Genomic DNA, 43,866 nt, shown 5'->3' with positions numbered 1-43,866 from the left:
ACTCTGCTAATTAGCCTGAAAAATGTCCATTAGAGATTAACCGCTAGTTTTTAGCCTGAATTTTGTCTATTACACCTGAAATTTATTTGATATTAATTATTTGGTCGCTCTTCAATAATGGCAATCACACGGCGATTAAGCTGACGGCCTTCTACAGTATTATTGCTGGCTCTTGGCTGTAACTCACCATAACCAATGGCATTCAGACGCTCAGGTGCAGTCCCAAATTGAGTGATTAACACTTCTTTTACAGCATCTACTCTACGTTGTGATAATGCTTGGTTATATTTTTCACTAGCACGGCTATCAGTATGTCCCTCGATAGTAACTAACGTATTAGGATATTGCGCCATAAACTCTGCTACTTCAGAGATCTTAGAATAGTAGTCTGGTTTTACTATAGATTTGTCGGTGTCAAACAGTACTTCGAGTTCAATAGTCATTTTTTCAGTTAATACGGCTGGTTGTTCTACTACTGGTGCTGGCTGCGTTACTGGTGGTATTGCAATCACTGGTGTAGGACAGTTGGGGACGACACGACTAATTTGGTGCGTTTGATAGCGCTTGGTTGCTAATAATGGCAATGCACTCTCTGTTGTTATCTGATCCAGTGTTCCTTGTCCACTTTCGTCCATGTCTACGTAGAAGAAGTACGTTTGACCACTAGCTAATTGGTAATCTTTTTGCTCAGCGAGCAAGTTATTGTCTTTAAAGCCAGTGGCATGAGCGCTTAGTTGGTTTGTGCCTACACAAGAGTTGACGGCGGTGTAGTTACCAGGATGTAGGCTGACTTGAAATCTGTCGTTGATTGCGATGTTGGCACTGGTTTGCTCAGGATCATTATCATTTTTTCGGATGAATATCAGGCGAGTTTCGTCATTAGCCACTTGTTCTGCTAGCATCTTACTAATATCAGTATCTACTTGGTTATTCCATGCGACTTTGCCAACACGTCGGCTATCTCCATCGTTATCAATACTATTATTGCTAGTAGTAGCACAGGCAGATATACCAAAAAAAATCGTTGGTAGCATAATAGTAGTGATGGCCTTTTTAAATACCTTTTCCATAGTAGATTCCTAATTTATTGGTTAAGTTATACGCTGGCTGCAATAAGCTAAGCTCGTTTTGAGATAATACTCAATCATAGTTTATAATGCGTTGACGTTAATTGTTGTGGCTCTCTATGTGATACGCAAGATTGTTTTGATAGTTTTTAGGTGTTATTCCAAACCAATTTTTAAAAACTCTGAAAAACTGACTGTGTGATTTGTAGCCCAATAAATACGCAATATCGGTTGTTGATAAATTCTGTTCAGTTAAATACATTTTAGCTAGGCGCTTTCTCGTTTCCTCTAAAACTTCTTGGAATGAGGTACCTTCTTCATCGAGCCGCCTTTGTAAGGTACTTACACTAATATTCATTGAGTCTGCTAAATTTTTGCGAGTTGGGGGAATCATACCCATCATTGTATCAATCATTATCTCACAGTGCTACTTGTAACTAACTCCCACAAATTGAGTTGATAACATATTATATAAAGGGTTTATATAAAATCGTCTTCCAAGATCATTTTCAGACTTTATCAAAACGCCTGTTCACCTTTTAGCATGCCAATACAAGCTTGTGTGACGGCTACTGCCTTGCGATTGGGTAGCGCTTTGATCTTAGTCTCTCGAGTTGTTCTATCCACTAGAGTGACAAGCACACCTTGATGTCCACGACCAACCACCGTATCCCCTTCATAATCACCCATACGACTGCGCGTATCAATGATACTTGGACGCTCAGTGATATCACAGCGGTTCGCTATCTTTCCGCGCCTATCATAACCTTGCAGACGGCGTTTCCTATAGCGCTTTTGACATCTAAGGGCGCTATGTAAGTTACCCCCTGCCTTTTTGTCAGTATAGATGTGTTGATATATCGATTCATGGCTTGGGACCTCTTGCCAACCCAGCATTCTCAGTCGCCCTGTGATTTGCTCAAGTGAGTAGTGCTTGCTGAGTAGATGATCAATATAGCACCAGCCAAAGCGGCTGATCTGTGAGCTATTCACAACTTTGCGCGCGTTTGCCAATCGATGGGCTTGTTTGGGGCGATAACCCCTTTGTCCCATGTTTCGCCTTATCTCTCGACTCACCGTTGATTTATGACAGCCAATAATTCTAGCTATTTCACTCATGCCTTTTTTAGCTTGCAATAGCGCTGATATTTGATATCTTTGCTCTTGGGTAAGATGTGTATAGTGTTTCATAACGTTCTGATATGTAGGAGTTGAAGTTTGAAATGCAACACGGCACATCTTACTCTTCAACTCATTCTTTTAAAACGTTGCACTTCTTATTTGAATCTAGGAGCTTAAATAACCCATACAATGAAGTGTTATTTCAATACGACCTTAGTGAACGATGCTGAAGTAACAGCAAACCTGAACTTGGGATATTTAAATTAAACAGCCTTACGGTCAAACTCAAAGTACATAATCCTTATCGCAAAGCCACCTCATAACTCGTACTGCGTCCTGATGCTACAGATTTTTGCATCATATCCTTCTCTATTAAATCATTAATATCTCTTAGTGCCGTGTCTATAGAACACTTAGTCATGGTCGCCCATTTTTTAGTGGTGAGTTTGCCATAAAAATCAGTCAGCAAAATATTTAACATCTTCACCTGCCTATCATTTAAAGCATGCTGTCGATGCGTCTGCCAAAAGCCTGCCTTATTGATAATTTTATCCGTGGTTTCTTGAGCTATAATGAGGGATTGCTCTAGCGTTTGCAAAAACCACACCAGCCAATCCGTGATATCTTTATCACCTTTTTGCGTACGTTCTAGTATTTTGTAATAGTCGTTGCGCTGTTTAAGAATTTGCGCTGACATACTATAAAAGCGTTGGGCACTGTTATCGCTTTTTGCCAGCATTCGTTCTGTGAGTGCTCGTGTTAGTCGTCCGTTTCCATCATCAAATGGATGCAGAGTCACAAACCATAAATGAGCAACACCTGCTTTTATGACCAAATCTATATCGTCTTGCTTATTTGACGAAGTATTAAACCATAATAGAAATTTGTCTAGCTCATCTGGCAACCTATCTGCACTGGGGGCAACAAAATGAACCTGCTCACGACCATACCCACCAGACACTACTTGCATCGGTCCTTTACTATCATCACGGATACTGCCTGCTTGAATACGATAAAGCCCACTATATCCATTTGGAAATAATGCTCGATGCCATCCGAGTAGATCATCTAATAATAACGGTTGTTGATAACGATAGGTGGCACTTAGCATCATCTCTACCACTGCATCGATCTCACGAGTAGTGGTTGGCATACTGGCATTATCCAGCCCTAAGTGCCGCGCAACTGAAGAACGAACCTGCTCATCATTTAGCGTCTCACCTTCTATCTCAGAAGTTTTGATAATCTCTAAGGTCACCGCATCTAATTGTGCCTCAACATTCAGATCGAACCCTAGTGTTAGTAGCTTTCCTAATAAATGGCCTTGTAATATCCGCACACGACTGACGAATGGCAATAGCTTCTTGTCCGACCATTGCCATTCAGTCCAATTTGAGTGCTCATGAATATAAGTAGTATGCTTCATACGTTCCCCAGAGATATGCAGAGATTAGAACAGTAATCTCCTTATATTATGCAGAGAATAAGCAGTAGAAACAATACGTAGAAATTCAAAAACGACAATAGCAGACGTAATAAGAATAGATTCTCAACGAACAAACATAGTTTTTTTGTTCTGAGAAGGGCTTGAGTAGAGGTAAAAACACTATAAAAATACAGTGCCTAAATACGAGTTAAATTTTATTGCATTATAATTTACATTGTGATTATTCAATCGTATAATATCTACAGGCCATAAAGGTCAATGAATGTAAGATATTATCACAATAAGCATTTTCGTCGACCTACCTTGACATGGTAGAGGTTGCCACTCATCAAGAGTTATCATTAGAGATTTACTCCTCAAATGATGGGTCAGTACGACGCAGCTTTCTTAATAAAGCAGGCCATGCGATATCACCATTTGCTCCTCTAGTCACCTGCTCTGATGCAGCTTGGATACCAGCCAATATTTGTGCTGGTATTGGCGTCAATGCACCGCCCCCACTCTGCGCTTTGATCTGAATCTCACACGCTCTTTGCATGATATACATGTACAAGAACGCATTGGCGACCGTATCGGCACAAGTGAGCAGACCATGGTTACGCAAAATCATAAAGTGAGCATCACCTAGATCAGCAACCAAACGAACCTTTTCTTCAGGGTTTAATGCGACGCCTTCGTAGTCGTGGTATGCCAAGTTAGATAGCGGAAATAATGATTGTTGCGAGATAGGTAGCAGGCCTTTTTCTTGCGCTGAGACGGCAACGCCATCATTTGTGTGCAAATGAATAACACAATGCGCATCATCACGAGCTTCGTGCACAGCACTATGAATGATAAATCCAGCTGGATTAACCTCAAACTCTGATGGTGCTACTTTTTCGCCTGCTTTATTGACCTTGACCAAACTAGAGGCGGTAATCTCTTCAAATAACATCCCGTACGGATTGATTAAAAACTCATCCTCAGTACCTGGTACGCGCGCAGAGATGTGAGTGAATACCAAATCATCCCAGCCATAAGAGGCAATCATTCGATAACAGGCGGCAAGATTTACGCGCATCTGCCACTCTTGTTCGCTCATATTATGGTGTACACTCGAGGTTGAATCGGTCGATGTCGCGGTTTGCATAGTTGCTTGCATAGTGTATTCCTTTACTGTGTTAGATATCCTGAATGATTACTTTACACCATTTCATAAAACCAAATCTGTCAAAAACATTACACTTATGAATATCAATCATTATTTAAATAACGACCCATGGTTTAGTCAATTGCCAGCCATTGTGCAGCCACTACTGGCAGGCGATGCGGTGCTAAAGGTATACCAAAAAGGCCAAATGATTCATGCCATCGGTGACAACGATGATGCGGCGCTACACTTTGTCGTGTCGGGTGCGATTAGAGTCTGTAACGTGAGCGCTAGTGGCCATGCCATGACGTTGGCGCATCTATCTAGTGGTGAGTGGTTTGGTGAAATATCTATCATAGATGACAATCCTCGCACACATGATGCGTGGACGATTAACAAAGTAACGCTCATCTCAATCCCAAGAAACCTAGTCATTCAGACAGCGCAGTTGCATCCTATTTTATACAAGCATCTGGCGCTTATAACTTGCCAGCGGATTCGCCGAGCATTTGATTGGATTGACGATGCTACCTCACTCAATACCTCAGCGCGATTGGCTAGCATGCTGATTGGACTGATCGACACTTATGGACAGCAAATAGGAGACGATATCAAAATAGATCTGCGCTTATCGCAAGAAGAGCTAGGCTTTATGCTTGGCACTACTAGACAAACTATCAATAAAATTATTCAATCATGGCAAAAGCAGCACCTTATTGATATGCATTATGGTTTTATCACCATAAAGGACAAACCCCAATTGATGGCAATGATGAATCCTGCCTGACTTAAATGTATAAAATCATCTCAGAAAACACCTCACCATCTAACTTATTCTAGTTAGCATCAACCGCCTTAACATCTTCTTAACAGACCACTTGCTATGGTAAGGAATGACGTTTCCTACCATCTGTTGAGAAGTATCTGTATGTCCATACCTCAAGTCATCAAGACCAATGTGCTCAAAATCAAAGCACCCAACGCCAATACAAAGACCAGCTACCTTAGTAAGCTCTATAATCGTGAGATAAATCTCAGTTATCTTATTATTATCGTGGCTTTATATTTGGTAGCGACTGCAAATATTGCGTTCTTTGAGCAGGTGCTAAATGTCTATCCATTTAGCACAAACATGGGTTTTATACTCTCCATCACAGGTTTGTTATTTGGACTGATGTGGCTGGTATTACAGCTGCTTTGCTATCGCCCTATTGCCAAACCAGTGTTGATTGCGCTACTGATTACTGCCGCTATCTGCGGTTATTTTACCGATGCTTATGGGACGATATTTGACACCAACATGCTGATTAACAGTCTGGAGACCGATCAAGCAGAGGCGATGGGATTGTTTGCCCCCAGCATGGTCATTCGACTGCTGATATTAGGCGTGTTGCCAGCATTTATCATTAGCAAAATTCGTCTAAAACGCTTTACTTGGCAACGCAGTATTCTACAAAAAACAGCCACGTTGATATTGTCTATCGCATTGATCGCAGCGTGTCTTTTACCCTTTGGTGACCAGTACGCCAGCTTCTTTCGTCAGCATAAACAAGTCCGTTATTATGCTAACCCGATCACGCCTATTTACTCTACGATCAAACTTGGCGAAAACTATATCGATGAGCTACGCCGTCCTGATACTTTCACGCTACATGCGACAGATGCAAAGCGTGTGTCACCTGCTAATAGTGTGAGTGGCAATGCTAAACCAAAACTGATGGTGTTTGTGGTTGGGGAAACGGCTCGCGCTGATCACTTCGGTTTAAATGGCTATACACGCAACACCACACCGCTGCTCTCAAAACAATCAGACCTCTATAGTTTTCAGAATGCTGTCTCTTGCGGCACCTCTACGGCCTACTCCGTACCCTGCATGTTCAGCTATGCAAATCGAGCAGACTACGATATCGATACAGCCAAGTATAATGAAAACGTACTAGATACACTAAGTAAGCAAGGGGTTAATGTTATTTGGCGCGACAATAACTCCAGCTCTAAAGGCGTGGCTGATCGTGTTACTTTTGAGGACTACAAAACGGCTGATACCAATCCGAACTGTGATGTCGAATGCCGAGATATCGGTATGCTTGATGGGTTTGATGCACTTGTAAAGTCAGGCAGCTCACAGCAAGAGATGCCGAAAGACACACTTATTTTGCTGCATCAAATGGGCAATCATGGCCCCGCCTATTATCAGCGCTATCCCAAAGCATTTGAAAAATATAATCCTGTTTGCATGACCAATGAGCTGTCTAAATGTGATGCTCAGTCTGTGATAAATGGTTACGATAATGCGATTCGCTATACTGATCACTTTTTGAGTAATGTGATTGATACGTTAAAGCCTTATGAGCAAGATTATGATGTGGTAATGGTATATATTAGTGATCATGGGGAGAGTTTGGGTGAAAATAATATCTACCTTCACGGCTTACCCTATAAATTTGCACCAGATAGCCAAAAACACGTGCCTACGATAGTTTGGTCGCCCAACAGCAATAGTATCGATACTGAAAGTCTTTCTAGTATGGTAAATGAGCCTGTGTCGCACGATTTCATTACCCCGACGTTGCTGAGCTTCTTTGGTATTACGACCGATGAAGTCAAAGGTGCAGCAACTTTTTTCAAACTGGCCAATTCTAATTGAGTGGTTAAAAGTGAGTTATTCCAAATAATTTATTAAAACAGCTCTCTACATTCGTTTTTATATTACTCAGTCCTTTTAGGTAACCACTATTTTTTAGGTCAGCATCATGTACAAGATACTCGTCATTGAAGACAACCCTGATATCGTGGCCAATATTTACGCGTTTTTTGAGCCAAAAGGGTTTGAATTGGACAACGCGCATAATGGCTATAGCGGGCTAACACTTGCCTCAAACAATCGTTATGACGTGATATTGCTAGATGTGATGCTGCCAGGTATGGATGGCACGCAGCTGTGCAAAAAACTCAGAGAAGAGTTACATGACAAGACTCCCGTATTAATGCTCACAGCTCGCGATACAATCTTGGATAAAGTCGCTGGTTTTGATAGCGGTGCTGATGATTATTTGGTCAAGCCGTTTTCGTTGGTCGAGTTGGAATGTCGTATCAAAGCGCTCATACGTCGCACCGAGGACGATCATTTTGCCCACAGTATTGCGGTCGGAGCGTTGTCCTTAAACAATAGTGAGCATACTATTATGCGTGAGGGACAATCACTGAAGCTTACCCCCACTGGCTTTAAAATATTGCACATCCTCATGAGTGCAGCGCCTAGAGTCGTCAGTAAAACTGAGATTGAAGAAAAAGTATGGGGACTAGATATACCGAGTAGTGATGCACTGCGCACCCATATGCATAGTGTGCGCGCACAGGTTGATAAGCCATTTGACACACCCATGATAGTCACAGTACCTGGCGTAGGTTACCAAGTTGTTGACCCTAACAAATCAGCAAGCGCGTAGTTGTGATTGCAGCATGAATTGAATAAACCTCATGTGACTTACTAACCGACTTACCATATCGTATTTATCGCTCTATTACATATAGCCCTGTTATATATCGCCTTTTTCTATTAAGTTGTCTCATGCCATGCTCAATATAGACTCGATAGCCAATAAGTTCAGACTGTCTTACTTCATATTCGCGTTATTACTGTGCGCAGCTTTTGTCAGTATTTTCTTGTACGCGGAGAGCCGAATAGAGCAAGATTTGGTCAAGGCTCGCCTATTGCAGCAGCTAGAACTCAGTCAAGAAAAGTACGGTGACCAACCTATTTATGTCGCCGAACCAGGTATCAAGATTTATCGCTATGACAAAGCACCTGCCAGTTTGCAAGCGATAGCCAATGACACGGTACAAGAGACTTCTGTCACTGTTAGTAAAACCTCTGGAGCAGGTCATGCCAACCTGCATCTTTTCGCCTATACTCAAGATGGTCAAACCTATATTTTGACTTACCTAGAAAACACCGAAATGGTGATGGGAAATTACCCAGTCTTGGCGATATTTGAGCACCTAGAAGACATATTTGCAGATACGCTAAAAGTAGCCGTGATTCTAAGCTTACTTATCGCCGCTATCTTCTCTCAGTTATCTTCCAAACAGATCATCAAGCCTTTATTGGATTTGAAGCAAGCCATCGAGACCGATCATCATAACTTAAGCGATTTGACACACTTGCCATCTGAGGTTGGTGTCTTGGCACGGGCCATCGATGAGAAAAACCACAAGTTAGAGCAATATCTCAAGCGCGAGCAACTGTTTACTGGTGATGTCAGCCACGAGTTACGCACGCCGTTGACTATTATCATGGGAGCTTCTGAAGTGTTGGCCTCGCAATTAGACGCTGACAGCCACTTAAATGAATTTACCAATCGCATTAGCACTACTGCCAAAGAAACTTCTGAGATCATCACCGCCCTGCTTCTACTATCGCGCGCGCCTGAAAAGTTAGACGCACCGCAAACCTCTATTAATAGTATCGCTTTAGCGGAAATGCAGCGCCTAAAATACTTGCTGCGGTATAAGTCTGTCACTTGTCAGATAATTGCTGAGCAGGAATACAGCGCTTACGTACGCCCCGAACTCCTAAAAATGGCATTAGGCAACCTCATAAAAAATGCTTTTCAATATACCGATGATGGCGAAGTGACCATTACTATCGATGACGAAAAAATCACGGTGACTGATACTGGCTTAGGTATTCCTGAGGCGATGATGCCTTTACTCTATGAACGGTTTGAGCGATTAGAGTCTCAATATAAAGACGAGCAAACAATCCTGTTGTCAGAGCATGAGACAAAACATAAGGTTGAAGGGTCAGGTCTAGGACTCAGTATCGTCCAGCGTATCATGTCGCATATGGGCTGGCAGCTCACTCACCAAGCCAATCGCTCAGGTGGTAGCACCTTTAGTATTTATTATAAGTAACCTTGTGATAGTCCAAAGACATCTTCATTTCCTAATCATTGATTACTGATTGGGAAATGAAAAATTTAAACACCCATTACGCTTTATTCTTATCCATCTATATCCTCTTAACGTTTTCTTAACCTCTCCCGTCTTATACTCAGGCTATCTTAATTTTAATAGACCATTAAGGATGTCCTATGAAGCAAATCACTCATACCAACCTTATAGAGCCGTTAGCCGAGCATAGTTCTGTCAACCAAACAGCACATGATAGTGCACTTGCAGCTGACAGCTTCGCAAGTCATGCCAAAGGCAAAACAGGAATTTACCGCATTATAAAAGCCACTGGTTACTCTATAGATGGCTTTAAGGCCGCATATAAATTTGAAGCAGCTTTTAGACAAGTTGTGTGGCTCAATCTTGTACTGCTAGCTGCTGTCATCGTTTTGCCTTTTGCGCTTGGTATAAAAATGATGCTAGTCGTCGCGTCTTTTTTATCTTTAATTATTGAGCTAATCAACACAGGACTCGAAGCTTGCGTTGACCATACTTCAACCGCCAAACACCCACTCGCAAAAATCGCAAAAGATGTCGGCTCTGCGGCGCAGTTCTTAGCGTTAAGTTTGTTAATGGTTTTATGGGTAATGGCATTATCTGCTCTATTTTATTAAAGTCTGCTCTATTTTATTAAAACATGGCGAGCACTCGCCTAACAGCACAATGCGTTGCTAGCGCTATCTTAGGTAAACAATAAAACAAAGGTCGTATTAAAATCCATCAACATCGCATATACGTTATTAGGTGTAGTCATGACTTCAGAAAACAACGCAATGACTTGGGACTGGCTAAAACTACTGTGCGTGACCATCATGGCCACCTTAGTTTTTGAGCATAGCCAATTAGATGTACGCATCAGTAAGCTTTTTTACAACAATGGTCACTGGCTACTCGAAAAAGGCGCGCAGCCTTATGCGTTTATCTTTTATGATCTACCCAAAGCGTTGTTGATTCTTTTGGCTGTCTATCTCATAGCCGTTTTAGTTATCAAGTACAGACAGTCAAGGCTTAATGCTACTGCCTTAACCTGTAATAAGCTCCATCGTAGTAAGCTTGATAGATTTCTACTTCCTTTATCTATGCGCGAGATTAGCTACCTACTAATTATATTAGCAGTTGTACCTGCTACCATTGCCACGCTCAAAGGCTTCACCCATGTCAGTTGCCCAAATGACTTAGTTATTTTTAATGGGGATTTGCCCTACCTCAATCTTTGGCAAAACATAGTAGCAGCAACGCCTGCCAGATGCTTTCCAGCGGCTCACGCCAGCGCAGGGTTTTCTTTATATGGACTGGTTTTTTTACCGACATTGAGAAAATACCGCTATCAGATAGTCATATCAGTAACTGTTTTGGGCTGGACAATGGGACTGTATAAAATGCTGTTTGGTGATCATTTCTTTAGCCATACATTGGTCTCAATGCTGCTGTCATTAACGATAGCTTGTGCGCTCGCAGCCCTATTTTTCAAACAATCGATTAAGAATAAAACACACAGTACTAGCGATGATAAAAGACATACTGGTCTTAGCTTGTCTAGCATTGAGCACTCTAACACTTAAAGTTAGCACTTATGTTCAGTACTTTGAATGGACGGTCGGTCATGACAGAGTTGTTCGTTATCTCTTTACTAAAATAGCACTACTAAGTATTTGAAAAACCCTGTATAAATAATAAACAATCACTGGCTTATTGTTAAGCAAACGCACGGATAGCGCTTGTGAATAAGCTCCTCTATATCAATAGCCGGTAAAGGAATGTGGCTATGCGCTTGTTGTCTATTAGGCCAAAACCATCACATATCTATTCTTCTTTGACCATTCCATTGCTACTCGTAGGCACTGCAAATAGCAGTCAAGCTGCCAGTTACGCTATTAATCCTGCCAACACTCATATTCGATTTGCTATTGAACGCTTTAAGAGTTCAGCCACGACTGGTGATTTTTATAATATCAAAGGTCAATTGCGATACGATCCAAACCGAAGATCAGGCGAAATCTCATTAATCATACCGATAAACTCCTTAAATACGGGCAACCCTTCTTTTAATAATAGTCTAACGGGGCCTGAATTTTTCGATATGCAGAGGTTTCCTTCAGCGCAGTTTGAATCGACAAGATGGCATTTTAATCAAGATAAAAAAACCCGCGTGTCACTCGGGTAGATGGACAACTGACTCTGCATGGCGAGACCCACCCAATTAGTTTAACCGCGACTAAGTTCGATTGTTATCTAAATACGAGCATTAGAAAAGATGTTTACGGTGGCGAGTTCACTGCTACGATTAATCGCACAAAATGGAATATCAATAAATTCGCTTGGTTCGGACTGACCAAAAACCTTGACTTAAGTATCAAGGTCGAAGCCGCCAGACAGTAGTACTTTTAATGTTTCGCCATTGTCTGAATAGATACGGGTAGTGATTTGCAGAAAGCTTAAAAAGGAATTAGACATGATTCATCGGTATTATAAGAGTATTGCGAAACCACTTTCTGCAATCATGCCAGCATTGTCATTTTCTTCGATAATAACACTGACATTGGGATTCAGCTTAGTGTCTACTGTCGTGATGGCAGGCACGGTCAGTTTGCCAATAGACACTTTGCCCAGTCGAATAACCCTACCAAATGTCAGCCCTGCTAATAGTGCGCTTGCCAATCGCGGCGCTTACATAGCACGCAGCGCCGACTGTATGGCTTGCCACCGTGATGACTATAGTGGCGGCGTACCAATTGAGACGCCCATTGGCAATATCTACTCGACCAATATTACACCGTCAACGCGCTATGGCATCGGCAACTATACTGAATCTGACTTCAAAAAGATTTTGCAAAAAGGTCGTGCACCCAATCATCAGCTTTATCCTGCGATGCCTTACCCGTCCTATCATGGCATGACAGATGAGGATATCAGCGCCTTATTTGCGTACTTTCAGACCGTTGCTATCGTAGACAAACCACCTGAAAAAACCACTCATTTGCCTTTCCCGTTAAATATTCGTAGCTTGATGCTGGCATGGAATGTCATCAATGTGCCTTCTACCGAAAATCGCTCAGGACTGACGAAAACTCAGCAGCGCGGTGAATATCTGGTCAATAACTTAGAGCACTGCGGTACCTGTCATACGCCGCGCAACTTAACTCAAGGCCTTGATAAAGATCGTTATTTATCTGGCGCACCACTTGGTAAATGGTTTGCACCAAATATCACCCCTGACAACGACACAGGGATTGGTCGTTGGAGCGAAATGGATATCGTGACTTACCTGCGTACAGGCACCCTTGATAAGCGCGCTTACGCGGGCGGCCCGATGGCAGAAGCTGTGGCGCACAGTACGCGTTATCTCACTGATGAAGACCTGATCGCAATGGCTGACTACTTAAAAGTCGTGCCAGCCATTAAGACCGATGATTATTTGATACCTGTCAATGTCTCTCGTCTACCGCAACCAGTCAGTAACTCGATTACTTATAACTTACTGGAGCAAAAAGACTATCTGGCGCGTACCAAAACGAATACTGTCAGCAGTGCCAACAATAGTGGTCTGAACAGCAACTCACCAAAAGACTTATATTTAGCACATTGCGCCAGCTGTCATGGCGTCGATGGTTACGCCCAGCCCGATGCGCGCTATGCATCCATCGTTGGCCTCAGTAGCATTCGCCGCGTAAAACCTGATGCGCTCGTTGGCGTGATTGCCTTTGGCGCGAAAGGTGCCTTTAACACAGCACCAAAAATGCCCGGCTTCTCAGAAGACTTAAGCCCTACACAGATTGCTAATATTACTAACTATGTACGAGTTAAATTTGGTGGTCTATCTAACAGCGATGTCAGCGCGGCTGATGTGATACGCGTGATAAAAGAGAAAAGTTAACCCTAAAACTGGTAATTTATAATACCGCAAAAACTCAGCACGATAAGGATACTAATATGAATGACCTGCTCCAATCCCCTACTCGGCGACAATTGCTCTCAATGATAGGTAAGACGGCAGGCGCGACCGCGATGTATCAAGCGATGACCACGTTGGGGTTTGCATCCGAGTCGAGCTTTAAAGAAGAGATGAATCTCAAAGGCGCACCGGCTGGTGCAAGTATCGTGGTTTTGGGTGCAGGATTGGGTGGTCTAACTGCTGCCTATGAGCTGCGCAAAGCAGGCTATAAAGTGACGGTGCTTGAGTACCAAAACCGTGGCGGTGGACGTAGCTGGACACTCAATAGTGGTGACAAGTATACAGAGCTTGGCGGCGCTGAGGTCACGTGCAACTTCGAAAAAGGCAATTACTTCAATGGTGGGCCATGGCGATTGCCCATCCATCACTATGCGGTCTTTCATTACTGCAAAAAGTTCGGTGTGGCATTGCAGCCGTTTATCCAAACCAATGATCGCGCCTATCTGCATCGTACCAATCACTTTAATGGTGCGCCGCAGCGCTTGGGCGAAGTACAGAGCGATATTCGCGGTTATGTATCAGAGTTATTGTCCAAGGCCGTCAATAAAGGTAGTCTCGATAGTACGGTCAATAAAGAGGATAAAGAAAAACTCCTCGAAGGACTAAAAGGCTGGGGCGTCCTTGATAAAAACTATCGCTATGTCAAAAGCCATGAAACCGGCAAGCATCGCGGCTACAGTGTGTATCCGGGTGGTGGATTGATGCCAGATGCCAAGCCTTCAATCCCCATACCGATGGATAAGCTACTAGACTCAGGCATGTGGTCGGACATTTATAGCAACTATACCGTGCATGTGCATCAACCAACGATGTTTCAGCCTGTCGGCGGTATGGGAAAAATCGGTGATGCGTTCACGCGCGAGTGCCGCGATATGATTACCTTCAATGCCAAAGTCACTAAAATCAATCAAGACGAAACTGGGGTTACCGTTGACTATGTCGATAGCAACAGCCCTGACGGTGCCACCAAAACCGTGCGAGCAGATTAGTGCATTTGTACTATTCCTTTGTCCATATTGACTCAGATTGATATCAACGTCTCCGCTCCGATGAAGAAAGCAATGGCAGCCGTTCCTTATGATAGCTCTTACAAAGTGGGTTTGGAGTTTAAACGACGGTTTTGGGAAGAGGATGAATGGATCTATGGCGGCATCACTTATACCGATATGCTCATCTCGCAAATCTCCTACCCGTCACAAGATATGTTTAGCTCAGGCTCAGGTGTGTTGCTTGGTGCTTATGGATTTGGGGAAGCCTCATACAAGTTTAACTCGTTGACTCCCAAAGAGCGTATCAATGCCGCGCTCGCCTATGGCAAACAGATTCATCCGCAATATACCAAAGAGTTCCGCTCAGGCACATCCGTCGCATGGCATCGTATCCCTTGGTCGCTTGGCTGCTACGGTATCTGGAGCGAGTCAAGTCGTGAGCAGTACTATCACACATTATGCGAGATAGATCATCGTATTGTGTTAGCAGGAGAGCATTGCTCACATATTCCTGCATGGCAAGAAGGCGCGATATTATCCGGTATGGATGCTGCCAAACGCTTACATCAAAAGGCCAAGAAACTTGGATAGCCAGCTTTTGAGTAATGAGCTTTGAATAACCAGGCTGCCGTTCAAGCAAGGATGATAACAATGAGACTAAGCACATTAGGAACAATCATGAACATGGTGACATCAAACTTAATCAAACCATTTAGCCCACTCAGCTCAGGCAAAGCAATGATGATGTTCATGGTTGGTGGGTCGATAGCGTTAACAACGTTGCCAGGCTGTAGTCAGTATAAGGCAAAAAACGCAGCCACTATCGCCAACCCGCAGACCGCACCCATGGTATTTGACAACAATTTTGACAATCAAGCCAGTCGCAATCAGGGTGCATGGGGCGGCGTATATATGTCCAAAAACGAGTTCACTGAACCCACCAGCAATATTGTCGATGTGCGCTCAATACCAAACATGAGTGAAGATACCAACCTGCAAAAATGGCTCGCAAAATTTGAAGGCAGCACACAAGGTAAAACGGGGTTCTTTGCCACTAATGGCAAAAAGCTCTACGATGACTCTTGTGCTGGTTGTCATATGCAAAAAGGTGAAGGCGCGCAAGGCGCAGGCTACTATCCACCGCTAGCCAATAACAGCAAGATGCAATCGAAGTACTATATTATTAGTGTATTAATCAATGGTCTACGCGGCATGCCATCATTCCACCGCATGATGAGCGATGAGCAAATAGCAGCTGTCACACAATACGTGCATAGCGATCTAAATAATTTCACAGATACAGTGACTACTGCTAATGTCGCGCAGCTACGCCATGAGTTTCCACCAGGATCAGACCCTAGTGAGTGAGTAAAATACACGACAAACTAGCTAACCTTCAATACGCTTAGGCGGCACCGAATACGTGCCAACCACATGAGCCACGATGTCATCAGAGCCTTCTGAATAAAGAGAGACTTCGCCCACTATCAACGTGCGTCCCACTTTCATCAAGGTACATTCGGCGATAATACGAGCACTTGCTGATGGCTTACGCAAAAAGTTGATGGTCAAACTCGTCGTCACCGTTAATGGGACGATACCAATTCTTCCAAGTATCGCCACATAGATGGCTACATCAGCGACAGCCATCATGACAGGTCCCGAAACTGTGCCGCCGGGACGCAGCTCATTGATACCGATCTCGTGCGATAAGGTCGCGCCATTTTCATTGACCGCCTCGACGACGCATTTGGTTTGGGGAAACTCCAATGCCATAAAGGCGCTGATTTCTTCTTTGGTTGCAGACATAACTCTTCCTTGAATTGAACTGTCCATGTTGATTCGTTTAATACATGTATACGATCATCGCTAGATAGCAAAATCGAAACTATTTTCGCCTATACTACAGTGCTCTTTTAATACTCTAAACTACGTAATGACGATACATATATCAATGTATCACGGGCGTGCCTTCTGTACTAAAGGCAAACCCTTTATTGCTAAAGTTGCCAATCATGACCGCTTCTATCACTGGTCTGACTGTCTCATCTACACCTTCGACTTCGATGATAAAGTTGGCACCAGAACCACCTTTGTCCTCTTCTTTTTCGACTATATAGTTCAGCGTGGCCATCGCTGGTAGCTCGATAGGCTTATCTAGATATGACTTGACCAATGCCCCATCTGTATCATAATAATCAATTTTATTAATATACAGTGACTTTTTGAGCGTGGTGTTACGTACACTCAGCGTCGCCGATAGCAGCACCTTGCGAGCGTCTCTATCGGTATAGATATCAGAATAAATCGGCACATAAAAGGTTTGCTTGTAACCAAACTGACTGTGATCCACGTCTGAGGTAATCGCCAACTCTTTAATCGGGTCTTTTTGATGTTCGGACAGAAGAACGTTCGGGTCTTGCGCGGACTGATCACAACCTGACAGTAGTGCCATTATAGCGATCAGTAGGACAGATATACTTCGCTTATTCATAATCATTTCCCTATACCTTCTGGTATCACTGCGATGGCAAGCTACTATTTTATTTTCACACCCACACTACGTAAGAACTGATTGATGTGTTTGTTGGCACCATAAATCACCAGTACATCGCGCTCTTGCAGTACTTGCTCAGGCGTTGCCAAACCTTGGATGCTAGGCTTGCTCTGCGTACGACCAAAGCTGTCTTCATAATACTCATAGCGCAACGTACTAAGCAATCGGATATTGAACTTTTGCTCTAACTGTAAGTCGTCGACAGTCTTACCGATCAACACATTTGGAATCTTAATCTCTACCATACTGAAGTTATCGCTCAATTCAAACGAATCGACAAAATAACGTAGTGACAGACGCTTAGCCCAGCGATTGGCCGCCTCTTTTTCAGGGTGAATCAAATCATCCACACCGATGGCTTGTAGGACTTTTTCATGTAGCGGATTGATACTACGGCTGATCAAACGTTTTGCTTTTAACGTCTTAAATAACGCCGTTGCCATGACATTGGCGCCTTGATCTTCGCCAATCGCTACAATGACAATATTGGTATCAACGATTGGTAATCCGCTAACCGTATACTCGTCCGTGGCATCCATACACAGCGTATGCGAAATCACTTCTTTATACGCTTCAACCCGTTGCATACTACTATCAATAGCAATTACTTCATGCCCTTGACTGGTCAATGCCGAGCCTAACGATGCACCGAAATTTCCTAGCCCTACGATGATGTACTTCATAACTTAAACAACCTTTTTTAGTATTTTTTTGCTATTTATTAAGAACGACTCAGTCTGTTTACGACGGATTAGTTAATCGTAATCTCTTCAGTAGGATAGCGATAATTACGTTGACGCATATTTTTTAGCAGTGCAATAAATATCGTCAGCATACTGACGCGGCCAACAAACATAATGACCGAAACCACTATTTTACTAAAATCTGATAAGTCTGCTGTCAGGTTTAAACTTAGGCCCACCGTACTATACGCTGAGAAGCATTCAAACACTACTTTAATCAAATCAAGCTCTGGCTGATCATAGCTGATGAGCGTCACGCCCGTACCGATGACCAGTAATGACAACCACATAATAGAAAATGCGCGGCGAACTGAAATCTCCGCAATCTCTCGTTTAAATACCTCTATCTTGGTCTGACCACGAGCTAGGCTCAATGTATTCAATAGCGCAATCGCAAAGGTACTGGTCTTAATACCACCACCTGTCGAGTTTGGCGACGCACCAATCCACATCAAAAATATCGTCAGCATCACCGTTGGAAAAGTCAGCTCACCCATATCAATGACATTAAACCCTGCCGTACGCGGGGTAGCCGCCGTAAAGAACCCTGTCACTAGCTTCCCAAGAAAACTGGTATGGTCAGCGAGCACATTATTGTATTCAAAGATCATCACCCCAATCAGACCGACTAGCAGTAATGCACCTGTAGTAATCAAAGTAATGCGGCTATTGATATTAAGTAACCAAGGCTGATAAATATAGCCTTGGTCATGGCGATTTATCAGCCGCTGAGCACGATAACGTAAATACCTAAGCACATTGACCACGATGGTAAAACCCATACCACCGAAGATAAATGTCATCGCCAGAATTAGCTGTAGCGAATAATTAAAACGTAGCGAATCATCGTACAAGCCAGCACTGAATGTAGAAAATCCAGCATTACAAAAAGCAGAAATCGCATGAAAGACTGAAAAGAATAGCTGCTCAGACCAGTCCATATTGGGTATGTCATAAATACTGATATAGATCAGCGCAGCCGCTACCGCCTCGACCGCAAATGTGACGTATAAGATAGACTTGAGTGTCGACACCACATCACCCATACCTCGCATATAAGACATCTCGCTGATGCTGGCTTGCGTCTCATAGCTGACACCGCCCTTAAAAAAATAACTGAAATAGGTCACAAAGGTCAAAATACCCAAACCGCCAATTTGTATCAGCCCCATAATAATAACTTGGCCAAAAGTCGTAAAATAGGTGGCAGTATCCACTACGATAAGCCCCGTCACACAAACCGCACTGGTCGCAGTAAAAAGCGCATCAACAAAAGACAGTGGCTGCGTCGTCGCATTGGGCATCATCAATAGCAATGCACCAACCAGCACTACGACTAAAAAGCTTAGAATAAAAAACTGGGCAGGATGTAGAAAGGTACGATTGAGATTGAAATTGTGATCGGAGAGTTCGCGGACGAAGGTGACAAACACCGCTATCTTTATCGCGACAAAGCCATCAACGGCAGCAGATAGGCCCGAACGTACTAAGTCCGTAAAATGCGCGGTCAATAAAATGATGATGGCAATGCTAGTCAGTGCGTCAAAGACGGCGACCTTATTAAGCGTTAATGGCTTTTTAGTATAGATATAACGGCCAGCGGTCACCATAAAGCTCAGCAAGATAATGACCAAATAGAAAATATGGAATACTTGCTGGAGCCACGTCGGTAGCGTAAAACCACTATCTAACAAGGCAATAACTACTCCGATAACACTAATAAGAATCGTAAAATTATTTAATAATTGATAACGTGTGGCTGCATTCATAGCCTGAGTCCATGACAACAATAACCACGATACTTATACTCCTTTTTTGTCGTATCCACAAAAAGTGATTTAAGTTAATCGTAACCAATTATTGAGTCATAGTAGCTATTAATAAGTTAGATACTGATAACCAGAGCCAGATAAGAAGTGCGCATTAGGAAGTAACGGTTTTAATAACTCTATAGTTTGGCACTATTATCTAATGCGCAATTATTAAAATTCTTCTTTTACTTTTGCTATTTTTACGCCGCCCCATGTCACCAATGCCACGCCAATCGCAATTAAGGTGGCGCCTAAAAATAAACCTTCTGGTGGACTTTCCCTTTGCAAAAAAATAGCGACGGGTACGCCGACAATGGCCCCTACCGCACCTAACAAACTCAGCAACACGGGCCCACCTGTCTTTTGCAATAAAAATAACAGTAAAAACTGTCCAGCAAATACGCATGCTTGTATAGCTATCATGCTTAGCGGCAACCAGTTCTCTAAAGATACAGCGATAGAGAAGTCTGACATCATACTAAATAAACCTAGCAGCAGCGCTGCCGCAATCAACATACCTGGAGCGAGTGCACCAGAAGACGCATTATCAGGCCAGCGTAATGTCCGATATATATTACCAATAGCAAGTAGCACTGGACCACAAAGCGCGATTAAAATCCAAAACACACTAGAATCTGGCGCAGAGAATTTATGTATGGCTAATGCTCCTGCCCCGATGAGTGCTGCGATGACCCCAAGCGCACGAACAATATAAAATTGCTCTATACGTAGTATCAGCGCGCCAAGATACGTTAGCAGTGGCGGCAATGAGAGGATTAAGGCGACGAAACCTGCGCCCACATGAGGAATGGCAGAAAATAATAGTAAGTTGGCGGCCGCGACACTGACCAGCGCCGCGACAAAGTAATACTCTAAGCTGCGCGCATTAAGAGGAGGGAGTTCTTTTCTGATGAGCGCTATCATAAATAAAATAACAGCAGCACCAGTAATCGACCAGAACAAAAACCCTAATGGGGTCAGACCGACATCGATAGCGTACTTTGCCACATTGGTCGAGATACCAGTGAGTGCACCGCCTGCCAGTAGACAAACAAAAGGCACCAGCCAAGTGGTTTTATGAATACTGGTTTGCTTGAGCGAGTCATTCATCGACTATCCTATTGGATGATGAATTTTTGAGTCATGTTGGATGGCTCTTATAATAGTTTATAACAGCATCCTAATAGCTACTGGCGCAAAATGTCAGTAGGTAAGCTTTGTATAGCGACGGTTGCTGCATCAATTGCTCCAGCGACATAACCAGGGAACTGCGCCGACCACTCACTACCACAACCTGTTAGACAGTCTTGCCACACGCCTGTTTTTGGCTTGGATGGCGGAGCTAATGCATGCTGACCGTTGCCGCTAGCATCAGCGGGCATCGCTGTTAATGGGTCTGTTGCCCAGTCTCTGAGATATTCAGCTTTTGGAGTACTTGCCTGCTCACCAAATAGTCGCACTAACTGGGCACGGCAATGTTCTTTTAGCACCGTATCAGAGACGCTCTGACGTACTTGAGCAGGAACACCAAAGAAACCAAACAATGCTCCATCGCTCTCTAGCGTAGAGGCATCATGTATCTCAGTGAGCGGCCCTATCGCACTGCGCGCGGCACCTGAGAGACCAGCATCTCGCCAAAATGGTGACTCATAAACAGCGACGTATTTGGCATGGGGAGCCATCCAAGTGGCTGTCTCGCGCCACTGTTCACTTAAGTCTTGCGGTAGCGCTGGCTGAAATGCTATCCGACCTTCTACCAATCGAGGCGGTAACGCAAGTAGCACATGCTGCGCTCGGAACGTCGTCACATGTCCGGTCACATGCCCAGAGCTATCTTCACTCTGTACTTCGATATGTTGAGGCGTCCTGTTTAATTGCTGTACGGTTTGACTAGTCATAATGCAACTAGCATCTAGGCGAGCATATAGCGCATCAATCAAAGCGGCCATACCACCGACTAGACGCATAGAAGGTGGTGCGCTTTTATAACCTTGCATACGCACAGGTGGCTGATTGGCAATGCGCTCAACCATCATATCGCCTGCTTCGAACTGCGCAAAACGTGATAAATCTAACGACTCAATAAGCGTACTTAACTGCGTTTGATAATCCGGCCAAAACCAAGACGGTCCTAAATCAAACGCCGCGCTTGATTCTGCTTGATCGATATCAGTACTGTTATTAGTAGCATGCGCATCTGAACATTTAGCAACTGCAATGCGACCACCTAAGGTATTACGCGCCTCTAACAGTCTATACGCTATACCCTTTTGCTCTAATAAAAGGGCAGCATATAATCCACTTAACCCACCACCGACGATTACCACAGGTATGTCTTGCATATCGGATTACCCTATTTATAATCGGTTCAATATAACTTGGATATCAGGAGGCCGAGCGAAAGTAGTACAAGCAGTAGGCTGATCGAGACTGACGCCGTCCCCAATTTATAGGGGATTGACTATAAACCAAACTACTCTGCCAATAGCTTAGTAAGCATCTCATCAATCTCAACCTTGAACTCTTTATCTTCGATCTTATTGGCTGTGACTTTGGCATTTTGTAGGCTTTGGATAGCGGCTTCTTTTTCACCTGTCTCAAGCTGTAGCACCGCCATAGAAAAAGCAATCGATGACATATGGTCTTTTGAGTTAATGGCAGTAGCTTTTGCCAGTGCTTTGTCATAAATAACCAAAGCCTCATCCAAATCTTCTGTGAAATCAGCAAGTGTCTCCCACTGCTCGGGATAGTCTTTATCGGTGTTTTCATTGTCGGTACAAATGGCGTTTAATTCTGCATAAAGCGCATCAAATTTTGCTTGGTCGCCGCGACGGTCAGCCTCTAGCAGCTCTTCGGCTAAGGTGTAAATGGCTTTATATATTTTAGTATTGATCATTTTTTTCTCTATTTTTCGTGAGATAACAAAAAAATTGTGTCTCAATTTATGATTTGGCAGTTAAATTTTTAGTACAGGCAAGCTTAGCACGGTTAGCGATAACGTTGAGCGTTTTCAGACGGTGGCAAAGAGATGTTTTGACTTTATATTGCTGTCCAATCATTGCTCTTGCCAGTGCAACCATAAACGCATATCTAATTCGAGCTGATGATACTCAGGTTCCATATGACAACACAGTTGATAAAACGCCTTGTTATGATCATGTTCTTTAAAATGCGCCAGCTCATGTACCACAATCATCCGTAAAAACTCTGGCGGTGCGTCTTTGAATAGACTGGCAACTGTGATACTGTTATGGGATTTAAGCTTGCTGCCTTGCACGCGAGACTGGGTAGTATGGATACCTAGCGCATGCTTTAGTACCTTTAACTTACGGCTATAGCTGACGCTTGATAGCGGGCCAATCTTGCGCATGTATTGGTTTTTTATCTCATTGACATAGTGATAAAGCGCCTTATCACTTTGCACTTGGTGCTGGGTGGGATATTTTTTATCCAAATACTCACCCATCCGACCGTCGCTTATCATTTGCGCCGCTTGCGTTTGAATCTGCTCTGAGTAATGCGCTATGTATTTTAATCTAGTCAAAACGATATCCTTTGTCTATGTGTTAAAAGCTGTCCGCTTGTTTGATGGATTTTACCTTATATTGGCTATATGTTATCTCTAGCTTGTTCTACTTCCCATTTACCTTATTTGCCACAAAAAAACCCCATAAGCGGTAGTCAACTTATGGGGTCATTACTTATAAAAATTTCTTATAAAGACGGTCACTTATCGGCTATCGTACATATAGATTGATAGCGCGATAGTCTAGGCCATTAACGCTCTAGATGCAGATACTGCAAATGACGCTCGTACTGATTTAAGATATCGACCAATACCTGCTCTTTGGTATAACCGACCAAGTCATACTCTTGCGAGCCTTCACTTAAGAACACCTCAGCACGATAATAATGCTCTGCCTGCTTGTTTGATGTATTCAATGTAAAGTTAGGACGTTCAGCTTTGATCAAGTTAACTTCATAAACAAAGTCATCTTCATCACCATGACCGACGCGCAGTTTTAGACCGTCGACCTGACCACTGTCTTGGCCCATGCCTGCATCGATATCTTCACCGATACTGGCAAGATTATGCGCATCTAAAGAGGTTTTGAGACCGCCTGCTTTGAACTCTTTTTCGACCTCAGTCATCGCTGGCATCACCACCGTTTTTAAGAACTTTTCGACTTGCGCGTGACCTGGGAAGCTCACAATACGCTGCAAACGTGCTCTCCAGCCTTTACCGCTGTCGAGCACATTGGCAGTACCAATCGTGCTGGCTTTGCGCTTATTGCCTTCTTCTTTCAGTGACTTCCACATGGACATCATGTAGAGCACCAGAATCAAAGAGAACGGCAAACCTGCAATGACCGAAACCGATTGTAATGAGGCAAAACCGCCCGCAAACAATAATCCTAGTGTGATAAGACCTGTTGCCGCCGCCCAAAACAAACGCAACCAAACCGGTGCATCCGTGTCATTAGTCATGCCTCTTGAGCTTAGGTTGGCAAGTACCAACGCGCCCGAGTCCGCAGAGGTGACAAAGAACACCAGACCAATGATCACACCTGCAAATGACAGCACTTCGCTATAGGGGAAATATTCAAATAGCGCAAACATGCCCATGGCGGCATCATTGACGGCAGTTTCACCAAGCGCCGTTGCGCCATTGGCGACCAGATCTATCGCAGTGTTACCAAAGATAGAGAACCATGCAAAAATAAAGCCCAATGGAATGAACATCACGCCAAAGACAAATTCACGTAGCGTACGGCCACGGCTGATACGCGCGATAAATAGACCAACAAACGGTGCCCAAGCTACCCACCATGCCCAGAAAAATATCGTCCAACCTGATTTCCAGTCGGCACCGGCAGTACCGTCATAGGCATAAACATCAAAGGTTTTATAAATAATGGTTTGGAAATATTGACCAATATTTTGCGTAAAGGTGTTTAATAAATAGACTGTATTACCCATCACGAGGATGGCAAGCAATAGCAATATTGACGACAACATATTGAATTCAGACAGACGACGTACGCCTTTTTCAACACCTGTCATTGCAGAGACAGCGGCAGCGACGACCACACCGACAATGATCAGCGCCTGAACCATCTTGCTAGATTCAATACCAAAGACATGGGTCAAGCCAGCATTGGCTTGTAGCACCCCAATACCCAAACTGGTCGCAATACCCATCAACGTACAGACAACACCGAAAGTATCAATTCCATCACCTAGCCAGCCTTTGATCAGGCGTTCACCAAATATTGGCGTGAGCGGTGAGCGTAGCGCAAGTGGCATGTTTTTGCGGTAAGCAAAGTAAGCCAGTGCCATACCAATCAGCGCATAAATACCCCAGCCATGCAGACCCCAATGCAAAAAAGTCTGAGCAAGCGCTTGACGCATGGCCTCGGCGCTCGCAGGCTCTAGGCCAGTATGCGGCGTTAAATAATGCATCAATGGCTCTGATGCCCCAAAAAATAGCAGATCAATACCGATACCCGCTGAAAACAGCATGGCTGCCCACGCTAAAAACGGAAACTGCGCTTTTTCGTGGTCTTGACCCAGCTTAATATCGCCATATTTAGAAAAACCAACGAACAAAGCAAAGATACTATAAGCGGCAACCACCAACATATAGTACCAGCCAAACTTATCTGATACCCAAGCCATGCTTGAACTCAGTAAGGTCTCACTATAATCTGGAAAAGCAATGGTCCAGATTATCAATAAAATAGAAATAATAGCCGAACCTAAAAACACAGTTTTATTTAGGCTCAACGGTTTCGTCACATCTTGTGATGGCGAACTGTACATAAAAGACCTCAAATAGGTAAATTAAACAGTGTCCGATATTGCTTTGTCCGGCATAGTATTATGACTTTTGACCACATAACTTATACTTAACCGCATGACGCACAAAGCAGTACCAATGAATAAAAGCGAATAAAATGATAAATAGCACCTATATATGACATACATTGCGCTCATATATTGACGCTGATAAAAAAGGCCTTTACGTTGAAAGGCCATTATTTTGGAGTTATCTGATATCGTTCTTTATTTAGCAGCATATTTTATGCTGACTTGTCATTTACACCGTTGGGAGATAATCGCGCATTGGCTCAGCGCGTAGCGGCGCTCCATTGGCCACATAATAATCTGCCGTAGAGCGCGGCAATTGTACGCCTTTCATTTTATCAACGATTTTTTCGGCCAGCATGATGGTGGTGGCGTTGAGATTACCACTAATGATATTTGGCATGATAGAGGCATCGACGACTCGCAAGCCATCAATACCATGTACCAGACCTTCGCCGTTTACCACCGAATCATTATCTTCACCCATCGCACAGGTACAAGATGGATGATAAGCCGTCTCACTATGATTGCGTACGTATTCATCTAATTGGGCGTCGGTGACCAAATCATCGGTCGGTGCAATCGCACGACCACGATAAGGGTCCAGTGCTGGCTGATGCATGATTTCACGCGTGATACGCATTGCAGCACGGAACTCTTGCCAGTCTTGATCATGCGACATGTAGTTAAACAAGATACTTGGATGTGCTTTCGGATCACGTGATTTTAGCTTGACGCGGCCACGGCTTGGTGAGCGCAGCGAGCCAACGTGTGCTTGGAAGCTATGTGATTTCACAGCACTACGGCCATCATAGCGTACAGCTAGTGGCAAGAAGTGATACTGAATATTTGGATGGGTAAACTTCTCATCCGTACGGATAAAACCGCCGCCTTCGAATTGGTTAGACGCACCAAGACCTGTGCCATTGAATAACCATTCTGCACCAATCGCAGGCTTATTCCACCATTTATTGGCAGGCGCGATTGACACTGGCAGTTTGCATTCATACTGCATATATAGCTCTAAATGGTCCTGTAAGTTATTACCGACACCTGGCAGATCCAATATTTCAGTCACGCCAGCATCTTTTAGCCACTGGCCAGGACCGATACCTGAACGCTGTAGCAGTTGCGGTGAGGCAATCGCACCAGATGAGACAATCACTTCACGAGCGGCATGGAAATTTTTGGTCTGGCCTTCGTGTTCGACTTTGACACCGACAGCGCGCTTGCCGTCAAATAAAATCACATCAGTCAATGCACCCGTCAAAATCGTAATATTGCTACGTGGTTTGGCACGATCAAGATAGCCGCGAGCTGTTGATGCACGGCGACCGTTAGGCGTCACGAATCGATCCATCGGACCAAACCCTTCTTGCTGATAGCCGTTTAGATCTTCGGTACGTGGATAGCCAGCTTGTACACCCGCTTCAATCATAGCTTGGAACAGTGGATTAACCCCTGGCTTTGAGGTGGTCATTTCAACAGGACCGCCCACGCCGTGATAGTCATTTTCGCCAGCGTCACAGTTTTCTAGCTTTTTGAAGTACGGCAGGCAATCCGAATACGTCCAGTCTGATAGGCCTTTTATCTTAGACCAGTCATCAAAATCTAGCGCATTACCACGGATGTAGCACATACCGTTAATCAGTGATGAACCACCTAGCCCTTTACCGCGGCCACAGTCCATGACACGGTTATTCATATATGGCTCAGGATCTGTCTTATAACCCCAGTTATAAGTCGTCCCTTGTAGCGGCATAGCAAGCGCAGCTGGCATTTGGGTACGGAAGTCAAAACGATAATCTGGACGACCTGCTTCTAACAGCAGTACTTTAATACTGGCATCTTCGGTCAGACGCGTGGCCAGCACATTTCCTGCTGAGCCTGCTCCAACAATAATATAGTCATGCTCAGGTGTGGTTGATGTCATAACATACTCCATAATATTGAAAAAACATAAATCGTTTAGGGTCAGTAAGGTGTCCTAAAAAGGCTAAATAAAAGCTAATAAGAAACCTTACTGGCTTCGTTTTTCTCAATAAGATTGATTAAAAGACAGATTCAAACGCACCCAACTCTACTTGGATAGATTTGGTCTGAGTATAGTGTTCGAGCGCTTCGATACCGTTTTCGCGGCCGATACCAGAATGCTTATAGCCGCCTACTGGCATTTGTGCTGCCGACTCGCCCCACGTATTCAACCAGCAGATGCCAGCTTCGATCTGAGCGATGACTCGATGCGCGCGTTTTAAATCTGCAGTCACAACCCCAGCTGCCAAGCCGTAATCGGTATCATTGGCACGGCGAATAACTTCTTCTTCGGTCTCGTAAGTCAATATCGACATCACTGGGCCAAAGATTTCTTCGCGTACGATAGTCATATCGTCCGTGCAATCAGTGAATACTGTCGGTGCGACAAATGCGCCGTTGGCAAGCTCATTCGTTGTAACGCGCTCGCCACCTGTTAGCAGACGTGCGCCGCCTTTTTTACCTTGTTCGATATAGCCAAGCACGCGCTCCATATGCGGGAAGCTAACCAGTGGACCCATATTGATGTTCTCATCCATAGGGTCGCCTAGTTTAATACGCTCAACACGGGTTAGGATGGCTTTCTCAAACTTCGCTTGTAACGCTTTCGGGACAAATACGCGTGTGCCATTGGTACATACCTGACCAGTACTGTAGAAGTTGGCCATCATAGCGATGTCAGCAGCGGTATCGATATCTGCGTCATCAAATATGATCAATGGCGATTTACCACCAAGCTCTAAGGTTACGTCTTTTAGAGATGAGCTTGCCGCGCTCGACATGACTTTTTTACCAGTTGGTACGCCACCTGTGAACGATACTTTTGCGATATCTGGGTGTTCAGTTAGCGCCTGACCCACTTCATAGTTACCTTGTACGACGTTAAACACACCATCTGGCAATCCAGCTTCTGTCAATATTTCTGCCAGTTTTAGTGCTGTCAATGGTGTCACTTCTGATGGCTTAAAAATCATCGCATTACCAGCAGCTAGTGCAGGCGCCGCTTTCCACATCGCGATTTGAATAGGATAATTCCATGCGCCAATACCTGCGACCACGCCTAGTGGCTCACGGCGAGTGTATACAAAACTAGTATCACGTAATGGAATCTGACGACCCTCAATCATCGGTGCCAGCCCTGCATAGTATTCAACGACATCAGCACCAGTGACGATATCGACGTACTTCGTCTCAGAGTAGGCTTTACCTGTGTCTTTGGTCTCAAGTAGTGCCAACATATCATTGCGATCGCGCAATATCTCAACAGCCTTTGATAAAATGCGACCACGCTCGACCGCTGTCATCGCCGCCCAAACTTTTTGACCTTTATGTGCAGCTTTTACGGCCTCATCAATCTGCTCATTGCTGGTTTGCTGAATCGTTGCCAAGACTTCACCAGTGGCTGGATTGATATCTTCAAAAGTCGTCAGCGACTCATCTACCGCTAGATAGCGCCCGTTGATATAGGCTGTTTGCACTTGGTCTAAATCGATAATATCTGTCAAATTGTTAATATCAGTCATAAATTCTCCTTAGGACGATTGGCAAAAGTAGCTATATAAAGATACTCAGGCCGAATAGTGTCGTCGTTAGTTAAGTTGCGAAATTTAGTCTTTAAGAAATTTAGTCTTTAAATAGTAAAATAAAAATTATTTTATAAATCAGCATCGTTTTATTAGTCAAAGTCTTGTTGCGTCATTTTTATCAGGCGATCACGTAATGATTGTTTGTCTGCGATATCGATACCTGAAAAGTCTGAGAGCCAAATACCGTCAGCGACAAGGCGAACCATACATAATGTTTCAGTATTATCCGTTGCCGCATGTTTTTTGAGTTGCTCATTTGCCCATTTAGCCCACAACTCACGCAGCTCACTATCACCTAGCATCAGCACATATAAGGTTGCTTGATTATCGTATTCTTCCTGCCCTTGCTCGCCGAGACTGATGGTGGCGTCTATGTAAGCGCGGGTAAATGAACCGTACTTAACAGGATCGTCAGCCATTGCTGCGTTTACTTCTGCCTCAAACTTAGCCATTGCATCATTGAAGACTTCTAGCACGAGTGCGTTTTTGGTAGAAAAATGATGCATCACACCACCCTTTGTCACCCCAACCGCATCAGCGACCGCCTGAAAAGTCACTTTAGATAAGCCCTGCTCCAATGTGATACGTGCTGCTTGATCTAACAACGCACGACGAATGACTTCTGGCTGTTTTTTACGCTTATAAGCATTTTCCATATCAATGCACCACAGAATTAGACAATAAGTTCATCACAACAACACCGCCGACGATCATCGCGATACCGACCACTGCTGCTGTATCAAGATTTTGCTTGAATAGCACCACACCAGCAAGTGATGTCAGTACGATTCCGAGTCCGCCCCACAGCGCGTACGCAATACCTAGCGGTATGGTCTTAAGCGTCTGAGCCATTAGATAAAATGAAACCGCATAGAGCGCGCCCATCATCAAAGTTGGCACCAAACGGGTGAACTGCTCTGACTTCATCAAAAAAGTAGTGCCGATCACTTCACAAATGATGGCAATGGCTAAGTAACCATAAGCAATAGTAGTAGGACTCATCTTTAGAACACCCGCTTTCGTTCAACGCATGCTATGAAAAAACATAGCAAAGAAACCACATGGTCGGTATTTTATAGAAATCTACTGCCAATGTGAAGGGCTGTCTTGCAACTTTATTGTGTCAAACGGTATCGCACCACCCTTGTATTCAAAAACACAAAGCCTTAAATCCAGTTTTACTTTGCCGAATCTACGTCTGGTTCTATATTCTTATCGTTTGTCCTATGTGCCATATGAAATTTTCTGAAAATAATTTTTATTTCTAAAGCACATTTATCGTCATTTTCTATTGAGTTCTATCTTGAAATAGCCTATCTGATAAGGGATTGGCGTTAATTTTCAATAATTGCGATAATATTTATAATTAAACGCATAATAAGGTTGACAGCCTGTAGTGACTTGGCTAAAATGTGCCCCACATAACGCAAACAAGCTAATTAACTGCTTTAATATAAAGCATCAATAACTTGCTGTTATGACCAGCTATTCTCCAATAGCTCAGTTGGTAGAGCAACGGACTGTTAATCCGTGTGTCCCTGGTTCGAGCCCAGGTTGGAGAGCCATATACTAAAAACCTTCATCATAATTTGATGGAGGTTTTTTTATTGCTGCGTCTTTTATATTTACTTCTAATAATATTAGCACGGCTGTGGTGTTCTTTTAGACATTTTTGTTGTATGGTAAGATTAGTTTTGATTGGGTTCGTTTTTGTTTGAGTGCTTCGCTCTTACTCACTAAAAGTAATGGTTTATTATGATACCTGTACGTATAAAAAATAAGTTTTCTGATCATCCGCAAAAAATCATGCGCCCGATTAGTATTCGTTTGTCTGAAGAAATGATTGGCCTATTAGAAACGACGTCATCAGACTTGGGCTTTAAGCGCATTCAAGGGCTTATTCGTCTTTATATTCGTCAGGGCTTGGATCGTGACCATCAGGATTATACGCTTGCCCATGATGAAGTATTCATCGAAACGCTACGTAAACGCGGCGTTAGCCAACATATTATTGATGAAGCGATTGTAGTAACGCATAATAACAACATCACTCATCCGCTATCTGAGTTGCAAGACAACGATTAAACAATTAATAGTATCATTGCTAAATCGCATTGAAATAAAAAAGACCAAGTTTGCTAACGCGAGCTTGGTCTTTTTTGTGGCTGTTATAAAAGTCTAAGCATTACTGATATTTCTCTAACTCTCCTCTTGTTATGCCCTTCTTACATTTAATCTACAGTAAGTATGTTTTTAAGTACTCTGCGATATTTGCGGTTTTAGTTAGCCATAACTAAACACAACAGAGGTTTAAACAAGGTATATTAAACATATAGTCGCGACTATTTATAAGGTTTCAACATAATAAAGATCTGCAAGGAGGGGTACGATGACGGGCTTACATCAGCGTTTCAACAAAACTTTGTTTTCAACCATGACGGTAGCAATACTAGTGATTGCGACTGGCTGCTCATCGCCGCAGACTGATCCAAGTAAAACAACCATACCGACAGATTCAGACCAATGGCAAAAAAAGCTAGGACAAACTTTTGAGCAACTGTCTGAGGCTGATCAACAAGTACTCAGCCGATATATGCTACGTATGAAATTGAGCGATGCCTATGAATCAGGAGCCATGCCGCGCACCACTATCAAGCAGGCGCTAATACAACAGCGTGAATACGAGCGTCTGCATCCAAACAACCCAACGGGCAAGAAAAGCCCTATTGTCAAAGGTCAGGCAGCTCATGCTACCGCACAGATGTACCCTGTCGCCCTATTACCTGTGAAAACCAGTGATAGCGATAGCTTAAATCAAGTCAAAATGCAGTTTATGCTATCCAATCATGGCAAAGGCGCGATAAAAAGCTTTAAAGGGACGCTGACCATGAAGGATGCCAACCTGACAAAGGGCAAAAACTTTAATGTGCCTTTGACAACGTTTGATCCACCTATCGCACCAGAGCAGTCTGGCAAAATTATTATTGAAAGCAGCATTGAGGATATCAATGTCATGCGCGCTATCAAAAATGCTAGTGGCATCACTATCGAAATTAATAAAGGTACACTTACCTTAGCAGACGATCAGACAATCGAATTTGAAAACTCACTGGTGAAGTAGCTGTATAACCTACTGTTGAGGATTTTATAGAAGGTACTAATTAATACTTTATTAATACCATAAAAAAAGCCCCAATCATTGCTGATTGGGGCTTTTTCGAATTTGGCGGAGACGGAGAGATTCGAACTCTCGAAGGGCTATTAACCCTTGTCGGTTTTCAAGACCGGTGCATTCAACCGCTCTGCCACGTCTCCATTGGTGCATCATTATATAGATATCATTTTATAATGCAAGCCCCTAAACTAAAAAAATTCAATTAATTTTAGAATACTTATAAATTGATGCATTATCGCTTGCTTGAGGCCAGATGTAAGCACATATCGAGCAACCTATTGGCATAGCCCCATTCGTTGTCATACCATGCAAAAACCTTATATTGACCGCCTACTTGCATAAGCTGCTGACCATCAATGATAAGCGACTCAGTCTGGTGAATAAAATCACTAGATACCAGTGGCTCATCGGTATAAGCCATGATGTCATGCAAATGCGCCTGACTGGCAGATTTAAGTATCTCTCGCACTGTCTCAACATCAACATCTGGCGTATCAAATACAAAGGTGACATCAATCGCAGCCACATCGATAGTGGGCACCCGTATCGAATGACCGTTTATTTTGCCGACCATAGCAGGTAGCACCCGTTCTGTCGCAGCGATACTACTGGATGTCGTTGGGATAATATTGTAGCCAGAAGCACGCGCCCGTCTGGGGTCTCGATGCGCTTGATCGAGCACCGTCTGATCGGCGGTAACCGCATGAATTTCTGTCATCATAGCGGACTTGACGCCGAACGCTTTATCCAATGTGTCAATCAGCGGCACCAGTGCCTGCGTGGTACAAGAAACGCTGGAGATAATCGGTAAATCAAGCGTGAGCGCATCTGTATTGACCCCCATAACGATACAAGCATCCACATCATCGAATGGTGCTGCACCAATGATTACTTGCTGTGCGCCTGCATGGATGTGTAGCGTCGCTTGCTCATACGAGCGAAAATGCCCAGTACACTCTAAAACCACATCGACCCCTAGCGACTGCCAAGGTAGGTTTTGTGGATTGGGCTCTGAGAGCATATTAATGCAATAGGTCAGATTGTTTTTGGTGAGACAGAGCTCAGTCTTGCTCATATCACCTGACTCACTCTCTACAATCTCAGCATTGACCCCTAATCGACTGAGGCGGCCATGTGTGCTGTCAAACTTCAATAAATGCAATAAGATATCCGCTGGCGCTAAATCATTAATTGCCACTACATGAATCGCACGGCCCAACACTTCAAAGCGCTCTAACAAAGCACGAAGTACATTGCGCCCTATACGACCAAAACCATTGATAGCCACTCTCAATGGCTGTGAGTGCTCACCAGTGGTACGATACGTCGCCGCTATCGGGTCAGAGGTCAATTGATAAGTAGCGCTCGAAAAATCAGGCATAACATCGGACATAAAGGGTATCGCTATAAATGGGGGTAAAAACTGAGCGTTATCACGTTGAGTGCGCTAATGATTGCTGAATACTAAAAAATAGTAAAATTAAAGCCTATAAAAATAAAGGTAACAAAGTTATAGGCAATAAAATTATAGGCAGCAAAACTATGGGGTGATAAAAATCAATGCGAGGCGAATGGTATTGTAGTCAATGCTTTGCTTGAGATGATCATATATCGGACGCAGCTTGATGCTACCGTCATCATTGAAGTCATTTGGATTATTGGCGACTTTAATGGCGACATAGGCATTACCTACGGCTGTCATCACCTCATCATCTGGACGCAGATGATCGCAGGCAAGACTCGGATCTTGTGATTTTAGCTCACCGATATGGCGCATGATGGTCGATTGTGACAATTGACGTGCTTCTGAAATCTCCGCAATGGTTAAACTCTCCTCCAATAACACTCGGGTTGCACGCAAGGTGCTTTCTGACTTATCAGAGACCTGATTGCCCTGTTTTTGCTTTTTATCTATTTGCGCTTGCTGCTGTTCGCGGCGCTTTTTTTGCAGCGCGGCATAGGCATCAATCACGGATTGACTGAGCGTACCACCTGACTTTAAGACAAACTTCTCATGTGCCTGCTGCATGCTTTCTTCATCGAGCATGGCATAGTTGGCATCAGCTTCGTCAGACAGCACCAAAAATCGCTTGTCTGCGCCGCGTGCTAATGGATCAAGTTGCAAGCTCATGTCATTCATACCCAGCAGCTGCAATCCTGCCAGCGACTTGAGGCGTGATAATGCCACATAGCCTTGTCCCAACTCAAAAGTACGCGACAAGTCAATTTCAGCCGCATCGAGGGTCATGCCCTGGGATTTATGGATGGTAATCGCCCATGCCAGACAGAGCGGCACTTGTAAGTAACTTGCCAACACGTCACCCGTTTCATCTTCGATAATCCACTCTTCAGGCTCAGCGATAACTTCTCGTCCTGAATTAAGCCGCACGACAGGCATTTTCTGGGTCGTTGGTTTCTTTGACTTTGGTTTTTCTTTGTCTTTTTTAGCAGCGGACTTCTTACCTTTTGCCGTTTTTTCGCCAGCAGCATCCTCATCAACGTCATCGCTGCTATCGTCTTCGATTAACGCGTCATTACTGTCTTTATCATCTATTTTTACAGCAGCAAAACCAATCAACTCGCCCATCGTCCCGTTAGAGACACCAAGCTCGGCATTGTTTTTGATAAACATTACCTTGGCGCCGACTTTAAGAATCAGCTCGTCTTGGGTACGCACGGTCTTTTTTAGCGTCTCAACCAGCTTGCTATCGCCTGTCGCCGTCGCCTCAAAACGCATCATCTCTCCATCTAGAGACGCCAGCTCTTTGTCATTGATTTTATTGACATTGAGATTGTGGGTATACAGACGGGTACGCTTAATATCGACGCTTTGGTCATACGTCGCTTCTAAAGCGGCAATCGCCTCAAAGGTCACTTCCTGACGACGAATTTGATTAAGAATATCGTCTAAATCGAGACCGCCATTGGCTGCATCGCTGACTTGACGATGCTGCTCAGACAAGTAGCAAATATGGAATTTGGCATCGAGCCACGCCTCAGACATAAAGGCGAATTTTTCACGATTCGTCTCACCTTTACTGCCAATTGGTGGTAACTGAAAAAAGTCTCCTGCGACTACGACCTGAATACCACCAAACGCTTTGTCATTTTTGCGAATATGCTTGAGGACTTGGCTGACTAAGTTAAGCTGCTTGGCATGTAGCATCGATATCTCATCGATGACCAGTACAGCCGTGTCTTTTAGTCTGTCTGCTAAGAACTGCTTGCGTGATAAATTTGTCAAATCTCGATCAGACAGCTCATCCTTGATACCAATACCCGACCAACTATGAATCGTTGTGCCGTTCATGTGTGTGGCAGCAATACCGGTACTGGCAGTCACCGCAACAGGCACACGGCGAGCGCGTAGATAATCAATATATTGATTGAGCGTATAGGTCTTACCTGAGCCTGCTGAGCCCGTTAAAAAGACATTTTGACCTGTTTTTAAGATATCGAGAGCAGAAGATTGACGCATAGATTCAAACCAGCCAGTAATGTGAAAAAAGAGAATAATAAAACCATCATCATAATGGAAAAAAACGCAACATTTGCCTAAAATCACCTAAAATTTGCGGGCTGTGCAACCTTGAGGTATCGACAATAAAATAAACAATTGTCAATAGAATATAGATAAAAAATGCTTTATTTTCTATAAATGCAAAAAATCAATAGCTTATCTTTTAATTTTGTCCGTAAAGTATCTGCTTTGATCATAAATACCAAGCCTATGCATTCTAGGCTTTACAGCAATAAAATCATGGCCATTAAAGCAAACTTCCTGTTATGTGTTAACTCATCAGTCATTATAAAATTTTAGTATGATTATCAGCAGAAGCCGAGTAGTATGGAACGTGTACAGAGAGCAATTGATGTTAATCAATCACAACATCAACTGATATTGTTTTACGATAACAGATATTAGGATAGATAAAATTGCGCCTGTATTATCCGATAAAACAAACAACACAACAAGGAGTGTTTCATGCTGTATGCAAATCCCAATACGGAAGGTAGCCCTGTTCAGTTCCGCGAAAAATACGATAACTTTATTAATGGTGAGTGGACCGCTCCTATCGATGGAGAGTATTTTGATAACACAAGCCCCATCGATGGTAAAACTATTTGCCAAGTCGCCCGCTCAAAAGAAGCCGATATTGAAAAAGCACTAGATGCCGCACATGCTGCCAAAGATGCATGGGGCAAGACCAGTGTTACTGAACGTGCCAACTTGTTACTCAAAATTGCTGACAGCATGGAAGCCAACCTAGAAGCGATTGCGATTGCCGAATGTTACGAAAACGGCAAACCTGTTCGTGAGACACTCGCAGCCGACATCCCTCTAGCCATTGATCACTTCCGTTATTTTGCCAGCGCCATTCGCGCACAAGAAGGCGGTATCAGTCAGATTGACGAAGACACTGTGGCTTATCATTTTCATGAGCCACTTGGTGTCGTCGGTCAAATCATTCCTTGGAACTTTCCTATCCTAATGGCCGTTTGGAAGCTAGCACCTGCCCTTGCTGCTGGTAACTGTGTCGTTCTAAAGCCAGCCGAACAAACGCCAGTTTCTATTCTGTTCATGTTAGAGACCATCGGTATCGCTGACATTTTGCCAAAGGGCGTGCTAAACGTCGTCAATGGCTTTGGTGTCGAAGCGGGTAAACCACTTGCCTCAAACCCTCGTATCAATAAAGTTGCCTTCACTGGTGAGACTACCACTGGCCGCCTCATTATGCAGTACGCGAGCGAAAACATCATTCCAGTGACGTTAGAGCTTGGTGGCAAAAGCCCTAACATCTTCTTTGCCGATGTTATGGATGAGGACGATGACTTCTTGGACAAAGCGGTCGAAGGTCTAGTGATGTTTGCACTGAACCAAGGTGAAATCTGCACCTGTCCATCGCGGGCACTCGTTCATGAGAGCATCTATGATGAGTTTATCAAACGCTGTATCGCCCGTGTCGAGGCCATCAAAATGGGCAACCCACTCGATACCGACACCATGATTGGCGCGCAAGCCAGCTCAGACCAACTAGAGAAAATTTTATCTTATCTCGACATCGGTAAAAAAGAAGGCGCAAAAGTGCTCGTCGGCGGAGAGCAAGCTAAGCACGATGGCGACTTGAAAGACGGTTACTACGTCAAGCCAACGATCTTTGAGGGCACCAACGACATGCGCGTGTTCCAAGAAGAGATCTTTGGACCTGTCCTTGCCGTGACTACTTTTAAAGACGATGACGAAGCCATGCAGATTGCCAATGACACCTTGTATGGTTTAGGCGCTGGTGTATGGACCCGTAGTGTACACAAGGCATATCGCTTCGGACGTGGTATCCAAGCAGGCCGCGTATGGACCAACTGCTATCATATTTATCCATCACATTCGGCGTTCGGTGGTTACAAACAATCTGGTATCGGACGTGAAAACCATTTAATGATGCTCGACCACTATCAGCAAACCAAAAACATGCTGGTGTCGTACAGTCAGAAAAAAATGGGCTTCTTCTAAACCATCATTGCTAATCATGGAGCGGGTTATCACAAGTGTTACATAGCCCGCTCGCTACAACGATCTAAATAAAAAACTGAGACGAATTTTTATATCCTCTAATGCGCTTAGGTGCACAGCAGGAAAAATTTGTAGCAGTCTTGCGTTCAAAATAAGGTGTTTGCATATTTTGAATGCAATATCGCAACAACTTTTTATATCAACATTTATCAATCACCCATAAAAGAGAGCTTATTATGACTAACAAAATGAAAGCCGCTGTATTACATGAGTTCGGTCAAGACTTAAAAATCGAAGAAGTCGACATTCCAACCGCAGGTGCTGGGCAAATAGTTGTCAAAATGCACGCCTCAGGCGTCTGTCATACTGATTTACATGCAGTTGAGGGGGACTGGCCTGTTAAGCCAAGCCCGCCATTTATCCCAGGTCATGAAGGTGTTGGCGTGATCACGGCGGTCGGTGACGGCGTAACTCATGTCAAAGCAGGTGATCGCGTTGGTGTGCCATGGCTATACTCTGCTTGTGGTCACTGTACGCATTGCTTGGGTGGCTGGGAAACCTTATGTAAAAAGCAAGAAAACTCTGGTTACTCAGTGAACGGTAGCTTTGCAGAATACGTCCTTGCAGATGCCAACTATGTTGGCATTATTCCTGAGAGTGTCGACTCCATTGAGATTGCCCCTGTTTTATGTGCGGGCGTCACGGTATATAAAGGTCTTAAAATGACCGACACCAAGCCAGGCGACTGGGTTGTTATTTCAGGTATCGGCGGCCTTGGTCACATGGCTGTACAATATGCCATTGCCATGGGGCTCAATGTTGCTGCTGTTGATATTGATGACGAAAAACTTGAATTCGCCAAAAAGCTGGGGGCAACAGTGACGGTAAATGCCAAAAATACAGACCCAGGCGAGTTGCTACAAGAAGAGATCGGTGGCGCTCATGGCGTGTTAGTCACTGCAGTATCATCAAAAGCTTTTGATCAAGCCTTAAGCATGTTACGTCGCGGTGGTACTTTAGTATGTAACGGACTCCCCACTGGCGACTTCCCGGTGTCAATCTTTGATACTGTACTCAATGGTATCACCATACGCGGCTCTATCGTTGGCACACGTCTTGACTTACAAGAGTCGCTAGATATGGCAGCGGCTGGCAAAGTCAAAGCGACCGTCAAAGCTGAGCCGTTAGAGAACATCAATGATATTTTTGAGCGGATGCGTAATGGCAAAATCGAAGGTCGTATCGTCATCGACTATAATCAATAACGGATAGTAAAATGACAGTGTTATAAGCTTATTACGTAGTTATTCCAACTGTCAATTATCAGCCGAAGGTCGTATCTTTTTAGTCATATGCCAGTTGTGATGTGTCTGAAGATGATGCGACCTTTTTGATTTGACTGTGGCATACTGATACTAGAGAGCAATTATATAAACCATGGATGGGCCATAAGAAGGAGTACGATATGAAACTGGCAGCAACAGAATCTTGTGAAGCGTTAATTGAGCTACTAAAGTCCAAGCACGGTGAGCTGATGTTTCATCAATCAGGTGGCTGCTGTGACGGTAGCTCGCCCATGTGCTATCCATTAGGAGAGTTTAAGGTAGGCGGTCAGGATGTGTTGGTTGGCGAGCTTGCTGGCTGTCCATTTTATATGGGCAAGGCACAGTACAATTTATGGCAGCATACCGATCTCACTATTGATGTCGTCAATGGTCGCGGTGCGAGTTTTTCGTTAGAAATCCCTGAAGGCAAACGCTTTATCGTACGCTCAGAAATCTGTGCGATATAAGCACGTTTGACGCAAAGCTAGGTAGCATTAATCTTACCTAATGTACCGAATATAACAGTCTTCGCTTGTCCTACGATATTGACGCAAACAGATACCGCAGAGTCATTTTTATTTTATTATTTCAGCAGAATAATAGTTACTGTAAAGCGTACCCTATTTTAATTAGCATGGATGCTATAAGGAATATAAAATGGAATTTGACATATTAGTAGAAATGGGTGCCTTCTTTAGTGTGAGTGATGCACCAAAAGAGTGGCCGAATACCCAGTTGCATTTCGTCATCTCACGCGTGATCGAGCATGGCCGCGATCTAAGACGTGGATTTGCTGTTTCTTGTCAAAGTTGCTACTTACGACCTGAGAGTCGCGGTACGGTGAGACTGGAATCAGCTGATCCCTCTGCTGCCGTCTTGATCGATCCAAACTATCTGTCGCATCCAAAAGATGTAGAGTATATGGTTGCCGGTGCCGAGCGTACTCGCGCCATCATGCAAGAGTCTGCACTCGCTAAGTACATTACTGAAGACTACCCTGCCCCTTACCTCGAAAAAGACGGCATGCTCGGCTATATCAGAAATAAGTCAGATACCATCTATCACCCAGTAGGCACTTGCCGCATGGGCTCAGATGACAGCTCTGTGGTTGATTTGGAATTAAAGGTACGAGGTGTGAGTGGATTGCGAGTTATCGACGCTTCAGTGATGCCAACGCTTATTAGCGCCAATACCAATGCGCCAACTATCATGATTGCCGAAAAAATAGCCGATCTCATTAAGGCAATTCATAGCCCTGTTTAGTGCTGCGTTGGACAAACGGATTATAGCTGAGTACCTCAAAGAGACATGGCTTTATTATTTCTAATTGTTTACATCTAGTAAAATTGTAACTAATTAGTAATCTAAAAATATGCCTCTTTGCTATTTAGAATGAATAAACAAAAAACAATATAATCTAGTATTTAATGTCTTATTGATGCTAAACACGGTAAAACCGTGCATTTTTTATCAAAACTAGTCTATTTATCGCTTGCATTACCACAGATTAAGAGAGTATATTCGAACGACTTGTTTATATTTTTAGTTTCCATCTATATAATTTAAAGTTATGACAAGCTTTAATATGTTTTATTTTGTATATAAGAAACATTATATAGATAGATGCTTTAGAGGTCACTAAACGCTCTTTTATCGTATTTATGCTCGAGCACGAACATATGGATACATGAGTACCTACCTACCATTACATAGGATGTAATAATGCAAAAATCACTCTTCAAACTTACGATGTTGGCGACGTTTGTCTTAGGTATCAGCGCCTGTAGTGGAGACAACAAAACTACCGATGATTCTGCTGCTAGCTCAGATGCCAAAGCCGCCAAAACATTGCTCTATTGCTCAGAAGGTAGCCCTGCTGGATTCGATCCAGCGCAATATACTTCAGGTACGGATTTTGATGCGAGTGCCTTCCCTATCTATAATGGCTTGGTAGAATTTAAAAGAGCAGAGACTGAGATTCAGCCAGGACTTGCTGAAAGTTGGGATATTAGCGAAGACGGCAAGACTTATACCTTTAATCTACGCAAAGGGGTTAAATTCGGTACAACTGACTACTTTACTCCAACTCGCGATTTCAACGCGGATGACATTGTCTTCACGCTAGAACGTATCACTGACCCAGACTTTGAATTTAACAAAGCTTATCCTGCTGAATTCCCATATTCAGTCGGCATGGGACTACCTGATATTATCTCTAATATCGAAAAAGTTGACGACTATACGGTAAAAATCACTCTTGGCGAAACCAATGCGCCGTTTCTACAGAACCTAGCGATGCCTTTTGCTTATATTGGTTCTGCTGAGTACGCAGATCAATTGCTAGCCTCTGGCAATGCTGCTGATATCAATACTAAGCCAGTCGGTACTGGACCTTTCGTCTTTACCTCATATCAAAAAGACGCGCAAATTCGTTATACCAAAAACCCAGATTATTGGAACAAAGACGACATCTATATCGACAACCTAGTGTTTGTCATCACTAAAGACTCAGCAGTCCGTGCCCAAAAAGTGCAAGCTGGCGAATGTCATGTGTCCGCTTATCCAAAACCTGCCGAAATCGAATCTGTCAAAAAATCAGGTAAGGCCACTGTTCTCGATCAGCCTGGCTTCAACGTCGGCTATGTCGGTTATAACGTAGAAAAACCTCAACTGAGCGAGCTTAAAGTGCGTCAAGCATTAGATATGGCGATCAACAAAGACGCTATTATTAACGCGGTTTATCAGAGCGAAGGCCTCAAGGCAACCAACCCAATGCCGCCAACGCAGTGGGGCTATGACGAGTCACTTAAAGACGCGCCTTACGACGTCGAAAAGGCAAAATCACTAATCAAAGAAGCTGGCGCAGATAACCTTTCTATCAATCTATGGTATATGCCAGTTCAGCGTCCGTACAACCCAAATGCCAAGCTAATGGCTGAAATGCTACAAGCAGATTGGGCGAAGATTGGCGTCGATACCAAGCTTGTGACTTATGAGTGGGGCGAGTACCTAAAACGCGCTGCTAAAGGCGAGCCTGATGTCATTCTAGCCGGCTGGACTGGCGACAATGGTGATCCAGACAACTGGCTTGGCTCATTACTGTCTTGTGACGCAGTCGGTGGCAATAACTACTCGCGCTGGTGTAACAAAGACTTCGATAATTTGGTGACCAATGCCCGTCAGATTAACAATCAAGATGAGCGTGTCAGTGAATATGAACAAGCTCAGCAAATATTCAAAGAGCAGCTTCCTTGGACAACAATGGCACACTCGGTAGTGACCGTATTCACCGCACCAAACGTTGTCGATTATAAAATCAGCCCACTTGGCTCAATACGCTTTGATGGTGTAAAAGTTGAATAACCTTGACTGATTAATTCCGTTACGACATAAGCAACTTATTCATTTTATTCATTCATATAAGTGCGGCTGGGTCAGATACTCTGCTCCAGCCGAGTTTATATAAATGATATGAACAATATGAATTAAGCGCTTTGTCACGGATCTCTTCATCATCGCTAATACTCTAATCATTGAACCACAACTATTGAGCAGCCCATGCTACTTTATATTCTGCGTCGTATTGCCATTTTAATACCCGTCTATCTTGGCCTAACGCTATCGACTTTTACTCTGATTCGTCTCGTACCTGGAGATGCGGTAGAGATTATGATGGGCGAGCGTATGGTCGATCCCGAGCTACATGCTCGTGCCCTAGAAAGGCTAGGATTAGACAAACCACTCGTTGCCCAGTATTGGGATTATTTGACTGGCATCTTAACGGGTGATTTCGGTCAGTCCTTTCGTACTCGTACGCCCGTACTACAAGACTTCTTTGCTCACTTTGTTCCTACTTTAGAGTTGGCGTTATGCGCTATTGTCATCGCTAGTGTTATTGGTGTTAGCTTAGGCATCTTTGCTGCCCTGCGCCGTGGTACATGGATTGATTACACCCTAATGTCAGGCGCGTTGGCAGGATACTCTATGCCCATCTATTTATTGGGCCCTATCCTGACTGGTATCTTCGCTCATTATTTAGGTCTTCTACCTGTCGCTGGGGTGATATCTGTCGCACAGTTTTTAGATGTGCAGCCACTGTATGGGTCATGGTTACTCGGCTCACTAAGCTCAGGAGAACCTGGCGCGTTTTGGAACGTGGTCAAACACTTTATATTGCCCTCTATCGCCTTATCGACCATTCCGTTAGCGATGATTGCGCGGATGACACGCTCTGCGATGCTAGAGGTTTTAGATGAAGATTATGTGCGTACAGCGCGAGCCAAAGGCTTATCTCCACGCCGAGTAATACTGGTCCACGTAATGCGTAATGCCTTGATTACTGTGGTTACAGTCGTTGGCTTGCAGATGGCGACATTGCTCGCAGGCGCCATTATTACCGAGACTATCTTTAGTTGGCCAGGCGTTGGTAATTGGCTACTCGATGGGTTTTTCACTCGTGACTACCCTATTGTACAAAACGGTATTTTATTGGTCGCCACCGCTCTGATTTTGGTTAGTTTACCCCACTCTCAACTTCGAAAGTGATTGAAAAAAGAAGAGCACCTCACTAATCTATTGTTTTCGACCAAGAATACA

The 43,866-nt window shown here is 43.8% G+C and carries 38 protein-coding genes, 2 tRNA genes and 1 pseudogene; 20 read left to right on the top strand and 21 right to left on the bottom strand.

Annotated elements, in window-relative coordinates; all coding sequences use genetic code 11:
- Positions 1-92: 92 nt before the first annotated feature.
- The 5 genes from QO187_RS11305 to QO187_RS11285 all read right to left on the bottom strand — a co-directional run bounded on the left by QO187_RS11305 (position 93) and on the right by QO187_RS11285 (position 4,777).
- Complete coding sequence (locus QO187_RS11305; RefSeq protein WP_102092621.1) at positions 93-1,070, bottom strand: OmpA family protein; 978 nt, start codon at positions 1,068-1,070, stop codon at positions 93-95.
- 97 nt (positions 1,071-1,167) lie between these two features.
- The gene (locus tag QO187_RS11300; RefSeq protein ID WP_201571278.1) at positions 1,168-1,482 is read right to left on the bottom strand and encodes a helix-turn-helix transcriptional regulator; all 315 of its coding nucleotides are present in this window, start codon (positions 1,480-1,482) and stop codon (positions 1,168-1,170) included.
- A gap of 104 nt (positions 1,483-1,586) precedes the next feature.
- Positions 1,587-2,258, bottom strand: a complete 672-nt coding sequence (locus QO187_RS11295) for an IS30 family transposase (RefSeq protein ID WP_185156617.1) — start codon at positions 2,256-2,258, stop codon at positions 1,587-1,589.
- A gap of 232 nt (positions 2,259-2,490) precedes the next feature.
- Positions 2,491-3,615 carry a Fic family protein gene (locus QO187_RS11290; protein ID WP_102093720.1) on the bottom strand — a complete coding sequence of 375 codons (1,125 nt, stop codon included), beginning with the start codon at positions 3,613-3,615 and terminating at the stop codon, positions 2,491-2,493.
- A 370-nt stretch (positions 3,616-3,985) separates the two neighbouring features.
- A complete protein-coding gene (locus tag QO187_RS11285) occupies positions 3,986-4,777 on the bottom strand; it encodes a class II aldolase/adducin family protein (RefSeq protein ID WP_228153196.1) in 792 nt (263 codons plus the stop codon).
- A gap of 85 nt (positions 4,778-4,862) precedes the next feature.
- On the opposite strand from QO187_RS11285, the gene QO187_RS11280 reads away from it, so the two are divergent.
- The 11 genes and pseudogenes from QO187_RS11280 to QO187_RS11230 all read left to right on the top strand — a co-directional run bounded on the left by QO187_RS11280 (position 4,863) and on the right by QO187_RS11230 (position 16,030).
- Positions 4,863-5,552 (top strand): Crp/Fnr family transcriptional regulator, encoded by a 690-nt coding sequence (locus QO187_RS11280; RefSeq protein ID WP_371548401.1) that lies wholly within the window; start codon positions 4,863-4,865, stop codon positions 5,550-5,552.
- Between the two features lie 141 nt (positions 5,553-5,693).
- Complete coding sequence (locus QO187_RS11275) at positions 5,694-7,412, top strand: phosphoethanolamine transferase (RefSeq protein ID WP_371548400.1); 1,719 nt, start codon at positions 5,694-5,696, stop codon at positions 7,410-7,412.
- A gap of 106 nt (positions 7,413-7,518) precedes the next feature.
- A complete protein-coding gene (locus QO187_RS11270) occupies positions 7,519-8,214 on the top strand; it encodes a response regulator transcription factor (protein WP_371548399.1) in 696 nt (231 codons plus the stop codon).
- A gap of 127 nt (positions 8,215-8,341) precedes the next feature.
- A complete protein-coding gene (locus tag QO187_RS11265; protein WP_371548397.1) occupies positions 8,342-9,682 on the top strand; it encodes a sensor histidine kinase in 1,341 nt (446 codons plus the stop codon).
- 179 nt (positions 9,683-9,861) lie between these two features.
- Positions 9,862-10,335, top strand: a complete 474-nt coding sequence (locus tag QO187_RS11260; RefSeq protein WP_371548395.1) for a diacylglycerol kinase — start codon at positions 9,862-9,864, stop codon at positions 10,333-10,335.
- Positions 10,336-10,473: 138 nt separating this feature from the next.
- Positions 10,474-11,283: a PAP2 family lipid A phosphatase gene (locus QO187_RS11255; protein WP_102093710.1), complete on the top strand. Its 810-nt coding sequence runs from the start codon at positions 10,474-10,476 to the stop codon at positions 11,281-11,283.
- A gap of 203 nt (positions 11,284-11,486) precedes the next feature.
- A complete protein-coding gene (locus QO187_RS11250) occupies positions 11,487-11,885 on the top strand; it encodes a YceI family protein (RefSeq protein ID WP_265734908.1) in 399 nt (132 codons plus the stop codon).
- Positions 11,886-11,893: 8 nt separating this feature from the next.
- Positions 11,894-12,100, top strand: coding sequence for a YceI family protein (locus QO187_RS11245; protein ID WP_322868753.1), 207 nt, complete (start codon positions 11,894-11,896; stop codon positions 12,098-12,100).
- Between the two features lie 121 nt (positions 12,101-12,221).
- Positions 12,222-13,595: a cytochrome c gene (locus QO187_RS11240; protein ID WP_102093729.1), complete on the top strand. Its 1,374-nt coding sequence runs from the start codon at positions 12,222-12,224 to the stop codon at positions 13,593-13,595.
- 56 nt (positions 13,596-13,651) lie between these two features.
- Positions 13,652-15,253 (top strand): annotated as a pseudogene (locus tag QO187_RS11235) (flavin monoamine oxidase family protein).
- A gap of 87 nt (positions 15,254-15,340) precedes the next feature.
- Positions 15,341-16,030, top strand: a complete 690-nt coding sequence (locus QO187_RS11230) for a cytochrome c (protein WP_371548392.1) — start codon at positions 15,341-15,343, stop codon at positions 16,028-16,030.
- Between the two features lie 21 nt (positions 16,031-16,051).
- On the opposite strand, the gene QO187_RS11225 is transcribed toward QO187_RS11230, so the two are convergent.
- The 13 genes from QO187_RS11225 to QO187_RS11165 form a co-directional block, all read right to left on the bottom strand.
- Positions 16,052-16,471 carry a PaaI family thioesterase gene (locus tag QO187_RS11225; RefSeq protein ID WP_102093709.1) on the bottom strand — a complete coding sequence of 140 codons (420 nt, stop codon included), beginning with the start codon at positions 16,469-16,471 and terminating at the stop codon, positions 16,052-16,054.
- Positions 16,472-16,613: 142 nt separating this feature from the next.
- The gene (locus QO187_RS11220; protein ID WP_101206454.1) at positions 16,614-17,156 is read right to left on the bottom strand and encodes a DUF3124 domain-containing protein; all 543 of its coding nucleotides are present in this window, start codon (positions 17,154-17,156) and stop codon (positions 16,614-16,616) included.
- A gap of 44 nt (positions 17,157-17,200) precedes the next feature.
- Entirely contained in the window at positions 17,201-17,902 is a 702-nt protein-coding gene (locus QO187_RS11215) for a TrkA family potassium uptake protein (RefSeq protein WP_102093707.1), read from the bottom strand.
- Positions 17,903-17,970: 68 nt separating this feature from the next.
- Positions 17,971-19,731 carry a TrkH family potassium uptake protein gene (locus QO187_RS11210; RefSeq protein WP_371548390.1) on the bottom strand — a complete coding sequence of 587 codons (1,761 nt, stop codon included), beginning with the start codon at positions 19,729-19,731 and terminating at the stop codon, positions 17,971-17,973.
- 213 nt (positions 19,732-19,944) lie between these two features.
- Positions 19,945-20,883, bottom strand: a complete 939-nt coding sequence (locus QO187_RS11205) for a DMT family transporter (protein WP_102093704.1) — start codon at positions 20,881-20,883, stop codon at positions 19,945-19,947.
- Positions 20,884-20,960: 77 nt separating this feature from the next.
- Positions 20,961-22,115: an FAD-dependent oxidoreductase gene (locus QO187_RS11200; protein ID WP_102093703.1), complete on the bottom strand. Its 1,155-nt coding sequence runs from the start codon at positions 22,113-22,115 to the stop codon at positions 20,961-20,963.
- A 131-nt stretch (positions 22,116-22,246) separates the two neighbouring features.
- Positions 22,247-22,669: a Replicative DNA helicase gene (locus tag QO187_RS11195; protein WP_102093701.1), complete on the bottom strand. Its 423-nt coding sequence runs from the start codon at positions 22,667-22,669 to the stop codon at positions 22,247-22,249.
- Positions 22,670-22,828: 159 nt separating this feature from the next.
- Positions 22,829-23,317: a M48 family metallopeptidase gene (locus QO187_RS11190; RefSeq protein ID WP_102093700.1), complete on the bottom strand. Its 489-nt coding sequence runs from the start codon at positions 23,315-23,317 to the stop codon at positions 22,829-22,831.
- A gap of 233 nt (positions 23,318-23,550) precedes the next feature.
- On the bottom strand, positions 23,551-25,596 hold the full coding sequence (betT, locus tag QO187_RS11185; protein ID WP_102093698.1) for a choline BCCT transporter BetT: 2,046 nt from the start codon (positions 25,594-25,596) through the stop codon (positions 23,551-23,553).
- A 277-nt stretch (positions 25,597-25,873) separates the two neighbouring features.
- Positions 25,874-27,574: a choline dehydrogenase gene (gene betA / locus QO187_RS11180; RefSeq protein ID WP_102093696.1), complete on the bottom strand. Its 1,701-nt coding sequence runs from the start codon at positions 27,572-27,574 to the stop codon at positions 25,874-25,876.
- A 118-nt stretch (positions 27,575-27,692) separates the two neighbouring features.
- Positions 27,693-29,195 (bottom strand): betaine-aldehyde dehydrogenase, encoded by a 1,503-nt coding sequence (gene betB, locus QO187_RS11175; RefSeq protein WP_102093695.1) that lies wholly within the window; start codon positions 29,193-29,195, stop codon positions 27,693-27,695.
- A gap of 152 nt (positions 29,196-29,347) precedes the next feature.
- Positions 29,348-29,914 carry a TetR/AcrR family transcriptional regulator gene (locus QO187_RS11170; RefSeq protein WP_228153195.1) on the bottom strand — a complete coding sequence of 189 codons (567 nt, stop codon included), beginning with the start codon at positions 29,912-29,914 and terminating at the stop codon, positions 29,348-29,350.
- A gap of 1 nt (position 29,915) precedes the next feature.
- Positions 29,916-30,260, bottom strand: a complete 345-nt coding sequence (locus QO187_RS11165; protein ID WP_102093691.1) for a multidrug efflux SMR transporter — start codon at positions 30,258-30,260, stop codon at positions 29,916-29,918.
- Between the two features lie 487 nt (positions 30,261-30,747).
- On the opposite strand from QO187_RS11165, the gene QO187_RS11160 reads away from it, so the two are divergent.
- The 3 genes from QO187_RS11160 (at position 30,748) to QO187_RS11150 (ending at position 32,379) form a co-directional block, all read left to right on the top strand.
- Positions 30,748-30,823, top strand: a tRNA-Asn gene (locus tag QO187_RS11160).
- A gap of 190 nt (positions 30,824-31,013) precedes the next feature.
- Positions 31,014-31,343, top strand: a complete 330-nt coding sequence (locus QO187_RS11155) for a hypothetical protein (protein WP_057761113.1) — start codon at positions 31,014-31,016, stop codon at positions 31,341-31,343.
- A gap of 304 nt (positions 31,344-31,647) precedes the next feature.
- On the top strand, positions 31,648-32,379 hold the full coding sequence (locus tag QO187_RS11150) for a hypothetical protein (protein WP_102093690.1): 732 nt from the start codon (positions 31,648-31,650) through the stop codon (positions 32,377-32,379).
- 103 nt (positions 32,380-32,482) lie between these two features.
- On the opposite strand, the gene QO187_RS11145 is transcribed toward QO187_RS11150, so the two are convergent.
- The 3 genes from QO187_RS11145 to QO187_RS11135 all read right to left on the bottom strand — a co-directional run bounded on the left by QO187_RS11145 (position 32,483) and on the right by QO187_RS11135 (position 35,911).
- Positions 32,483-32,573, bottom strand: a tRNA-Ser gene (locus QO187_RS11145).
- Positions 32,574-32,665: 92 nt separating this feature from the next.
- Positions 32,666-33,814 (bottom strand): type I glyceraldehyde-3-phosphate dehydrogenase, encoded by a 1,149-nt coding sequence (locus QO187_RS11140; protein WP_371548404.1) that lies wholly within the window; start codon positions 33,812-33,814, stop codon positions 32,666-32,668.
- Between the two features lie 159 nt (positions 33,815-33,973).
- Positions 33,974-35,911, bottom strand: coding sequence for an AAA family ATPase (locus QO187_RS11135; RefSeq protein ID WP_371548385.1), 1,938 nt, complete (start codon positions 35,909-35,911; stop codon positions 33,974-33,976).
- A 507-nt stretch (positions 35,912-36,418) separates the two neighbouring features.
- Between QO187_RS11135 and QO187_RS11130 the strand changes: the two genes are divergently transcribed.
- The 6 genes from QO187_RS11130 to QO187_RS11105 all read left to right on the top strand — a co-directional run bounded on the left by QO187_RS11130 (position 36,419) and on the right by QO187_RS11105 (position 43,815).
- Positions 36,419-37,945, top strand: coding sequence for an aldehyde dehydrogenase family protein (locus tag QO187_RS11130; protein ID WP_371548383.1), 1,527 nt, complete (start codon positions 36,419-36,421; stop codon positions 37,943-37,945).
- Between the two features lie 236 nt (positions 37,946-38,181).
- Positions 38,182-39,210, top strand: coding sequence for an alcohol dehydrogenase AdhP (gene adhP, locus QO187_RS11125; protein WP_185156614.1), 1,029 nt, complete (start codon positions 38,182-38,184; stop codon positions 39,208-39,210).
- Between the two features lie 200 nt (positions 39,211-39,410).
- The gene (locus tag QO187_RS11120; RefSeq protein ID WP_102093683.1) at positions 39,411-39,737 is read left to right on the top strand and encodes a DUF779 domain-containing protein; all 327 of its coding nucleotides are present in this window, start codon (positions 39,411-39,413) and stop codon (positions 39,735-39,737) included.
- A gap of 190 nt (positions 39,738-39,927) precedes the next feature.
- Positions 39,928-40,533, top strand: coding sequence for a GMC family oxidoreductase (locus QO187_RS11115; protein ID WP_228153194.1), 606 nt, complete (start codon positions 39,928-39,930; stop codon positions 40,531-40,533).
- A gap of 459 nt (positions 40,534-40,992) precedes the next feature.
- On the top strand, positions 40,993-42,633 hold the full coding sequence (locus QO187_RS11110; RefSeq protein ID WP_102093682.1) for an ABC transporter substrate-binding protein: 1,641 nt from the start codon (positions 40,993-40,995) through the stop codon (positions 42,631-42,633).
- 195 nt (positions 42,634-42,828) lie between these two features.
- The gene (locus QO187_RS11105) at positions 42,829-43,815 is read left to right on the top strand and encodes an ABC transporter permease (RefSeq protein ID WP_371548380.1); all 987 of its coding nucleotides are present in this window, start codon (positions 42,829-42,831) and stop codon (positions 43,813-43,815) included.
- Positions 43,816-43,866 lie beyond the last annotated feature (51 nt).

This window comes from Psychrobacter sp. Arc9, assembly GCF_041431295.1.
Classification (GTDB): domain Bacteria; phylum Pseudomonadota; class Gammaproteobacteria; order Pseudomonadales; family Moraxellaceae; genus Psychrobacter.
The sequence above is the reverse complement of the archived record's forward strand: the minus strand, read 5'-3'. Positions and strand labels throughout refer to the sequence as shown.

What these genes read in the sequence shown, in the direction of transcription:
- QO187_RS11305 (WP_102092621.1), bottom strand. Translation starts at nt 1,070, where the DNA reads ATGGAAAAGGTATTTAAAAAGGCCATCACTACTATTATGCTACCAACG.
- QO187_RS11300 (WP_201571278.1), bottom strand. Translation starts at nt 1,482, where the DNA reads ATGATTGATACAATGATGGGTATGATTCCCCCAACTCGCAAAAATTTA.
- QO187_RS11295 (WP_185156617.1), bottom strand. Translation starts at nt 2,258, where the DNA reads ATGAAACACTATACACATCTTACCCAAGAGCAAAGATATCAAATATCA.
- QO187_RS11290 (WP_102093720.1), bottom strand. Translation starts at nt 3,615, where the DNA reads ATGAAGCATACTACTTATATTCATGAGCACTCAAATTGGACTGAATGG.
- QO187_RS11285 (WP_228153196.1), bottom strand. Translation starts at nt 4,777, where the DNA reads ATGCAAGCAACTATGCAAACCGCGACATCGACCGATTCAACCTCGAGT.
- QO187_RS11280 (WP_371548401.1), top strand. Translation starts at nt 4,863, where the DNA reads ATGAATATCAATCATTATTTAAATAACGACCCATGGTTTAGTCAATTG.
- QO187_RS11275 (WP_371548400.1), top strand. Translation starts at nt 5,694, where the DNA reads ATGTCCATACCTCAAGTCATCAAGACCAATGTGCTCAAAATCAAAGCA.
- QO187_RS11270 (WP_371548399.1), top strand. Translation starts at nt 7,519, where the DNA reads ATGTACAAGATACTCGTCATTGAAGACAACCCTGATATCGTGGCCAAT.
- QO187_RS11265 (WP_371548397.1), top strand. Translation starts at nt 8,342, where the DNA reads ATGCTCAATATAGACTCGATAGCCAATAAGTTCAGACTGTCTTACTTC.
- QO187_RS11260 (WP_371548395.1), top strand. Translation starts at nt 9,862, where the DNA reads ATGAAGCAAATCACTCATACCAACCTTATAGAGCCGTTAGCCGAGCAT.
- QO187_RS11255 (WP_102093710.1), top strand. Translation starts at nt 10,474, where the DNA reads ATGACTTCAGAAAACAACGCAATGACTTGGGACTGGCTAAAACTACTG.
- QO187_RS11250 (WP_265734908.1), top strand. Translation starts at nt 11,487, where the DNA reads ATGCGCTTGTTGTCTATTAGGCCAAAACCATCACATATCTATTCTTCT.
- QO187_RS11240 (WP_102093729.1), top strand. Translation starts at nt 12,222, where the DNA reads ATGCCAGCATTGTCATTTTCTTCGATAATAACACTGACATTGGGATTC.
- QO187_RS11230 (WP_371548392.1), top strand. Translation starts at nt 15,341, where the DNA reads ATGAACATGGTGACATCAAACTTAATCAAACCATTTAGCCCACTCAGC.
- QO187_RS11225 (WP_102093709.1), bottom strand. Translation starts at nt 16,471, where the DNA reads ATGTCTGCAACCAAAGAAGAAATCAGCGCCTTTATGGCATTGGAGTTT.
- QO187_RS11220 (WP_101206454.1), bottom strand. Translation starts at nt 17,156, where the DNA reads ATGAATAAGCGAAGTATATCTGTCCTACTGATCGCTATAATGGCACTA.
- QO187_RS11215 (WP_102093707.1), bottom strand. Translation starts at nt 17,902, where the DNA reads ATGAAGTACATCATCGTAGGGCTAGGAAATTTCGGTGCATCGTTAGGC.
- QO187_RS11210 (WP_371548390.1), bottom strand. Translation starts at nt 19,731, where the DNA reads ATGAATGCAGCCACACGTTATCAATTATTAAATAATTTTACGATTCTT.
- QO187_RS11205 (WP_102093704.1), bottom strand. Translation starts at nt 20,883, where the DNA reads ATGAATGACTCGCTCAAGCAAACCAGTATTCATAAAACCACTTGGCTG.
- QO187_RS11200 (WP_102093703.1), bottom strand. Translation starts at nt 22,115, where the DNA reads ATGCAAGACATACCTGTGGTAATCGTCGGTGGTGGGTTAAGTGGATTA.
- QO187_RS11195 (WP_102093701.1), bottom strand. Translation starts at nt 22,669, where the DNA reads ATGATCAATACTAAAATATATAAAGCCATTTACACCTTAGCCGAAGAG.
- betT (WP_102093698.1), bottom strand. Translation starts at nt 25,596, where the DNA reads ATGTACAGTTCGCCATCACAAGATGTGACGAAACCGTTGAGCCTAAAT.
- betA (WP_102093696.1), bottom strand. Translation starts at nt 27,574, where the DNA reads ATGACATCAACCACACCTGAGCATGACTATATTATTGTTGGAGCAGGC.
- betB (WP_102093695.1), bottom strand. Translation starts at nt 29,195, where the DNA reads ATGACTGATATTAACAATTTGACAGATATTATCGATTTAGACCAAGTG.
- QO187_RS11170 (WP_228153195.1), bottom strand. Translation starts at nt 29,914, where the DNA reads ATGGAAAATGCTTATAAGCGTAAAAAACAGCCAGAAGTCATTCGTCGT.
- QO187_RS11165 (WP_102093691.1), bottom strand. Translation starts at nt 30,260, where the DNA reads ATGAGTCCTACTACTATTGCTTATGGTTACTTAGCCATTGCCATCATT.
- QO187_RS11155 (WP_057761113.1), top strand. Translation starts at nt 31,014, where the DNA reads ATGATACCTGTACGTATAAAAAATAAGTTTTCTGATCATCCGCAAAAA.
- QO187_RS11150 (WP_102093690.1), top strand. Translation starts at nt 31,648, where the DNA reads ATGACGGGCTTACATCAGCGTTTCAACAAAACTTTGTTTTCAACCATG.
- QO187_RS11140 (WP_371548404.1), bottom strand. Translation starts at nt 33,814, where the DNA reads ATGCCTGATTTTTCGAGCGCTACTTATCAATTGACCTCTGACCCGATA.
- QO187_RS11135 (WP_371548385.1), bottom strand. Translation starts at nt 35,911, where the DNA reads ATGCGTCAATCTTCTGCTCTCGATATCTTAAAAACAGGTCAAAATGTC.
- QO187_RS11130 (WP_371548383.1), top strand. Translation starts at nt 36,419, where the DNA reads ATGCTGTATGCAAATCCCAATACGGAAGGTAGCCCTGTTCAGTTCCGC.
- adhP (WP_185156614.1), top strand. Translation starts at nt 38,182, where the DNA reads ATGACTAACAAAATGAAAGCCGCTGTATTACATGAGTTCGGTCAAGAC.
- QO187_RS11120 (WP_102093683.1), top strand. Translation starts at nt 39,411, where the DNA reads ATGAAACTGGCAGCAACAGAATCTTGTGAAGCGTTAATTGAGCTACTA.
- QO187_RS11115 (WP_228153194.1), top strand. Translation starts at nt 39,928, where the DNA reads ATGGAATTTGACATATTAGTAGAAATGGGTGCCTTCTTTAGTGTGAGT.
- QO187_RS11110 (WP_102093682.1), top strand. Translation starts at nt 40,993, where the DNA reads ATGCAAAAATCACTCTTCAAACTTACGATGTTGGCGACGTTTGTCTTA.
- QO187_RS11105 (WP_371548380.1), top strand. Translation starts at nt 42,829, where the DNA reads ATGCTACTTTATATTCTGCGTCGTATTGCCATTTTAATACCCGTCTAT.